Annotated in this window: 50 protein-coding genes (2 of these 50 running past the window's edge); 19 read left to right on the top strand and 31 right to left on the bottom strand. The window is 63.4% G+C overall.

Features of this window, described 5'->3' with window-relative positions; translation table 11 throughout:
- Positions 1-418, bottom strand: the 5' portion of a protein-coding gene (locus MQW23_RS06630; RefSeq protein ID WP_252107073.1) for a mechanosensitive ion channel family protein. It extends 431 nt beyond the left edge of the window; the window shows 418 of its 849 coding nt (coding positions 1-418); it begins with the start codon at positions 416-418; the stop codon falls past the left edge of the window.
- An 8-nt stretch (positions 419-426) separates the two neighbouring features.
- On the bottom strand, positions 427-1,575 hold the full coding sequence (locus MQW23_RS06625; RefSeq protein ID WP_252107071.1) for a hypothetical protein: 1,149 nt from the start codon (positions 1,573-1,575) through the stop codon (positions 427-429).
- Between the two features lie 208 nt (positions 1,576-1,783).
- On the opposite strand from MQW23_RS06625, the gene MQW23_RS06620 reads away from it, so the two are divergent.
- Positions 1,784-2,068, top strand: a complete 285-nt coding sequence (locus MQW23_RS06620; RefSeq protein ID WP_252107070.1) for a hypothetical protein — start codon at positions 1,784-1,786, stop codon at positions 2,066-2,068.
- Positions 2,069-2,155: 87 nt separating this feature from the next.
- Here MQW23_RS06620 and MQW23_RS06615 read toward each other — a convergent pair whose 3' ends face one another.
- The 6 genes from MQW23_RS06615 to ybaK form a co-directional block, all read right to left on the bottom strand.
- Positions 2,156-3,169: a zinc-dependent alcohol dehydrogenase family protein gene (locus MQW23_RS06615; RefSeq protein ID WP_252107069.1), complete on the bottom strand. Its 1,014-nt coding sequence runs from the start codon at positions 3,167-3,169 to the stop codon at positions 2,156-2,158.
- 43 nt (positions 3,170-3,212) lie between these two features.
- On the bottom strand, positions 3,213-5,111 hold the full coding sequence (locus MQW23_RS06610; RefSeq protein ID WP_286086878.1) for an ABC transporter ATP-binding protein: 1,899 nt from the start codon (positions 5,109-5,111) through the stop codon (positions 3,213-3,215).
- A gap of 119 nt (positions 5,112-5,230) precedes the next feature.
- Complete coding sequence (locus MQW23_RS06605; protein WP_252107068.1) at positions 5,231-6,262, bottom strand: AbrB family transcriptional regulator; 1,032 nt, start codon at positions 6,260-6,262, stop codon at positions 5,231-5,233.
- A gap of 85 nt (positions 6,263-6,347) precedes the next feature.
- Positions 6,348-7,217 carry a PA4780 family RIO1-like protein kinase gene (locus MQW23_RS06600; protein WP_252107067.1) on the bottom strand — a complete coding sequence of 290 codons (870 nt, stop codon included), beginning with the start codon at positions 7,215-7,217 and terminating at the stop codon, positions 6,348-6,350.
- A gap of 68 nt (positions 7,218-7,285) precedes the next feature.
- A complete protein-coding gene (gene dbpA, locus MQW23_RS06595; protein WP_252107066.1) occupies positions 7,286-8,677 on the bottom strand; it encodes an ATP-dependent RNA helicase DbpA in 1,392 nt (463 codons plus the stop codon).
- Positions 8,678-8,783: 106 nt separating this feature from the next.
- Positions 8,784-9,251 (bottom strand): Cys-tRNA(Pro) deacylase, encoded by a 468-nt coding sequence (gene ybaK / locus MQW23_RS06590; protein ID WP_252107065.1) that lies wholly within the window; start codon positions 9,249-9,251, stop codon positions 8,784-8,786.
- Positions 9,252-9,368: 117 nt separating this feature from the next.
- On the opposite strand from ybaK, the gene MQW23_RS06585 reads away from it, so the two are divergent.
- Entirely contained in the window at positions 9,369-9,557 is a 189-nt protein-coding gene (locus MQW23_RS06585; protein ID WP_252107064.1) for a DUF3008 family protein, read from the top strand.
- 82 nt (positions 9,558-9,639) lie between these two features.
- On the opposite strand, the gene MQW23_RS06580 is transcribed toward MQW23_RS06585, so the two are convergent.
- Both MQW23_RS06580 and MQW23_RS06575 read right to left on the bottom strand, forming a co-directional pair.
- Positions 9,640-9,909, bottom strand: a complete 270-nt coding sequence (locus MQW23_RS06580; protein WP_252107062.1) for a hypothetical protein — start codon at positions 9,907-9,909, stop codon at positions 9,640-9,642.
- Positions 9,910-9,993: 84 nt separating this feature from the next.
- Entirely contained in the window at positions 9,994-10,857 is an 864-nt protein-coding gene (locus MQW23_RS06575) for a cation diffusion facilitator family transporter (RefSeq protein WP_252107060.1), read from the bottom strand.
- Positions 10,858-10,958: 101 nt separating this feature from the next.
- Between MQW23_RS06575 and MQW23_RS06570 the strand changes: the two genes are divergently transcribed.
- Both MQW23_RS06570 and MQW23_RS06565 read left to right on the top strand, forming a co-directional pair.
- Positions 10,959-11,828, top strand: a complete 870-nt coding sequence (locus MQW23_RS06570) for a LysR family transcriptional regulator (protein ID WP_252107058.1) — start codon at positions 10,959-10,961, stop codon at positions 11,826-11,828.
- 175 nt (positions 11,829-12,003) lie between these two features.
- Entirely contained in the window at positions 12,004-13,413 is a 1,410-nt protein-coding gene (locus tag MQW23_RS06565; RefSeq protein WP_252107057.1) for a PhoH family protein, read from the top strand.
- 58 nt (positions 13,414-13,471) lie between these two features.
- Here the strand turns inward: MQW23_RS06565 and MQW23_RS06560 are convergent, their stop codons facing one another.
- The 7 genes from MQW23_RS06560 to MQW23_RS06530 all read right to left on the bottom strand — a co-directional run bounded on the left by MQW23_RS06560 (position 13,472) and on the right by MQW23_RS06530 (position 22,586).
- The gene (locus MQW23_RS06560) at positions 13,472-14,479 is read right to left on the bottom strand and encodes a YihY/virulence factor BrkB family protein (RefSeq protein WP_252107055.1); all 1,008 of its coding nucleotides are present in this window, start codon (positions 14,477-14,479) and stop codon (positions 13,472-13,474) included.
- Positions 14,476-16,242, bottom strand: a complete 1,767-nt coding sequence (locus tag MQW23_RS06555) for a proton-conducting transporter transmembrane domain-containing protein (protein WP_252107054.1) — start codon at positions 16,240-16,242, stop codon at positions 14,476-14,478. Before MQW23_RS06555 ends, MQW23_RS06560 begins: the two co-directional genes overlap by 4 nt.
- Positions 16,239-17,744 (bottom strand): complex I subunit 5 family protein, encoded by a 1,506-nt coding sequence (locus MQW23_RS06550; protein ID WP_252107053.1) that lies wholly within the window; start codon positions 17,742-17,744, stop codon positions 16,239-16,241. The genes MQW23_RS06555 and MQW23_RS06550 overlap by 4 nt, the downstream gene beginning before the upstream one ends.
- Positions 17,741-19,231 (bottom strand): complex I subunit 5 family protein, encoded by a 1,491-nt coding sequence (locus tag MQW23_RS06545; RefSeq protein WP_252107052.1) that lies wholly within the window; start codon positions 19,229-19,231, stop codon positions 17,741-17,743. Before MQW23_RS06545 ends, MQW23_RS06550 begins: the two co-directional genes overlap by 4 nt.
- Entirely contained in the window at positions 19,228-19,938 is a 711-nt protein-coding gene (locus MQW23_RS06540) for a hypothetical protein (RefSeq protein WP_252107051.1), read from the bottom strand. Before MQW23_RS06540 ends, MQW23_RS06545 begins: the two co-directional genes overlap by 4 nt.
- Positions 19,939-20,089: 151 nt before the next feature.
- Complete coding sequence (locus MQW23_RS06535) at positions 20,090-20,755, bottom strand: alpha/beta hydrolase (protein ID WP_252107049.1); 666 nt, start codon at positions 20,753-20,755, stop codon at positions 20,090-20,092.
- A gap of 61 nt (positions 20,756-20,816) precedes the next feature.
- On the bottom strand, positions 20,817-22,586 hold the full coding sequence (locus MQW23_RS06530) for an SLC13 family permease (RefSeq protein ID WP_252107048.1): 1,770 nt from the start codon (positions 22,584-22,586) through the stop codon (positions 20,817-20,819).
- Positions 22,587-22,912: 326 nt separating this feature from the next.
- Here MQW23_RS06530 and MQW23_RS06525 point away from each other — a divergent pair, with 326 nt between their 5' ends.
- On the top strand, positions 22,913-24,214 hold the full coding sequence (locus tag MQW23_RS06525; RefSeq protein WP_252107047.1) for an ATP-grasp domain-containing protein: 1,302 nt from the start codon (positions 22,913-22,915) through the stop codon (positions 24,212-24,214).
- Positions 24,215-24,248: 34 nt separating this feature from the next.
- Positions 24,249-26,294 (top strand): CocE/NonD family hydrolase, encoded by a 2,046-nt coding sequence (locus MQW23_RS06520; protein ID WP_252107046.1) that lies wholly within the window; start codon positions 24,249-24,251, stop codon positions 26,292-26,294.
- A 92-nt stretch (positions 26,295-26,386) separates the two neighbouring features.
- Here MQW23_RS06520 and MQW23_RS06515 read toward each other — a convergent pair whose 3' ends face one another.
- From MQW23_RS06515 to MQW23_RS06505, 3 genes are all read right to left on the bottom strand, one after another.
- Positions 26,387-26,590: a cold-shock protein gene (locus tag MQW23_RS06515; protein WP_009101184.1), complete on the bottom strand. Its 204-nt coding sequence runs from the start codon at positions 26,588-26,590 to the stop codon at positions 26,387-26,389.
- Positions 26,591-26,781: 191 nt separating this feature from the next.
- Complete coding sequence (locus MQW23_RS06510) at positions 26,782-28,467, bottom strand: GMC family oxidoreductase (RefSeq protein ID WP_252107045.1); 1,686 nt, start codon at positions 28,465-28,467, stop codon at positions 26,782-26,784.
- Positions 28,468-28,479: 12 nt separating this feature from the next.
- A complete protein-coding gene (locus MQW23_RS06505; protein WP_252107044.1) occupies positions 28,480-29,988 on the bottom strand; it encodes a CoA-acylating methylmalonate-semialdehyde dehydrogenase in 1,509 nt (502 codons plus the stop codon).
- Positions 29,989-30,159: 171 nt separating this feature from the next.
- On the opposite strand from MQW23_RS06505, the gene MQW23_RS06500 reads away from it, so the two are divergent.
- Together MQW23_RS06500 and MQW23_RS06495 are read left to right on the top strand one after the other, a co-directional pair.
- Positions 30,160-31,059 carry a LysR family transcriptional regulator gene (locus MQW23_RS06500; RefSeq protein ID WP_252107043.1) on the top strand — a complete coding sequence of 300 codons (900 nt, stop codon included), beginning with the start codon at positions 30,160-30,162 and terminating at the stop codon, positions 31,057-31,059.
- Positions 31,060-31,323: 264 nt separating this feature from the next.
- The gene (locus tag MQW23_RS06495) at positions 31,324-32,706 is read left to right on the top strand and encodes an NAD-dependent succinate-semialdehyde dehydrogenase (protein WP_252107042.1); all 1,383 of its coding nucleotides are present in this window, start codon (positions 31,324-31,326) and stop codon (positions 32,704-32,706) included.
- An 84-nt stretch (positions 32,707-32,790) separates the two neighbouring features.
- On the opposite strand, the gene MQW23_RS06490 is transcribed toward MQW23_RS06495, so the two are convergent.
- The 7 genes from MQW23_RS06490 to MQW23_RS06460 all read right to left on the bottom strand — a co-directional run bounded on the left by MQW23_RS06490 (position 32,791) and on the right by MQW23_RS06460 (position 41,833).
- Positions 32,791-33,273 (bottom strand): phosphatidylglycerophosphatase A family protein, encoded by a 483-nt coding sequence (locus tag MQW23_RS06490; RefSeq protein ID WP_252107041.1) that lies wholly within the window; start codon positions 33,271-33,273, stop codon positions 32,791-32,793.
- Complete coding sequence (locus MQW23_RS06485; protein WP_252107040.1) at positions 33,273-34,013, bottom strand: tellurite resistance TerB family protein; 741 nt, start codon at positions 34,011-34,013, stop codon at positions 33,273-33,275. Before MQW23_RS06485 ends, MQW23_RS06490 begins: the two co-directional genes overlap by 1 nt.
- Before the next feature lie 100 nt (positions 34,014-34,113).
- Complete coding sequence (locus MQW23_RS06480) at positions 34,114-34,836, bottom strand: tellurite resistance TerB family protein (protein ID WP_252107039.1); 723 nt, start codon at positions 34,834-34,836, stop codon at positions 34,114-34,116.
- Between the two features lie 31 nt (positions 34,837-34,867).
- Positions 34,868-37,933, bottom strand: coding sequence for an AAA family ATPase (locus MQW23_RS06475; RefSeq protein WP_252107037.1), 3,066 nt, complete (start codon positions 37,931-37,933; stop codon positions 34,868-34,870).
- Entirely contained in the window at positions 37,930-39,081 is a 1,152-nt protein-coding gene (locus MQW23_RS06470; RefSeq protein WP_252107035.1) for an exonuclease SbcCD subunit D, read from the bottom strand. Before MQW23_RS06470 ends, MQW23_RS06475 begins: the two co-directional genes overlap by 4 nt.
- 80 nt (positions 39,082-39,161) lie before the next feature.
- On the bottom strand, positions 39,162-39,986 hold the full coding sequence (gene nadE, locus MQW23_RS06465; protein ID WP_252107034.1) for an NAD(+) synthase: 825 nt from the start codon (positions 39,984-39,986) through the stop codon (positions 39,162-39,164).
- A gap of 173 nt (positions 39,987-40,159) precedes the next feature.
- Positions 40,160-41,833 (bottom strand): SLC13 family permease, encoded by a 1,674-nt coding sequence (locus MQW23_RS06460; protein WP_252107031.1) that lies wholly within the window; start codon positions 41,831-41,833, stop codon positions 40,160-40,162.
- A gap of 453 nt (positions 41,834-42,286) precedes the next feature.
- Between MQW23_RS06460 and MQW23_RS06455 the strand changes: the two genes are divergently transcribed.
- The 9 genes from MQW23_RS06455 (at position 42,287) to MQW23_RS06415 (ending at position 49,382) form a co-directional block, all read left to right on the top strand.
- Positions 42,287-42,466 (top strand): hypothetical protein, encoded by a 180-nt coding sequence (locus MQW23_RS06455; protein ID WP_252107030.1) that lies wholly within the window; start codon positions 42,287-42,289, stop codon positions 42,464-42,466.
- Positions 42,467-42,647: 181 nt separating this feature from the next.
- Positions 42,648-42,965, top strand: coding sequence for a hypothetical protein (locus tag MQW23_RS06450; protein WP_252107029.1), 318 nt, complete (start codon positions 42,648-42,650; stop codon positions 42,963-42,965).
- Between the two features lie 203 nt (positions 42,966-43,168).
- Positions 43,169-44,389 carry a serine/threonine transporter SstT gene (gene sstT / locus MQW23_RS06445; RefSeq protein ID WP_252107028.1) on the top strand — a complete coding sequence of 407 codons (1,221 nt, stop codon included), beginning with the start codon at positions 43,169-43,171 and terminating at the stop codon, positions 44,387-44,389.
- A 160-nt stretch (positions 44,390-44,549) separates the two neighbouring features.
- Positions 44,550-45,062, top strand: coding sequence for a helix-turn-helix domain-containing protein (locus MQW23_RS06440; protein ID WP_252107027.1), 513 nt, complete (start codon positions 44,550-44,552; stop codon positions 45,060-45,062).
- Positions 45,063-45,196: 134 nt separating this feature from the next.
- Positions 45,197-45,931 carry an AzlC family ABC transporter permease gene (locus MQW23_RS06435; protein WP_252107026.1) on the top strand — a complete coding sequence of 245 codons (735 nt, stop codon included), beginning with the start codon at positions 45,197-45,199 and terminating at the stop codon, positions 45,929-45,931.
- Entirely contained in the window at positions 45,928-46,266 is a 339-nt protein-coding gene (locus MQW23_RS06430) for an AzlD domain-containing protein (RefSeq protein ID WP_252107025.1), read from the top strand. Before MQW23_RS06435 ends, MQW23_RS06430 begins: the two co-directional genes overlap by 4 nt.
- A 19-nt stretch (positions 46,267-46,285) precedes the next feature.
- Positions 46,286-47,368, top strand: a complete 1,083-nt coding sequence (locus MQW23_RS06425) for an ABC transporter substrate-binding protein (protein ID WP_252107024.1) — start codon at positions 46,286-46,288, stop codon at positions 47,366-47,368.
- Complete coding sequence (locus tag MQW23_RS06420) at positions 47,362-48,366, top strand: FecCD family ABC transporter permease (RefSeq protein ID WP_252107023.1); 1,005 nt, start codon at positions 47,362-47,364, stop codon at positions 48,364-48,366. Before MQW23_RS06425 ends, MQW23_RS06420 begins: the two co-directional genes overlap by 7 nt.
- A 2-nt stretch (positions 48,367-48,368) precedes the next feature.
- Positions 48,369-49,382 (top strand): FecCD family ABC transporter permease, encoded by a 1,014-nt coding sequence (locus MQW23_RS06415; protein WP_442908592.1) that lies wholly within the window; start codon positions 48,369-48,371, stop codon positions 49,380-49,382.
- A gap of 35 nt (positions 49,383-49,417) precedes the next feature.
- Here the strand turns inward: MQW23_RS06415 and MQW23_RS06410 are convergent, their stop codons facing one another.
- Positions 49,418-51,556, bottom strand: coding sequence for a TonB-dependent receptor (locus MQW23_RS06410; protein WP_252107020.1), 2,139 nt, complete (start codon positions 51,554-51,556; stop codon positions 49,418-49,420).
- 293 nt (positions 51,557-51,849) lie between these two features.
- Here MQW23_RS06410 and MQW23_RS06405 point away from each other — a divergent pair, with 293 nt between their 5' ends.
- On the top strand, positions 51,850-52,695 hold the full coding sequence (locus tag MQW23_RS06405; protein ID WP_252107019.1) for an ABC transporter ATP-binding protein: 846 nt from the start codon (positions 51,850-51,852) through the stop codon (positions 52,693-52,695).
- Positions 52,692-53,600: a ferredoxin family protein gene (locus MQW23_RS06400; RefSeq protein ID WP_252107018.1), complete on the top strand. Its 909-nt coding sequence runs from the start codon at positions 52,692-52,694 to the stop codon at positions 53,598-53,600. Before MQW23_RS06405 ends, MQW23_RS06400 begins: the two co-directional genes overlap by 4 nt.
- A 79-nt stretch (positions 53,601-53,679) precedes the next feature.
- On the opposite strand, the gene MQW23_RS06395 is transcribed toward MQW23_RS06400, so the two are convergent.
- The 3 genes from MQW23_RS06395 to MQW23_RS06385 form a co-directional block, all read right to left on the bottom strand.
- Positions 53,680-54,360: a GntR family transcriptional regulator gene (locus MQW23_RS06395; protein WP_252107017.1), complete on the bottom strand. Its 681-nt coding sequence runs from the start codon at positions 54,358-54,360 to the stop codon at positions 53,680-53,682.
- 86 nt (positions 54,361-54,446) lie between these two features.
- A complete protein-coding gene (locus MQW23_RS06390) occupies positions 54,447-55,763 on the bottom strand; it encodes a short-chain fatty acid transporter (protein ID WP_252107015.1) in 1,317 nt (438 codons plus the stop codon).
- A gap of 108 nt (positions 55,764-55,871) precedes the next feature.
- A protein-coding gene (locus MQW23_RS06385) for a CocE/NonD family hydrolase (protein ID WP_252107013.1) crosses the window boundary here: on the bottom strand, positions 55,872-56,969 show its 3' portion. The gene runs 726 nt beyond the window's last position; 1,098 of the gene's 1,824 nt are visible here — the last part of the coding sequence; its start codon lies beyond the right edge, outside the window — the gene reads right to left on this strand; the stop codon is at positions 55,872-55,874.

Below are 56,969 nucleotides of genomic sequence, written 5' to 3'. Positions count from 1 at the left end.
TGCCCACGTGCTTCACCTCGCCGTAGGCATCCTCGATCTGCACCCAGTCCCCCGGCCGGTACGGAAGCTCCACCGCCGACACCACCCCGGCGATCAGGCTGCTGACGTAGTCCTTTAGCGCGAAGCCGATCGCCAGCCCCAGCGCGCCGAACAGCGTCACCATGTTGCGAAGCGACGGATCGATGATCATGGGCACGATCAGCACGATCGCTGCGATCAGAATCAACAGCCGGGTCAGCGGCACCAGCGCGAACACGCGAAAGCGAAGCTGGCCGTGAAGCCGGTTGGCCAGCCAGTTCAGCCCGCGCTGGCTTAAAACGATCAGTAAAACTGTCGCCAACAGAATCAGACCGACGGTAATAACCGTACCGCTGTCGATGTCGTTAAAAAGCTCGGCGTATTTTTTTCGCTCTTCCATGAAGCGTCCTAAAGCGGGTCCACGAGATAGTTACGCGAGGTCAGAAGCTCGCGAACGCTGGCATAGCTCAAGGGCGCGACCTGCCACCGCCCTTCGTACTCAGAAAGAATCTCCATTCGGGTCAGTGCCATGCGGGCGTTGAGCGCCTCGTGCCGAGTGAACGGCACAACCTCGGCGAGCGCCTCGTCACAAAGCCCGCTATGAATGAGCAGCGCGTGCAGCACGAGCGTGGCGACATCGCCGGTTTCATTGGTCAGCTCCGCCTCGTCGAGTGCGTCGAGCAGCCAAAGCTCTTCGTCACCTTCGCTTTGCTGTACCGGTTCACGCAGCTGCTCGCGCCAGTAGCTGCGCGCGATACCGAGCTGACCCCGGCAGTGCGCAGCCAGGTACTGAAAATCGCTCTCCCGTTTACGCTGCTTTTGGCTCTCGGTGGAAAGCGGCTCGCCGGTGCGCGCGCTGTAAACCGTAAGCGCCGAGTGCCCACGCCCGGCACCGATGAAGTACTCGGCGAGCTGCTCGCCCTCCACGCCCTGAAGCGTCAGGGTCGGTACGCTCTCAAGCCCAATGATGTGCTTGAGAAAGGCGTAGCTCCAGCTATCGCAGCCGATGACACCTTGGCCCAAATGCCCGCCGAGCGCGCGTTCCAAAAACACGCGCACGCCCTGGATGCCGGCATGGTTGCGCAGAAAGCAGCGCTCCAATGCCGGTAGCGCCCAGCGCGCTTGCTCGTTGAGCTGCATGACCCAGTCCGCCTCTCCCGCCAGCAGCTCCTCGACGGCAGGCGCCTCGATGAGCCCTACCCTGTGCGCTTTTGCCCAGCGAGAGACGATATCAGGGTGCCCACCGTAGGGCGGCGTAACAAAAAACACGACCGGTTGCTCGTGAAAAGCCCGGTCCAAAGTGTCGCCAAGAGCGGCGGCAGGTCGCGACCAGTCAATGGGCGGCGCCAAGTGGGCCAGACGCACTTCGGGAAGCTTACGTAGCTTATTCTCTTCGATTGCGTGTCGCTGGGCGTCGCGTTTCCCGGTAAGCCAGGTCCTGAGCGCCCTGATATAGTGCTGACGACGAGACCGCTGAGTCTTCTCAGGAGTAGAAAACGCCTCGATTTCAACGACCTCCCAGAGCGAGGAAGAAGCATTTTCCAAACGCTTTGCCATGGCGCATCTCATTGGTTGCTAAAGACGTTTAGCTTAGCACGCCGAGTTAAACCCGTGGCTTACGAACTTAACGCGGGCAAAAAGGTCAATAATAAGTAGTCGCCGTCGTCAAGAGTCCATTCAAGGGCCCTTTAAGGTGGTGCCAAGCGAACACTCAAGCATGTAGACTCCGGTGTCATCATCGGGTGTTGCCCAACGGGAGGTCGCAATGAGCGTTGTTCCGGTTAATGAGAGTGAGCTTCACGATAAGCTGACCAAGTGCATGGCAGGCGAGCGGGTGCTGATCGATCACGACGGCAACCGCTTCAGCGCGCGCATCCAGCAGGCCGATACGAAAGGCGTCAGGGTCATCCCCGAAGCGCTAATCAAAAGCGCTCAAGGCGCTTCTGACGAAATCGAGGGCTTGACGCTCCCCTACCAGGACGTGTGGGAGCTGGAGGTCAAGGGCGTGGTCTATAGTCGTATCGACGAGCCCGTCGAGAGCAGCGCCTAACGCCGTTTTAATGCGCCTTGTATAAAACGACTGCACGCCCTTGGGCGTGCAGTCGTCGTTTTAAGCATCGAAAATCGAGGAAGTCGCTTAGAAGCTCAGGCAGATCTTGCCGAAGTGCTTGCCGGACTCCTGATGGCGAAAGGCATCGCCGATCTCTTCCAGGCCAAATTCACGATCGATGATCGGATGCATGTCGGCGGCCTCGATGGCACGAATCATCTCGAGCTGATCCCGGCGGCTGCCCACGATCAGGCCCTTGAGGGTTGCCTGCTTGGCCATCAGCTTGGCGGTGGGAATGTCGCCTTCTCGCCCGGTCAGAATGCCGATCAGCGCCATGTGGCCGCCGATTTTCACCGCATCGATCGATTGCGGCAGCGTTTTCGGCCCGCCCACCTCGACGATGTGATCGACGCCTTCACCGCCGGTGAGCTCCTTGACCTTCTTGCCCCACTCCGGCGTGGTTTGATAGTTGATCGCGTGCTCGGCGCCGAGCGTCTTGAGCTTTTCGAGCTTCTCGTCGGACGACGACGTGGCGATGACCCGCGCGCCCATCATTTTGGCGAACTGCAGCGCGAAGATGGACACCCCGCCGGTGCCCAGCACCAGCACGGTGTCGCCGGCCTTGAGGCCGCCATCGACCACCAGCGCCCGCCAGGCGGTGAGCCCTGCGGTGGTTAGCGTGGCCGCCTCTGCGTGGCTATAGCCCTTCGGCTGATGGGTGAACCAGGTAGCCGGGCGTGTGATCTGCTCGCGGGCGTAGCCGTCCACGCCGTCGCCGGGCGTGGTGCGAAAATCGCCCACCCGCGCCGGGCCTTCTAGCCAGCTCGGGAAAAACGTCGAAACGACAGGGTCGCCGACCGCGAACTCGGTTACGCCCTCGCCCACCGCCTCGACGACGCCGGCGCCGTCGGACATCGGGATACGCCCGTCCTCGGTCGGGATCATGCCCGCGACCACCGCGTAGTCGTGAAAATTGAGCGAACTTGCGTGAACGCGCACCCGGATCTCACCGGCGCCGGGGGCACTTGGGGCCTCACGCTCAGAAACGCCGAGCTGGTCGAGCCCGCCGGGCGCTTTCAAGGTAACGGTACGATTGGACATGCACTCCTCCTGATTCATCCATTAATCAACTGGTCTACTGCGCTTACGTCACGTTAGCAGACGAATCCGCATCCGACACGTCCAGCCCCAAAAAGCCGCCGGACTGGCGTTGCCAAAGACTCGCGTAGATACCGCCTTTCGCCAACAGCTCCTGATGGGTGCCACTTTCGACCATTTCGCCGCCGTCGACCACGATCAAGCGGTCGAGCATGGCGATCGTCGACAGCCGGTGGGCGATGGCGATTACCGTTTTGCCCTCCATCAGCGCGTCGAGCTGCTCCTGAATCGCCGCCTCCACTTCGGAATCGAGCGCCGAGGTCGCCTCGTCCAGCACCAGAATCGGCGCGTTTTTCAACAGCACCCGGGCGATGGCGATGCGCTGGCGCTGCCCGCCAGAGAGCTTGACCCCGCGCTCGCCGACGTGGGCATCCAGCCCGCGCCGGCCGTGGGGGTCGACAAGGTCCTGCAAAAAGCCGTCGGCGTGCGCCCGGCACACCGCTTGCCATACGTCTTCGTCGCTGGCATCAGGGCTTCCGTAGCGGATGTTATCGCGAAGCGAGCGGTGCAGAAGCGACGTGTCCTGAGTCACCATGCCGATCTGGTGGCGAAGCGAGGTTTGGGTGACCTCATTAATGTTCTGGCCATCGATCAGGATGCGCCCGCCCTGCAGGTCGTAAAAGCGCAGCAGCAGGTTGGCAAGCGTGGACTTGCCCGCCCCGGAGCGGCCGATCAGGCCGATTTTTTCACCGGGCTTGATCGTCAGGTCGAAGCCGTCGAACACAGTGCGGTGCTCGCCTTTCGCTTGGGTGTAGTGGAAACTGAGTGCGTCGAATTTGATCTCGCCCCGGGGCACGGTAAGCGCTGGCGCGTTGGGTACATCCGTGATGCTCGGCGGCTGGGCAATGGTGTTCATGCCGTCCTGCACGGTGCCGATGTTCTCGAAAAGCCCGGCCACCTCCCACAAAATCCAGTCGGACATGAAGCGAATGCGCATCACCAGCGCAATGGCGATCGCCAGCACGCCCAGTGAAATCGCCTCGAAATACCAGGCGCTGATCGCCATGCCGGCGATCCCCACCAGCAGCAGCGTATTGAGCAGCGTCAAACAGACGCTCATCACCGTGACCAGGCGCATCTGACGATGCACCGTGGTCAGAAACCCTTCCATGGCGTCTTTCGCGTAGCGCTGCTCGCGCAGGGTGTCGGCAAAGAGCTTGATGGTTTGAATGTTGCTGTAGCTATCCACCACGCGCCCGGTCATCTCGGCGCGGGCGTCCGCCTGCGCCATGGAGACGTCGCGAAGCCGGGGCACGAAGTAGCGCATGATGCCCAGATACCCGACGAGCCACAGCCCCAACGGCAGTAAAAGCCAAGGGTCGGCGCGGCCGAGCAGAAACGCCGCGCCGGTAAAATAGACCAGCGCGTAGACCATCAGGTCCATCACCTTGGTGACCGTTTCGCGGATGGCCAGCGCCGTTTGCATCACCTTTTGCGACACGCGCCCGGCGAACTCGTCCTGATAGAACGCCAGGCTTTGGCTCAACATGTGTCGATGCGACAGCCAGCGCCCAATCATCGGGTAATTGCCGAAAATACTCTGATGGGTGATCAGCGACTGCAGCAGCACCAAAAGCGGCAGCCCGACGATGACCAGAAGCCCAACGCCGATCAGCCAGCCGCCGTTTTGCTGCCAGAAGCCGTCGCGCTCGACCTGCCCCAGCCAATCGACCAGCTCGCCCATGTAGCTAAAAAAGAACACCTCCGCCGCCGACACCGCGCCGGTGACCAGCGACATGGCGAGCAACAGCGGCCAGATCGGCCGGGAGAAGTGCCAGATGAACGGCAAAAGCCCCCTGGGCGGTGTCGTCATCTGCTCTTCCGGGTAAGGGTTTACGCGGTTCTCAAAAAACTGAAACAGCGATTTCATAGTGCGAGCGAGCATGGAAGGTCCTTGAAACCGGAAGTTGAGAGGATGAAAGAGCGTTCAGGAGGTTAACGAAAGGCGCCGCCAGCGCATGATTAAAAGCGCGGCTTGAACCTGTTTCCAAGCGATCGCAAACGCTACCGGTGCCGGGTGAGGTAGCGCGCCCAGAACGGCGCCACGATCATCAGGGTGATCATACGCAGCAGATGGTGAAAAGCGACGAACACCGGGTCGATGTCGAGGGCCACGGCAAGAATGGCGATTTCGCCGATACCGCCCGGCGCCAGCGCCAAAATCGCCACGTCGCGCTCGACGCCCAGCAGTTGGTGAATCGCCTCGGCAAAAAGTGCCAGCACCGAAAGCGCCAACAGCGTGGCAACGCCGGATTGCCACAGGTAGCGGGCGAGCTGGCGCCCGGTCATGCCCTTGAAGCGCGAGCCGATGGCGCTGCCCAGCACCCAAAGCATCAAGTTCATGCCCCAGTCCGGAAGCGCAAGGCTTGCGATATCGAATCCCGAGAGCAGCGCGGCCACCAGAAGCGGCGCCAGCAGCGCAGCGCTTGGCAGGCGCAGCCAGCGCCCCAGAGGTAGCACGAGCGGAATCAGCAGCAGCATCCAGCCGCTTTCCAGCGCGGTGCCTGGCGGCGCGGGGCTTGCGCCATCGCCGCTGGCGATCCAGAAAAACGCCGGCAGAAAAAGAATCACCAGCACCACGCGAAGCGACTGGGCGACGGCGATGCGCTGCGGGTCGCCGCCGCAGCGATCGCCCAGCAGAATCATCGCCGTCATCGCCCCGGGAGCGGCGCTGAACCAGGCGCTGGTCGCATCGAACCCGCAGCGCCGGTACCAGGCGGCCGCGGCGGCGGTGGAGGCCGCCACGCCCGCCAGCAAAAGCGCCGCCGAGACCGGCCAGTCGCCTACGCGGTGAGCAAGCTGCGGGGTGACCTGGCTTCCGAGCACCAGCCCCATCACCGCCAGAAACACGCTGCGCAGGCGCTCGGGCACCGCCACGTGAACGCCGTTACAGGAAAGCAGCAGGTTCGCCACCAGCGGCCCGAGCATCCAGGCAAGCGGCAGACCGATCAGATCAAACGCCGCCCCGCCGATTGCGCCAGCGCCAAGCGAGGTAAAAAGCCCCTTGGCCGTGCGGTTGGTTGCGATTGCCTTCAAACGAATACCCCGGGCGCTTCGCGCCGTTTCTTAACCTGCTAATGAGCTATGCCGCTTAGCATAGCATCCGAGCGATTAAGCGAGGTTAGTACGGGTAGCCGTCATCATCATCGTCGTCTTTGAGCCGCGCCTGGCGCTCGGCTTCCTCTTCCTTGGCGTCGTCGATCACGTCCAGCAGCTCGTCGACGTTGGCGCTTCGGGTGTCGAACTCGAAGTGGCCGGTGAGCTTGCTCTCCGGGGTGAGCTTGCCAGCCTCGAAAAGTGCCCACATCTCCTTGCCGTAGTGGGTGGCCAGAAGCGACGGCGCGTAGCGGCCGAAGTAGGCGCGCATGTTGTTTACGTCGCGCTCGAGCATGGCGGCGGCGCTGTTGTTGCCCGCGGCGTCCACCGCCTGGGGCAAGTCGATGATCACCGGGCCGCTGGCGTCGACCAGCACGTTGAACTCGGATAAATCGCCGTGAACGAGGCCGGCGCAGAGCATGCGCACCACGTCACCGATCACCTTGTCGTGGTAGGCGAGCGCCTGGGCCTCGGTGAGCGTGACGTCGCCAAGCCGAGGGGCCACGTCGCCTTCGGCGTCCGTGATCATCTCCATCAACAGCACGCCGTCGACAAAGCCGTAGGGCGTGGGCACGCGCACGCCGGCGCTTGCCAGCCGGTAGAGCGCGTCGACCTCGGCGGTGAGCCAGGCCTGCTCCTGCTCTTTTTGGCCGTAGCGGGTCTTTTTCGCCATGGCCCGCGCCCGGCGGCTGTTGCGCTCCTTGCGGCCCTCCTGATACTGGACGGCCTGCTTGAAACTTCGCTGGCTCGCCTCCTTGAACACCTTGGCGCAGCGCTTTTCACCGCTGGATCGGACGACGTACACCTGCGCTTCCTTGCCGCTCATCAGCTGCATCAGTACTTCGTCGACGAGGCCGTCGTCGACCAGTGGCTGTAATCGTTTGGGTATCTTCATGGCCTCTGACGGTCACTCCTGATGGCGAATGCGTGAAGCGGTGAATGCAAGTGAAAACGGTACACGGTTCAGATTCGGCGCACGCGAAACGCGCGGCCCTTGAGCTTGTCGCGCGAAAGCTTACCCAGCGCCTGGTCGACCACGCCGCGCTCGACGGCGACGAACGCGCTTCTCGCCTGCACCTTGATGCTGCCGACCTGGTCGCCGCGAATGCCGCCCTCGCCGGTCAACGCGCCGAGAATGTCGCCGGGGCGCAGCTTGTCCTTTTTACCGCCGCCCAGCTGCAGCGTGGCCATCGCCGCGGTAAACGGGGTGCGGCGGGCGGGCCTGGGCAGCGGCTCGATGTCGAGCGGCTCGCCGAGATAGTCGCTCAAACGCTCCAGCCGGTAGCGCTCTTCCGGGGCGATGAGCGTGGCCGCGACGCCGCTTTCACCGGCGCGGCCGGTACGCCCGACGCGGTGCACGTGGGCGCCCTGCTCGCGGGCAAGCTGGTAGTTGAACACGGCGTCGAGTTTGGCGATATCGAGCCCGCGCGCCGCCACGTCGGTGGCCACCAGAATGGAGACGCTCTGGTTGGCGAAGGTCACCAGCAGCCGGTCTCGATCCTTCTGCTCCAGATCGCCGTGCAGCGCCACGGCGCTGAAACCAAGCTCCAACAGCGCCTCGGCGACCTCGTCGGTTTCGCGCTTGGTGTTGCAAAACACCACGCTGGAGGTCGGCCGGTAGTGCAGCAGCAGATCCTCGAGCCCGGCCAGGCGCGCCTGCTCGCTTTGCACGGCGAAAAAGTGCTGCTCGATGGTGGCGGCGTCGTGGCCCTCTTCGATGGAGACGCTGACATGGTCCGTCAGCACCCCGCGGGTCATCTCGAAAAGCTCGCCGCCTTCGTTATCGTCCGGGAAGGTGGCGCTAAAGAGCAGCGTCTGGCGCGCTTTAGGAGTCTGTCGAATGATCGCGTTGATCGCCGGGCGAAAGCCCATGTCGAGCATGCGATCGGCTTCATCGAGCACCAGGGTGTTGAGGGCATCGAGGTTGAGCGTAGCCTTTCGCAGGTGCTCGTCGATACGCCCGGGCGTGCCCACCACGATATGCGCGCCGTGTTCGAGCGAGCCGATTTGCGGGCCTAAAGGGGCGCCACCGCAAAGCGTAAGCACCTTGACGTTGGGCAGCGCCCGGGCGAGCTTTCTAATCGACTCGGCGACCTGGTCGGCAAGCTCCCGGGTCGGGCAGAGTACCAGCGCCTGCACGCGCGAGCGCTCGACTTCGAGCTTGGCCAAAAGCGCCAGCCCGAACGCTGCGGTCTTGCCCGAGCCAGTCTTCGCCTGGCCAAGCACGTCGCGGCCTTCGAGCATGGGCGGAAGGCTTTGGGCCTGAATCGGCGTCATCTCGTGATAGCCAAGCGAGGCCAGGTTGTCGGTGAGCGCAGAAGGCAGCGCCAGAGAGGCGAAAGAGGTATCGGCCACGAATATTTCCTGAAAAGAAGAGGCGACGGTGCCGGTCACTGCCAGGTGCCGTCGCTGGTGCGCATAACGCGCACGATACCAGAAAGCGGCCCGCTTTGCGCCGACCTCACACCGCAAGCGGCGCAAAGCGCGCCTGCCCCAGCGCCACCAGCGCCTGGGGCGCCAGCTCGATTTCGAGCCCCCGCCGCCCGGCGCTGACGAAAATGGTCTCAAGGGCGCTGGCGCTTTCATCGACGTACAGCGCCAAACGCTTTTTCTGCCCCAGCGGGCTCACGCCACCCAGTACGTAGCCGGTGGCGCGCTCGACGGCGTCGACCTTCGCCATGGCCGCTTTCTTCGCCCCCGCCGCGCGGGCGATCTGCTTAAGTCCCAGCTGGTGGGTGACCGGCACCACGCCCACCGCCAGCGTCTTGCCGTCGAGCTCGACCACCAGCGTTTTGAATACGCGCGACGGGTCGACATCGAGCTTTTCGGCAGCCTCCAACCCGTAGGAAGGGGCGCCACTTTCGTGGGTGTATTCGTGAACGGTAAAGTCGATACCCGCTTGTTTGGCGGTATTGATAGCTGGCGTCATGGCGCTTTCCTTGCGTGGTTTCGGCAGGCGTTCGAGAAGTGGCTAAACTTTAGCAAAGCATCATGGAAAAGATAAACGCACCCCCATCATCAGGAAAAAAAGCGTCAGGAGAAAAAGATGCCGGCAAAATCGAAGGCTCAGCAAAAGGCCGCAGGGGCCGCCTTGGCCGCCAAGCGCGGCGAGACCAACGTGAGTGAACTGGTAGGCTCGTCAAAGGAGATGTACGACTCGATGAGCGAAAAAGAGCTCGAGGAGTTCGCCAGCACCAAGCGCAAGGGCAAGCCGGAGAAGAAAGGCGACGACTAAGCAGTCGTCGAGACTAGCAAGCTGATTTCCCCCAAACACAACGCCCGGCATCAATGCCGGGCGTTTTTTACAAGGGCTCGCCTTACTGGCAGGGCACGACCTTGCGCAGCGTGTCCTTGGCCCACAGGTTCTGGCCATCCGGAGTGCGGCCCTGCTCGTTCCAGCGCTCGGTGGTTTCCAGGCAGTACGAGCCCATGTCCTCGGTGCGCGGGTCGGCGCTCGAGGGGCGCTCGCCGCCAACGCGCATGACGTCGGTATTGGTCGAGGTATAGCGGGGGGCAACGGTGGTGCTGGCACAGCCCGCGACCAGCGTAGTGGCGACCAGCAAAGCGATGAAGCGGCCGAGTAGCATGTTTCAAACCCTCAAAATCCGGCCCGATTGCCGGTAGCGCTAGATACCACCCGTTCACGACGGCGTCAACGCTTTTCGCCAGGCTTAGGTCACCAGCGTAATGCTGGTTACCGGGCGCAGCTGGCGATGGTGGCAGTGGCGCGCCACGCTCTCGACGATGGCTTCGGCGTCGTCGATCTGCCCCTTTTCTAGCTGAATGTCGACCATCAAAAAGTTGCCCACCCGCGCCAGGCGCACGTCGCTCTCCTCGACCGCGAAATCCGCCACGCCCACGGCCAGCTCCTCGCGCATGCCGCCGCCGGGCTCGCCGAACATCAGCTCTTTCAGCGCCCCCCGGATCATCCGCACTGGCATGGGCAAGAAATAGGCGACGATCAGAAGCACCATGGCCGGGTCGGCGAAACGCGCCCAGGCGGCAAGCGGCGATAGCGTCAGCAGGTAGGTAGCAAAGAAGCCGATCAGCACCGCCGCCGAAAGCCAGGTATCCATCGCCCACTGTTTGAGCTCGGCGGCCATGAGCGAGGAGTGGCGCCCGCGGGCGTAGCGCGCCAGCCGCCACCAGGTGAACAGACACCCGATAACGTTGAAGGCGCCGAACCCCAGCGCCAAATCGAGCGTCACGAGCCGCCCGCCCTGATAAAGACTCCAAAGCGCCGACACCAGCGAAAATAGACACACCAGCGCGATCACCACGCCCTTGAGCAGCACTGCCAGCGGCTCGACGGTCAGCCGGCCGAAGGGGTAGCGCTCATCGGCGGGCTTTTGCGCGTGGCTGAGCGCGACCAGCGATAGCGTCGCCAGCACCAGGCTCAGTAGCGAGTAGCCGCTGTCGAACAGGATAGTGATGGAGCCGGAGGCGAGACCGATGACGAGCCCGGCGAGGGCGAAAACCGAGGCACAGAGCGCCGAAAACCTGAGCGCGCGGCGCTCGACCGTTGACGAAGACACGCAGAAAACATCCCGAAAGAGGTGAAAGGTGCGCCATAATAGGCGCCCACCCCGCTTTCCACCAATCGCTCACCGCCAACTTTCTTGGCGCTGGAGGCCTTGTGCGTATCGAACAGGTTCAGGCGTTCATCGAGGTCGCCGAGCAGCGCTCCTTCGCCGGCGCCGCTCGCCATACCGGCGCCAAACGCAGCACCTTGAGCGCCATGGTAAGCGCGCTGGAAGATCACCTGGGCGTGGCGCTTTTTGAGCGTTCCGGCAACAGCCTTACGCTTTCGCCGATGGGCGAGAGCATTCTGCCGGACTGCTACCGACTGTTGACCAGCGCCGCGCGCATCGACAACTACTGCCAACAGCACAACCTGGGCGTGGAGAGCCAGCTCTGCATCGCCCGCGACGACGCCCTGCCCGAGGCGTTTTGGCAGGGCGTGATGCACGACATCAAAACGCGCTTTCCGCTCACGGCGATTTCGGTCTATCTCGCCCCGCCGCAGACCCATCAAACGCTGATCGCGCGCCAAACGGTGGACATCGCCTTCGGCCTTTACACGACCCAAGCGCTGCCCCACTACGCCAAGCGCTTGGCGCCGGTCGACATGCGTCTGGTGGCCGCGCCGCACCACCCCTTGAGCCGGCTGCCCGGCGTGCACCGCGACGATCTTGCCCAGTATACCCAGATTTGCTTGAGCCACTTGCAGGACGACCGACTGGTGAGCGAGGCGCTGTTCTCAGCCAACTACCTAAGCGTGACGATGTTCGAGCTAATGCGCGACGCCGTGATCCAGGGCACCGGCTGGGCGCTTCTGCCCGCCCCGCTCATCCGCCAGGCGCTGAAGGCCGGCACGCTCAGCCGCCTGCCCCACGAGCTGACGCTCGAAAGCTACCACTACCGCTCGCTAGTCAGCGGCCCCCAGGGACCGGTGGCGAGCGCGCTGCTTGGCCGGCTCACCCGGTTTTTGGCCGACGAGGAGTGAACGCGGTTTCGTTGAAACGCGTGATTGGCGAAAAGCGGCGTTGCCCGCCACGCTATAAAAAAACCACAGAGGAGAACGACGACACCCGAGAGCGTAGAACACGGGCAGTGTCATGCGTGCGTCAAAAAGCCCTGCCAGTGTCGATGTTGCCGTCCACTTAGGAGCGACTTCCACGATGGTCAAACTCGATAAGAAAGCCAAACGGCTTTATGTGCTCGATACCAACGTTCTGATTCACGACCCCGCGGCTCTGTACCATTTTGATGAGCACGATGTGGTCATCCCCATGACCGTCCTCGAGGAGCTGGACAAGCATAAAAACGGCATTCGCGAAATCGCCCGCACGGCGCGCCAAATCAGCCGCACGCTGTCGGATCTCACCAGTCAGGTCACCTTCAAGGAAGTTCAGTACGGCGTTCCCATACCCCGGCTTTCCGGCGAAAGCGGCCGGCTCCATTTTCTCTGCTACAGCGATCTTAAGCTTCTCAACGAAGTCAGCGACACCCCGGATAACCGCATTCTGGCCGAAACCTGCCGGCTGCGCGACGAACACCCGGACGCCTCGGTCATCCTGATCACCAAGGACATCAACCTTCGCATCAAGGCCGCCGCGCTCAAGGTGCCGGTGGAGGATTACCACAACGATCGCGCCTTCTCCGACAGCGACGCCATGATCGAAGGCGCCAGCGTCTACCAGCACGCGGCAAGCGAAGGCGCCACGCTTTGGGAAACGTTGAACGTCGAGGTCGACGTCGAGCGCACCGGCCATCACACCTTCTACCACCTCAAGGGCGAGATGCCCGTGGAGTGGCACACCGGCATGCTGGTCAGCGATAGCGAAAACGGCGCCGAGTTCGAGGCTATCGTGCGCGAGCTGAGTTCTGAGCGCGCCACGCTCCAGCTTCTGACCAATTACCGCCACCACTCGGGCGTCTGGGGCGTGCACGCCCACGACAGCCGCCAGAACTTTACCCTCAACCTGCTGATGGACCCGGAGATCGACCTGGTCACCATCGCCGGCAACGCCGGCACCGGCAAGACCTACATGACGCTCGCGGCGGCGTTTCAACAAACGCTGGACGCCAAGCAGTTCGAGCGCATCGTGTTCACCCGCGCGCCGATCCCCATGGGCGAGGACATCGGCTTTCTACCGGGCACCGAGGAGGAGAAAATGTCGCCCTGGATGGGGGCGTTTCACGACAACATGGACAACCTGTTGCGTAACGACGACGGCGAATCGAGCTGGGACAACGGCGCCACTCGCCAGCTGATCGGCTCGCGGGTGCAGATCCGCTCGCCGAGCTTCATGCGCGGGCGCACCCTGAACGACACCTTTTTGATCATCGACGAGGCGCAAAACTTCACCCCCAAACAGCTCAAGTCGCTGGTGACCCGCGCCGGGCGCAACACCAAGATCGTCTGTTTGGGTAACGTCGGTCAGATCGACACGCCGTACCTCACCGCCAACACCTGCGGCATGGCCGCGGTGGTCGAGCGTTTTAGAGACTGGCCCCACGCCGGGCACATTACGCTAAAAAGCGTCGAGCGCTCGCGTTTGGCGCTGGCCGCCGAAGAGCTGTTGTAAGCCCTTCCATCAATTCCCCTTCCGACACCTTCGACTCGCGCCGCCGCCGGCGGCGCGACTAGCGGATATCCGGCGCGCTCTCATCCTCGTCTTCGTCACCCATCGGGTTGGGCACGCCCACAGTGTCCGCAGCAAAGGCCTCTCGCTCACCCAAGGGGCGCGAACGCCCGACGGTGGTATCCTTGACGGTCTGGCGCTCCAGCTCGCAGTTGAGCTCGGCGCCGAACAGCACTAAAAATGCCGAGATCCAGAACCACATCATCATGGCGACCACCGCCCCCAGCGATCCGTAGACTTCGCTAAAGGTGGTGAAGGTACGCACGTAGAGCGACAGCGCCGCCGACCCCAGAAGCCAGGCGAGCGTGGCGAACAGCGTGCCGTAGTTGAGCCACTCCCAGCGCGGCTTTCGCCGGTAGGGCGCGAAGCGATACAGCAGCGTGACCAGAAAACTGGTGATGATCAAAAGCGCCGGCCAGCGCAGCCAGTTGATGATGTTGTTCAGCGGCGCCTCGATCGCCAGCGACTCCACCGCCATCGGGATCAGCGCGATGAAGCCAAGTGAAATCAGCGTCATCGCGATCAGCCCGAAGGTGAGCAGGGTCAACAGCACCGTGCGGCGCACAAAGGGGCGCTTCTCGCTTTCGCCGTAAACGACGTTGAGCCCCACCACCAGCACCGCCACCCCCTTGGAGGCGATGAACATGGCGATACCGAGCCCGATCATCGCGGCCATGAAGTTGCCCGCCTCGGTATTTTCGATCACCTGCTCGGCCTGCTGGTCGATCAAATTCGCTGCGTCCGGCGGCATGAAGCGGCTAATTTCGTAAAGCTGCTGAGCCGCCTCCTGCGGGTCAAACAGCAGCCCCCAAAGCGAGATGACCGCCGCGATGGTCGGAAACAGCGCCAGCAGCGCGTAGAAGGCGGTGCCCGCGGCCAGCATGGTCAAGCGGTTACGCCGCGCCGCGCGTACCACGCGCCAGCACACGTCCAGAAGCCCGGGCGTGGGAATCTCTTCCGGCGTTTGCGCGCGGCGCCCGCGCAAGCTCGTTTGTGGTGTCTCGCTCATTGGCTCCCCTCCCAAATCAGTAATAGCGCCAGCACCACCGCCAGCGCCATCATCAGCCCGCTGCCGTGGCGGCGCAGCCATCGCTCCCCTTCAAGCGCCTGGTTCAAGCGCGCCATAGCGCGGCGCTCGAGCACCAGCGCCCGGGCAACGCTTGAGCGCTTCACGCGTTTTGATCGCTGCGCCACGCCTTTACAAAGCGCGACCAGCCACCCCGCCCCCTTTTGATACGGCCACCACAAATCCCCTGCCGGCAGCGTCGGCGCGCTCAGCGCCCGGGCAAGTACCACGCCGATGACCACCAACGCCACGCCGGCGGGCAGCGGCCATACCAGGGATTTAAGCGACTTCAGCGCCGGCACGTGCACGCTCTCCTGCGGCAGCGGCAGCCACCAGGGCACGGTCAGGGCGGCCAGAATCGCCAGCGCCCAGCCGGCGAGCTGCCAGGCGTCGCTATCGCCGGTATCGCGGTCCTGCCACTGGCGCCACAGGCAAACGCTGACCAGCGCCGTGGTGCCCACCGCCGCCCACGTCAGCAGCAATACGATGTGGTGATGCGCGCCTTCTTCCAGAACGTGCTTGACGCTGTACTTACTGATCACCCCCGCGCCGAAGGCGCCGGTCAGCGACAGCGCCGGCAGCGCCAGCACAATCCACAACAGCGCGGTGGGCAGGCGCGGCATGTGCTCGCTCACGCTGGTGCCCAAAAACAGCGCGCCCTTCGCCAGCGCGTGGTGGCCGGCAAACAGCGCAATGCCCGGCAGCAGCGCCGGCCAAAGCGTTGCGTCGAGCAGCCCCACCGCCACCAGCGCGGTCATCATGCCCATTTGGCTGATGCTCGAGTAGGCGAGCACCGCCTTAGGGTGGCGCTGGCCCACTCCGTAAAACGCCGCGCCAAAGGCGGCGGCGAACCCGGCCACCAGCATCACCTCGCCAAGCGTCGAAAACGCCGGCGCCAAACCCTCCACACCCAGCGGCAGTAGCGCGAGCCACCCCAAAAGCCCCGCCTTGATCATCGCCCCGCTAAGCACCGCGCTTGCCGGCGCCGGCGCCACCGGGTGGGCGAGCGGCAGCCAGACATGAAGCCCGATCACCCCGGCCTTGACGCCAAAGCCTAGCCATAGAAGAAGCGCCATCCACACGCCTTGGGGAGCGGCGGCGATCGCCTCGCGCACGCCTTCGAGCGTCGTCATCTCGCCGCTGCCCGCTGCCCACAAAAGCCCGCCGAGGATCAGGGCTTCACCGATGACCGCAAGCACGATATAGGCGTGTGCGCCGCGCTTGGCCGCACCGCTTTGCTCGTGCAGCACCAGCGCGTAGGCGGCGAAGGTCATCAGCGCAAAGCCGAGATAGAAGCTCGCAACGTCCCTGGAGAGAATCAAAAACGCGTTGCCCAGAAACGTCAGCGGCCAGAACAGCGTGAAGCGCAAAAGCTTACCGCTTTCGCCGTCATCGCCCAGGCGTGCGCGCGCCGCCTCGCGCTTGAAGTAGCCCCGCGCGTGGAGCGCCGCCAGGCTCCACAAGAGTGCGGTGAAGCCAAGCCAGGCTCTTGCGAGCGTGTCGAGCGCCCACTGCCCGCCGAGCAGCCAGGCCTGCCACTCCCACGCTCCTTCGCCAATGAACGCCAGCAACAGCGCCGGCCAGGCGGCGCTGAGCCACCCGAGCGAAAAAAAGCGCCTCGCCTCGGGCGGGCGAAACATCTGGCGCACCACGTAAAGCGCCACGCAAAGCGGCCATAAAAGTGCGGCCAACAGCAGCGCGGTCATGGCAGGTACTCCCCGACCGCAACGCGGGTCGCCCAGTCCAGCGGGCTAAAGGGCAGCCCCGCTAACAGCCCGGCCAGAAGGCCCACCGTTGTGGTAAAAACCGCCGGCCACAAAAGCCAGCCGTGAGTCTCGAAGCGCCCCAGGCGCTGCTCGCTCGGCCACTCGCCCACCCCGTGGGCCGGCCCCTGGCAAAACCAGAGCCGGTAAATGATCGGTAGAAAGTAGAGCGCGTTGAGCACGCTGCTGAGTACTAGCACCGCCACGACCCAGAGCATCCGGGCCTCGATGGCGCCGATGCCCAAATACCACTTGGTGATGAAGCCGGCGGTCGGCGGCAAACCCACCATACCGAGTGCGCTCAGGGTAAATGCGATACTGGTCAGCGGCATGCGCCGCCCGGCGCCGTTCATCTCGTCGATGCGGTGAATGCCGAGCTCCTCGGCGTAGCTGCCGGCGCAGAAAAAGAGCGTCACCTTCATCAAGCCCTGGTGCAGCAGGTGCGCCAGTGCCCCAATGGTGCCGAAAGGCCCCACCACGCACGCCCCCAGCACGATGTAGGAAACCTGGCTGATGGTCGAAAAGGCAAGCCGTGGTTTCAGCTCGGCCTGGGCCATCGCCCGCAGCGAGCCGTACAGGATGGTGAAGGCCGCCATCGCCGCAAGCCAAGTGGTTACGCCAAGCTCCACGCTGAGCTCGATGCCGTACAAATCATAGATGATGCGCAGAATGCCGAAGGCGCCGGCCTTGACCACGGCAACGGCGTGCAACAGCGCGCTAACCGGCGCCGGCGCGACCATCGCCCGCGGCAGCCAGCCGTGCAGCGGCACGATCGCCGCCTTGACCGCCAAACCGCCCACCAGCAGCGCGAAAATGAACGTCAACAGCCCACGGTGATCGCTCAGATAGCGATCCAGCCCCTGTTCCGAGGCAAACGACTGATCGCCGGTCAGGCTGTAGAGCAGCACCACGCCGAGCAACAGCACCACGCCGGCGCTGAGCGTATAACGAAGATAGACCCGCCCCGCCGCCAGCGCCTTGGGCGTACCGGCGTGGGCAACCAGCGGGTAGGTCGAGAGCGTGAGCATTTCGTAGAAGATTAGGAAGGTGAACAGATTGCCTGCCAGCGCAATCCCCAGCGTACTGGTCACACAGAGGCTAAAGAAGCCGAAAAAGCGCTTGCGGTTCGCCGCACCTTCCAGATACCCGATGGCGTAGACGGTGGTGCAGAGCCACAGTATTGATGAGAGCCCGGCGAACATGACGCCGAGCGCGTCGGCGCGCAGCACGAAGTCGATGCCGCCGATGATCTGAAAGCTAAAGGTGTCCTCGAACCCCTGGGAGACCCGCCAGACCATCAGCACCACCAGTGCCACCTTGCACGCCGCCGCGGCGAGGTTGATCACGGTGCGCGCCGGCCGCGCGGTTTCCGGCAGTGAAAAGATCGCGATCGCGGCGAAAAGCGATACCGACAGCGCGGCGAGCGGCAGCCAGGCCATGTTCATGCGCCCCCTCCGTGCAGAAGCGAAAGCGGAAAGTGCGCCAACAGCCCGAGTGCCAACGCCGCCAGCGCAAGCGTCAGTGCGACGGCGTCCATGCCCCGCGCCAGCGGCTGGTAGCGGTGGTGCGGGGCGCGCTCGTCAAAGGAGTAGCGAAACATGCGAAAGATATACGCCGCGGTCAACAGCGTGCCGACGAGCAGCGACGCCACCCCTACCCACTGATTCGAGAGCACCATGGCGTGTAACAGCAGCCACTTGGCGGTGAACCCGGCGCTTGGCGGCAGGCCCATCAGCGTGATCGAGGCGAGGCCGAAGATCAAAAGCGACAGCGGCAAATGCCGGCTGGTACCGGCCAGGCCCTTCAGCGAGCTTTCGCCGGTGGCGAGCATTAGATTGCCCGCGGCGAGGAACATCGCCGCCTTGGCCAGTCCATGGCCGATCAGCTGCAGCCAGAACCCCTGCCAGGCAAGGGCTTTGGGAATCGGAGCGATGTCAGGGCCCAACAGCAGCGGAAAGGCGACCATCAGATAGCCCAGCTGCGCCACCGTGGAGGAGGCCACCAGGGACTTGAGCGTTTGCGCCCGCCAAGCGGTCAGCCCGCCCCAAACGATCGCCAGCCCGCCAAGCCAGGCGATCAGGCGCGGCGCCCAAAGTGTCTGGGGCAGCAGAAGGCTCCAGAGCAGGATCAGCATATATAGCGACGCCTTGAGCACCAGCGCCGCGTGCAGGGCGCTCACCGGCGTCCAGGCGTTTTCGTGTACCGGCCCAAGCCAGGCGTGCAGCGGAAAAAGGGCGGCCTTGAGCGCAAGCCCCGCGCCCAGCAGCGCCGCCGCCACATAGGCCACCGTTCCGGGCTCGACCGCAACGGCCAGCCGCGATAGCTCGAGCTCGCCCCACTCGCCGACGATCAGCGCCACGCCCATCAGATAAGCCAGCGAGCCGACCAGCGTGAGCAGCAGATAGCGCATGCCCGCCTCGAGCGCCTCGCTCTTTTGCGACAGCAGCAACATCCCCACCGCCGAAAGCCCGAGCGCTTCCAGCGCAAAGTAGAGCGTGAGCAGATCCGCGGCGAGCCACAAAAGCGACAGCGCGCTGACGGTCACCCCCATCAGCGGCCAGAGCCAGCGCCCCGCCGGCCCCGCCTCGATCAAGCGCAGATAGCCCGGCGCGTAGAGCGCCGCCGCCGCCGAGACGCCTTGCGTGACCAGAAGTAAAAGCGCCCCCAGCCCGTTCAAGCGCAGCGATAGCGTCACCCCAAGAATCTCGGCCTGCCAGCGTAAAAGCCCGGTCTGGTAGGCATCGAGGGTGAGCGCGGCCCCGGCGGCCAATAACAAGGCGGCCACGACCAGCACCGGCGCGCCCCGCCTGGGCGGCAAGAAAGCGGCGAGCAGCCCCGCCAGTAGCGGCAGCAAAAGTGCACACAAAAGCGCCCAGTGGGTGAGCGCCAGCGGCGCGAAAGTGCTTTCAAACAGGCCAAATCGCCAGATCATCCCGGCCTCCCTGGGGCGCCGGCCTGCTCCTGGCTCGCCTCGTCTTCGTGGGCGTTGAGCTCGCGAATGAGCACCGCCCCCAGCAGCGAGCCAAGTGACGCGACCAAAAGCCCGACGCCCACCAGCGCCTGGGAACCTTCGGCGGTGCCGGCAAGCCCGACCACCAACAGAAACACGCCGCTACCCAGCACGTTGAAAGCGAGCAGCCGGCGCAGGCGATGCCGGTGCAGGGCGAACGCGCCCATCGCCAGCCCCACCAGCAGTACCGCCACGAGCATCAGCGGATGCTCGGAAGGGTTATAGGCCATCTCCGGCATGACCAGCCGAATGACCGCGCCGACCATGCCGCACCAGGCGACCGTCAGCAGGGTCCGCGCCAGTCGGTGGCTGACCGGGCCGCGAAAGGTATCGATATGAGGGCCGTGGCGGCGAAGCGAGGTGACATGAAAGCGCAGCCCGCGACGGCGGGCGTCCAGCGCGCCGAGGGCGTAAAAGAGACTCGCCCCGGTGACAAGCCCGCCGAGCACGAGCTCGATCAGCGCTAAAAGCGGCGCGCCCAGCCACAGCCAAGCGAGCACCAGTGATAGCGCAAAGGCAACGTAGGCGTTGGTTGCGCGGCCCACGTGGCGGTCGAACAGGCACACGAGCGCCGCTGCGCCGAGGCAGAGCGAAAGCCCTATTTCCAAAAGGTCGATGGACGCTAGCATAGGCCTTCGCTGATTCCCTGCTCGGCTATAAGAGGCTACGGTAGAAAGTCGTTGTTCAACGCCACGGTTAGAAACTGACGTTAAAAGCCCTGGTTAACATCTACTGTAAACAGCCACTGTGCCTGCGTTTTAGGCGCTTGTCGATGTCGCCTCAGCCAAGGCGCGCCTGCAGCCATTTACCGATATCGTTGACCTGCTGCGGGCAGAGCGCGTGGGCCATGGGGTACTGGCGGTAGTTGACGCTATAGCCCTTCTCCTTGAGCCGCTCGGCGCCGGCGCGCCCCAGAGTTTCCGGCACTACCGGGTCGAAATTGCCGTGGTGCACTTCGACGGGAATGGCGGCGTTGGCCTCGGCAAAGGCGATGCTCTCGCCGGTGGCAAGGTAAGTCGACATCGCCAGCAGCCCGCCAAGCGGGGCATCAAAAGTGAGCGCGGCCTGGTAGGCGACCGCGCCGCCCTGGGAGAAGCCCGCGACGATGATACGCCGGCTATCCATGCCCTGGTCGAGCTGCTCCTGAATCACCGCCTGAATGCGCTCGGCGGAGCGTTTGAGCTGCGCCTCGTCCACCCGGCGGCCAAGGTCCATTGCCAGAATGTCGTACCAGGCGGGCATCACCATGCCGCCGTTGACGGTCACCGGCAGACGCGGCGCGTGGGGCATGATGAAGCGCACGTTCAGCTTCGAAGACAGCCCCATTGCCGGAATCAGCGGCTCGAAGTCGTGACCGTCCGCGCCGAGGCCGTGGATGATGAACACGCAGGCATCCGCCGGCTGGCCATTTTTGGGCTCGATGATCAGTTCACCCGGCTCTGACATAACGCGATCTCCTCGTAAACAAAAGCGACACCCTAGCGCAAAGTGGCCGCAACGGCGAGCGTTAGAACGGCCATACCAGCGGGATCAACGCCACGGCGATCGCCCCGGTCAGCACGTTGAGCCCGCCACCGACCTTGAGAAAATCGCTGATGCGATAGCCGCCGGGGCCATAGACCATCAGGTTGGTCTGATAGCCGATCGGGGTCAAAAAGCTGGCCGAGGCGGCGAACATGATGGTCACCACGTAAGGCATGACGCTCACGCCCATGCTCTCGGCGGCGGCGGTCACCACCGGAAAGATGATCACCGCCGCGGCGTTGTTGGTCACAAGCTCGGTCAAAAGCGCCACCACGCAGTAGGTGCCCAGAAGCAGAAGCCAAGGGCTGCCCGCCACCATCGAGAGCACGCCGCCAGCGAGCACGTTCGCCGCGCCAGAGGCCTGAAGCGCCGCGCCCACCCCAAACGAGGCGGCAATGGTCAACAATACTTGAGTGTCGAGGCCGCGCTTGGCCCCAGCCACCGAGCAGCAGCCGGTCAACAGCGCCAGCGCCGCCCCCAGCATCGCCGCGTTGAGCATGCTCATCACGCCAAGTGCGGCTAACAGTACCGCGCCGATCAGAATGCCCCAGGCCAGCGGCGCCTTCTCGTGCACCGGGCGGGCGGCGCCGTTGAGCTCGCTGATCAAAAGAAAATCGCGGGATTCGCGGTGGCGTTCGATGAACGGCGGGCGCGCCTCCAAAAGCAGCACGTCAGACGACTGCAGCCGTACCTGGCCCAGGTTGCCGGTAACCCGCTCACCGCCGCGGCAGATCGCTAGCACCGCCGCGCCGTAGAGCGTGCGAAAGCGCCCGTCGCGGATGCGCTGGCCGATGAACTGACACTGGTGTGACACTACCGCCTCGACCAGCCGGCGCTCCTTGAACTCCTTCTCCAGGTTCGAGCCCCGTTCGCTCGACGGCACCAGCCCGCGAATCTGCTGTAATTCGACGGCGGCGTCGCTGGTGCCGGTGAACACCAGCCGGTCGCCGCCCTTGAGCCGCTCGCCGGGGCCAACCACGCTGACCACGTTACCGGCGCGCTCGATCTCGACCAAAAACAGCTCCTGCAGATGCCTAAGCCCCGCCTCTTCCACGGTGCGATCGACCAGTACGCCGCCGGGTTCGACCTCCATCTCGATGGTGAACTCCCGCGGGTTGGCGAACGCCCGCCCCATGCCCTCACGATTGGGCAACAGTCTGGGCGCGACGAAAATCAGGTAGATAAGCCCCGCCAGCGCCACGGGCAGGCCCACCCAGGCAAGGTCGAAAAGGCCCATCGAAAGCTCGGGGTAGCGCTCGGTCAAAAGCCCGTAGACCACCAGATTCGTGCTGGTGCCGAAAAGCGTGACGGTACCGCCCAAAATCGAGGCGAAGCTTAGCGGCATCAACAGCCGCTGCGGCGAGCGGCGAATGCGCCGACTCCAGCTCATGACCGCAGGAATGTAGGTCGCCATGACGGGGGTGTTGTTCAGAAAAGCGCTCAAGGAGGCTACCGGCAGCACCAGCCGCGAAAGCGCTCGCCGCTCGGTGGCGGGCGTGCCAAGTACGTGGCGAATGATCAGATCGATGCCGCCGGTTTCACGAATGCCCGCCACCAGCACGTACATAAAGGCCACGGTAAAGAGCCCTGAATTGGAGAATCCTCCGAGCGCCTGGCCTGGGTCGATCACGCCCAGGGTGAGCAGCACTACCACCGCGCCCATCAGGATAATATCCGGCCCCAGCCGGGAGAGCGCCATCAACGGAAATACCGTTAGTACGACCCCGATCGCAATCCAAGCATCCAGTGACATGACGCGCGCCTTGAAAAAAGAAACGCGCTCATTGTGACGCCTGCCAGATATTCCAAAAAGCTATTTTTAGGAACACATTTATTCGATAAAAACATATGCGAGATTAGCCGTGCCGCTCCGTTTGAAGCGTGTCTCTAAAAGAGCGATGGCATTAGCACAAAATCGGCGAAAAGCGCCGAGCGCCTTCGAGTAAAGCCCGCTAAGCTCGTTAAAGCGGCCGTTACCAAAAATATAAAAGGCTAACTCTTCTTTACACACTGGATAGGCGGTACCTGATCGTACGTGGTGGTCGGCCGGACTGTTTCGTCATTACAGGAGAAGACCGCATGCAAACGCAGCATATCTTCGTCGTCGGGCTCAACGACTTCAACCGCGAGCGCTTGAATCGCCTGCGAGGCGCCGAGCACTTCGAGTTTCACGGCGTCATCGAGCCCGCCGAGGTGTACGACACCGAGGTGTTCCCGATCGAGTCCATGGTCGAGCGTGCAGGCGAGACGCTCTCGAACTTCGATCACGATATCGACGCCATCGTCGGCTACATGGATTTTCCCGTCTCGACCATGCTGCCGCTTTTGTGCGACCGCTTTAACACCCGCACCACGAGCCTGGAAAGCCTGTTGAAGTGCGAGCACAAGTATTGGAGCCGGCGCTGCCAGCGCGAGGTGATCGGCAACTTCATTCCTCGTTTTACCGCCTTTGACCCCTTCGATGACCAAGCGCTGTCGGAAATCGGCCGCGCCGGGCTCTACTTTCCGTTTTTCATCAAGCCGATCAAGTCCTCGGGGTCGCGCCTTGGCTTTCGCATCGATAGTCCCGAGGATTTCGAATCCGCGATCAAGGAACTTAGACGCGATATCGGGCTGATCTCCGAGCCGTTCAACTTCATTCTCGACCAGGCCGAGATTCCCGAGGAAGTGCGCCGGGTCGATGGCGGCTTCTGCATGGCCGAGGAGATCATCGGCGGCTGGCAATGCACCGTGGAAGGCTACGTGTTCGAAGGCAAGGTGGTGCCCTATGGCATCGTTGACTCGCTTCGCTACCCGCGAGTGCTGAGCTTTCTGTACTACCACTACCCCTCCACCCTGCCGGAGAAGATTCAGGACAAGATGCGCGAGCTGACCACGATGCTGCTGTCGCATATCGGCTACGACAACGCCGCCTTCAACGTGGAGTTTTTCTGGGACGAAGTGCAAAACCGCATCTGGCTTTTGGAGGTCAACACGCGCATTTCGCAGTCCCACTGCGACCTTTTCGAAAAAGTTGACGGCGTCAGCCACCAGCAGGTCACCATCGACCTGGCGCTGGGCCAAACGCCCAACATGCCTCATCGCGAAGGCGCTTATCCGGTAGCCGGCAAGTTCTTCTACCGTGTCTTTTTCGATGATGCCACCGTCGCCCGCGTGCCCTCCAAAGAGGAGATCAAGGCGCTGGAAGAGGCCTACCCGGGCACGTTGATCGACCTTCAGGTGACACCTGGCCAGCGGCTCTCGACGCTTCCCGAGCAGGACGCCTACAGCTACGCGCTCGCCTATATCTGGATGGGGGCACCCACCAGCGAGGCGCTAGAGAAAAACTACCGCAACCTCGCCGTACGGCTTCACTTCGAGTTCAGCGACGTGATCGGCTAAGCGACGAGTTCGCTTTTAAGGAAGGAGAGTGCTTATGCAGATCGTGGATGACTTGCCCCGCCGCGTGTTCGAAGAAGAGACCTGGATCGAGATGAGCGACGGCACGCGCCTGGCCGTGCGCATCTGGCGGCCCTTCGATTCCGACACTGACCCGGTGCCCGCCATCGTCGAATACCTGCCCTATCGAAAGCGCGATTTGACCGCCCAGCGCGACGCCGGTATGCACCGCTATTGGGCCGGCCACGGCTACGCCGGCGTGCGGGTGGACATTCGCGGCACCGGCGAGTCCGACGGCGTGCTTTATGACGAGTACCTGCCCCAGGAGCTCGACGACGGCGTCGAGATTCTCGCCTGGCTCGGCCGCCAGGCCTGGTGTACCGGAAGCGCCGGCATGGTGGGGATCTCCTGGGGCGGCTTCAACGGGCTGCAGATTGCCGCGCGCCAGCCGCCGGAGCTGAAAGCGATCATTACCATCTGCTCCACCGACGACCGCTACGCCGACGACGTGCACCATATGGGCGGCTGCATGCTGGTGGATAACCTCTCCTGGGCCTCGACCATGTTCGACGGCAACGCCTGCCCGCCGGACCCGGCGCTGGTCGGCGAGCGCTGGCGCGAGATGTGGCTAGAGCGCCTTGCCGGAAGCGGGCTGTGGCTCAAGCAGTGGCTCGAGCACCAGCGCCGCGACGACTACTGGAAGCACGGCTCGGTGTGCGAGGATTTCAGCGCGATCAAATGCCCGGTCTACGCCATCAGCGGCTGGGCGGACGGCTACTGCAACGCGGTGTTCCGGCTCATGGCCGGGCTCGACGTGCCGCGCAAGGGACTCATCGGCCCCTGGTCACACAAGTACCCGCACTTGGGCGTGCCCGGTCCCGCTATCGGCTTTTTGCAGGACGCGCTGCGCTGGTGGGACTACTGGCTCAAGGGCATCGACAACACCATCATGGACGAACCCATGCTGCGGGTCTGGATGCAGGAGTCGGCGCCGCCCTCTACCCGCTATGATCATCGCCCGGGGCGCTGGGTCGCAGAGCCGGGCTGGCCCTCGCTCAATATCGTACCCCAGCACTTTAGGCTCACCGCCGGCCACGACCTGTTGGCCAACGACGACGCCTCGAGCGGCAGCGCAAGTGGCGCAAGCGAGACGCCGATGACGCTGCGCTCGTCGTTGTCGGTGGGCCTTCACGCCGGCAAGTGGTGCTCCTACAACGCCCCGCCGGACCTGCCCCACGACCAGCGCGACGAAGACGGCGGCTCGCTGATTTTTCAGACCGCGCGGCTTGAAGCACCGCTCGAGATCTGCGGCCAGCCGGTGCTGGAGCTCGAACTCGCATCGAGCGAGCCGGTGGCGATGGTCGCGGTGCGCTTAAGCGACATTCACCCGGACGACAAGGCCACCCGCGTCTCTTATGGGCTTTTGAACCTGACCCACCGCGACAGCGACGAGTTTCCCGAGCCACTTGAGCCCGGCAGGCGCTACCGCGTGCGGGTCGCGCTCAAGCACATCGCCCAGCAGTTCATGGCCGGCCACGCCGTTCGCGTGTCGATCTCGACGAGCTACTGGCCGATCGCCTGGCCGGCGCCGGAGCCGGTGCGCCTGACCTTCCACCCCGAGGCGTGTCGGCTGGTGTTGCCCACCCGCGAGCCGCGACCCCAGGAGGAAGCGGCGCTGCCCGCGTTCGAGCCGCCGGTATCGGCGCCGGGCCTTGCCACCACGGTCCTCGAGACCGGCGGCGAGGTGTGGCGGGTGATTCGCGATTTGGCCACCGACGTCAACGAGGTGCTGGTGGTCAACGACGAGGGCGCCTACCGCTTCGACGACATCGACCTGGAGATCGCCGGCAAGGTGACCGAGCGCTACCGCTATGCCTACGGCGACTACCGCAGCATCGAAGGCATCACCGACTGGGAGCGCACCTTCCGCCGCGGCGACTGGATGGTGCGCACGCTGACCCACACGCGGCTCACGGCAAGTAGCGATGCCTTTCGCATCCAGGCAACGCTCGATGCCTGGGAAGGCGATACGCGGGTCTACTCGCAAAGCTGGGACGAGTCGATCCCCCGCGACCTGGTCTAGGTGCCCAAACGACAGGCATTAAAAAACCCCGCCATGAGCGGGGTTTTTCTTGCCCGATGCGTTAGCAAGCGGGATACATCAGGGGTTCGAAATTACAGAACCTTGATGTTGGAAGCCTGAAGGCCTTTTTTACCCTGGGTGACGTCGAAGGAAACCTTCTGGCCGTCTTGCAGAGTTTTGAAGCCGTCAGCCTGAATTTCGGAGAAGTGAGCGAACAGATCGTCGCCGTTGTCGTCCGGAGAGATGAAGCCGAAACCTTTAGTGTCGTTGAACCACTTAACGGTACCAGTTGCCATGATCGAAATCCTCGATGTAGCTTAATGAAAAGCCGGGTAATACCCGAGTTACAGTGGGTAGAACAAGAAACTTTCACCAGACTCAACGCTTAAGCGTTTCGATACTGCTGACAACGTTCGACTTGCTAACCTACTGTTTTGAAGCATGCACCTTTGCAGCACATGCGTCAACACCATGTCATAAAAAAATGTCAATGCGATGACGCTTCATCCAAAATCCACTTAGCGGCTTTTTCGGCGATCATTAGGGTGGGTGAATTGGTGTTTCCGCTGGTGATGGTGGGCATGATACCGGCGTCCGCCACCCGTAGCCCGGCCACTCCCAGCACCTTCAATCGAGCATCCACCACCGCCATCGGATCCTCCGCTTTTCCCATCCGCGTGGTGCCCACCGGGTGAAATATCGTGGTGCCGATATCGCCGGCCAGCCGCCAAAGCTCCTCGTCGCTTTGGTACTGCGCGCCGGGTTTGACCTCTTCGGGTTCGTACTTTGCAAATGCAGGCTGAGCGGCGATGCGCCGGGTCACGCGAAGCGAGTCCGCGGCGACCCGTCGGTCCTCCTCGGTGCTCAGGTAGTTCGGGCGAATCGAAGGCGGATCGATCGGGTCGCGGCTTTTAATGCGCACCGTGCCGCGACTGGTCGGGTTCAGATTACATACGCTTGCGGTGATCGCCGGGTAAGGATGAAGCGGCTGGCCGAAGGCCTCGAGACTCAGCGGCTGCACGTGGTACTGAATGTTGGGGTGGGCGTAGTCGCTGGAGCTTCGCGTAAACGCGCCCAGCTGCGAGGGCGCCATGCTCATCGGCCCGGTGCGCCTGGTCACATACTCCCAGCCGATGCCCGCCTTGCCCAACAGCGTCGAAGCGATGGCATTGAGCGTTTTGGCGTTGCTGACACGATACACCGAGCGGATCTGGAGGTGATCCTGCAGATTCTCGCCTACCCCGGGCAGCTCTTTCACCACCTGAATACCGAGCTTTTCCAGATGCTCGCGCGCACCGATACCGGAGCGCTGCAGCAGTGCCGGCGAGCCGACGGCGCCGGCGCAGAGCACCACTTCTTTTGACGCACTCACCCGCTCGAGGTGTCCGCGGCGCTCGAGCTCGACGCCAGTACAGCGCGGCTCGCCCTCTCCTTGCTCGAAGCAGAGCCCGTTGACCTGGCTTGTGTGCCAGAGCGTAAGGTTCGACCGCTTGAGCGCCGGGCGCAGAAACGCCTTGGACGTGTTCCAGCGCCAGCCCGCGCGCTGGTTGACGTCGAAGTAGGCCACGCCTTCGTTATCGCCGCGATTGAAGTCGTCGGTGCGCGGGATGCCCGCCTCGACGGCGGCGCGGGCGAAGTCGTCGAGCACCGGCCACTTGAGCCGCTGCTTCTCCACCCGCCACTCGCCCCCTTGACCGTGAAAGCGCCGGTGCGTCTCGTCGGCGTCGCCGCCGTCGTCCATCCGGTAGTGGCTTTCATGACGCATGAAGTCCGTAAGGCAGCTTTGCCAGTTCCAAGCCGGGTCGTCGACCACTTCCGCCCAATGGTCATAGTCGCGGGCCTGGCCGCGCATGTAGATCATGCCGTTGATGCTCGAACAGCCGCCCAGCGTCTTGCCGCGCGGGTAGATCAGCGAGCGGCCGTTCAAGCCCTGGTCTGGCTCGGTCTTGTAGAGCCAGTCGGTGCGCGGGTTGTTGATACAGTAAAGATACCCCACCGGCACGTGAATCCAGTGGTAGTTGTCGCGCCCACCCGCCTCGATGAGCAGCACCCGGTTGCCCGGGTCGGCGCTCAGGCGGTTGGCCATCAAACAGCCCGCGGTGCCGGCACCGATCACGATATAATCGAAGGTGTCGCCGGCGCCTTGATTGGCGTTGTTATTGCGCGCTGCCATAAAACCTCCTGACTATTTAGCCGTGGGCATCATGAAGTCGGCGCCGTCGTCGATGGAGTCGGACCAGCGCTGCATGATCGATTTCTGTTTGGTGTAAAAGCGCACGCCCTCTTCGCCGTAGGCGTGGGTGTCGCCGAACAGCGAGCGCTTCCAGCCGCCGAAGCCGTGCCAGGCCATGGGTACCGGAATCGGCACGTTGATGCCCACCATGCCGACCTGAATGCGCCGGCCAAACTCCCGCGCCGCACTGCCGCTCTCGGTGAAAAGGCTCACGCCGTTGCCAAACTCGTGGGCGTTGATCAAGTCGATCGCGCTTTTGATATCCGGCACGCGTACGCAGGCGAGCACCGGGCCGAAGATCTCCTCTTTATAGATGGTCATCTCTGGCGTGACGTGGTCAAAGAGCGTGCCGCCCATCCAGAAGCCTTCGCCGTTGCCTTCGCCTGCCTGGCTCGAATCGAATTCGCGCCCGTCGACCACCAGCGTCGCGCCTTCTGCCGCACCCTTCTCGATATAGCCGGTGATGCGCGCGTGGGCGTCTCTGGTGACGATCGGCCCCATTTCGGCGTCCTCTTGCATCCCGTCCTTGACCTTGAGCGTGCGGGCGCGCGCGGCAAGTTTTGCTACTACCTCATCGGCAATGTCATCGACCAGCACCGCCACGCTGATCGCCATGCAGCGCTCGCCGGCGGAGCCAAACGCCGCGCCGACCAGCGCGTCCACCGCCTTGTCCAGGTGCGCGTCGGGCATCACCACCATGTGGTTCTTCGCCCCGCCCAGCGCCTGCACCCGCTTGCCGTGGCCGGCGGCGCGCTGATAGATCGCGTTAGCGATCGGGGTGGAACCCACGAACGACAGCGCCTGAACGTCCGGGTGGTCGATCAGCGCCTCGACCGCCTCCTTGCCGCCCTGCACCACGTTGAACACGCCGTCGGGCAGGCCCGCCTGTTTTAGAAGGTCGGCGATCAGAAGCGAGGCGCTCGGGTCCAGCGGGCTCGGCTTCAGGATGAAGGTGTTGCCGGTGGCCAGCGCCACCGGAAACATCCACATGGGCACCATGGCGGGAAAGTTGAACGGTGTGATGCCCGCCACCACGCCAAGCGGCTGGCGCAGCGTCCAGTTGTCGATACCGGTGCTCACCTGATCGGTGTAATCGCCCTTGAGTAGCTGCGGCACGCCGCAGGCAAACTCGACGATATCGATGCCGCGGGCCACCTCGCCCTGGGCGTCAGTTAAGACCTTGCCGTGTTCTTTAGTAATCGCCTCGGCGAGCTCGTCCTTGTGTGCATTCAAAAGCGCCAGGAACTTGAACAGCACCCGGGCGCGGCGAATCGGCGGCGTATCCGCCCAAGAGGGAAACGCCTGGCTCGCGGCCTCGACGGCGCGGTTCACGTCAGTCTGGTTTGCCAGCGCCACCTGGCCGGTGGTTTGGCCGGTGGCCGGGTTGGTGACGCCCTGATGCTCGGCGGCGTCGCCGTCAACGCGCTGGCCGTTGATGTAGTGCTGAATCGCGGTGGACATAAGCTGCCTTTTGTTCGGTGATCGCTGAAACGGTTTGCCGTGCGCTAAATTAGCGATACGGCCTAAACCCCTGGTTCATTCGAGCTTACCGCGCGCCGGGCCAGGATCAATTGAGTAATTCTTAAGCGCGATATAAGCTTTTCTGATAACAAAACGGGCCGAGGAGCTTTCATGCAGGAGTACGCCGCCCTGCGGGCGTTCGTAGCAGTGGCGCAAAGCGGCAGCGTCTCGAAAGCCGCCGCCCAGTTGCACCTGACTCAGCCCGCCGTCAGCCTAAAGTTGAAGCAGCTTCAGGCGCACTTGGGCCTAACCCTCTTTATCCGCCGCCCACAAGGCCTGACGCTGACCCACGATGGCTTTGCACTGTTGCCCGCCGCGCGTCAGGCGCTGGCCAGCGCTCAGGCCTTCGAGCAGAGCGCCAGCGCCCTGCAACAAACCCTGCGCGGCAAACTGCGGGTCGGCACCATCGTCGACCCGGAGTTCATCCGCCTGGGCCACTTTTTGAGCCGGCTGATGGCCCGCGCCCCGCAGCTTGAAACCGAGCTCGCCCACGGCATGAGCGGCAGTGTCATCACCCAAATCGAGCGGGGCGAACTCGACGTCGGCTTCATCCTCGCCCCGCCCGGTGAGGGTCCCGGCGTCGATACACTCGGATTTCGCGAGCTGACCCACTTTCACTACCACGTGGTGGCCCCGCCGGGCTGGGAGAATCGGCTTTTGGATACCCGCTGGGAAGCGCTGGCGCGGCTACCCTGGATCGTCACGCCCACCGACTCCGCCCACCACCGTCTTTTGAGCCACGCCCTGGCCGAGTGCGGCGCCACGCCCAATCGTGTGGCCCAGGTCGACCAGGAGGCGTGCATGCTGGATCTGGTGCGTGCCGGCGTGGGCTTGAGCCTGGCCCGCGACGCCCAGGCCATGGCCGAGCGCCAGCAAAACGGCCTCGCGGTGGTTGACGATGTGCGCCTACCCTGCGCGCTTAGCCTGGTCTGGCGACAGGACCGCGAAGCCGAGCCGCCGATTCGCGCGGCGCTCGACACTTTGGATAGCGTTTGGCTCCACCGAATTTGAGCCGGCATTGCCGCTGGCAACCCGGCGTGAATCCTTCGGAACCATCCTTGCAGTCGAGTGATCAAAACGAGCTACGCTGAATAGGCCGAGCCTTTGGTCAGGCCTAATCAAGGCCTTTAGACATTCATGTTTGGCTAGCGCGGCGTTTGTCTACTAGGGTTAAGAGCGAACCAAATAGACCAGTCGGCTAATGGGTGATTCACCCAAGGACTGGACGCGGGCTTTGCCCGCACTCAAAGCGTTGATTAAAAGACAGGAGGTCTTATGAGCAACAGCATCACGACGGTCAATCCGGCCACCGGCAAAAACCTCGAAAGCTACACGCTGATGGACGAGAGCCAGGCGCTCAAGGTCGTCGAGCAGACCCACGAGGCTTTTCTACAGTGGCGGCTCAAGTCACTGGACGAGCGGGCAAAGGTCATCAAGGCGATCGGCAAGGCGCTTGCCGATAACAAGGAAGCTTTCGCCACGCTCATGGTCGATGAAATGGGCAAGCCGCCGGAAGAGGCGCGCCAGGAGATCGACCTGTGCGTCGGCATCTGCGACTACACCGCCGAGCACGGCCCGGACAAGCTCGCCGACGAGCAGCGCAAGCCCGGCAACGGCGAGCGCGGCATCGTGACCTACTCGCCGATGGGCGTGATCTACGGCATCCAGCCCTGGAACTTCCCCGCCTACCAAGCGGTGCGCTACTCGATCGCCAACCTGATGGCGGGTAACGGGGTGCTGTTGAAGCACGCCGAAAACGTCACCGGCAGCGGCCTGTTCCTCGAGAAGCTCTACCGTGATGCGGGCCTGCCGGAAAACGTCTTCCGCACGCTGGTCATCTCCCACGACGTATCGGACAAGATCATCGAGCACAAGCACGTGCGCGGTGTGACCCTGACCGGCAGCGACACCGCCGGGCGCAAGGTGGCTGCCAAGGCCGCCGAGAACCTGAAAAAGACCGTGCTGGAGCTCGGCTCCAACGACGCCTACCTGGTGCTCGACGACGCCGACCTGGATCTGGCGGTGGATACTTGCGTCACCGGGCGCGTGTTCAACGGCGGCCAGACCTGCGTGGCGGCAAAGCGCTTCGTGGTGACCGAGAAGAACTATGAAGCCTTCAAGGAGCGTTTCGTCGAGAAGATGAAGGCGCTCAAGGTCGGCGACCCGAAAGAGAGCGGCACCGACGTTGGCCCGATGGCTCGCGTAGATCTGCGCGATGGCCTGCACGACCAGGTCGAGAAAAGCGTGCAAAACGGCGCCAAAATCCTCTGCGGAGGCGAGAAGCCGTCTGGTCCCGGCGCGTTCTACCCGGTCACGGTGCTGGATAACGTCACCCCAGGCCAGCCAGCTTACGATGACGAGCTGTTCGGCCCGGTCGCCGCGCTGATTCGCGCAAAAGACGACGAAGACGCCATGCGCATCGCCAACGACAGCCGCTACGGCTTGGGCGGCGGCATCATCTCGAAGGACGTGAAGCGCGCCACCGAGCTTGCAAGCAAATACTTCGATACCGGCATGGTGTTCATCAACGGCTTCGGTGTGGCAACCCCGGAAATGCCCTTTGGCGGCGTGAAGGACTCCGGCTACGGCCGCGAACACGGCGGCTTCGGCATGCACGAGTTCGTCAATGCCAAGGCGGTCATCATCGTTCAGGAGTAAGGGGACGGTGTCGGCCTGAAAGGCCTTTACTAGCGTTACTGATTGACGCCGCAAGCGCTGCTTGCGGCGTTTTTTATGCGCGCGTCAAATAGCGCGCGGGGCGTAGGTCCGGCGGTAAACCAACAGTAGCGCGGCCAACAAAAGCCACGTCAAAAGTGCGGCGATGACGTCGTCCAGCACTACGCCGAGCCCGCCGGGTGCGAACTCGGCCAGATGGATGGGCGGCGGCTTGATCGCATCGAGTAGCCGGTACACGATGAACGCGGCGGCCATTACCCAGAGCGTTCGCGCCGCCTTGAGACCAATCACCGCCAGCGGAAAGGCGACGATTTCGTCGAACACGATACTGCCGTAGTCGAGCCCGCCGTAGTAGCCGGAGGCGAAGTGGCAAACGAGTACGCCCAAGCCCAGCAGCAGCGCGTTAATCGCCATCTGATGGCTAATGCGAAAGCCCAGCAGCCACCAAGCCAGCGCCACGCCCCAAAGCGTGCCCACGGTGCCCGGGGCGAGCGGCGCAAATCCCACCCCCAGCCCCGTGGCCAGCGCAATGTTGAGCGCTTCGAGCATCAGCTCGCCTGGGCGGCTTTACGCTTGAGCCGGATCAGCGTTTCGCGATCGAGCCCCAAGGCATCGGCGAGCTGATCGATCCAGGCGTTTTCCATCTCGTGGCGCTCGCCAGCCACCGCCAAGCTGACCAGCATGATTTCCCGGGCCGCCTCGGGGGAATCCGCCTGCTCGGCAAGCGCGCTGGCATCCAGCGGCGCGCTTAGCTGCTTTTCTACCCAGGTGTAGAGCTCGTCGTCGGCGCCCAGATCACTCATTTTTTGGGTGACCCGGGTGCGCGTCTGCTCATCGCTTTGGCCGGTGGCGCGCGCGGTCAGGATCATCGCCTGCAGCAGTGTGCGGCTGCGCTGCTCCTGGTGCTCGCCGCTGAGCGAATCGATGTGCTCGCCGCCGGCGGTGCGGGCCTGGTCACGGTCCCATTCATCATCGGCACCGGTGCTCGGTCCGTTACGTAATTCCGAGCTTTGCCACGCGTTCCAGGCATACATACCGATACTTGCCACGATTCCATACTTGAGCGCCTTGCCGGTCAGCTTGCGGCCAGGCCTTGAGCCCATCAGCAGCGCCATGGCGCCGCCGCCCAGCGCGCTTCGGGTATCGAAGCCTGCGCGCGGCCGGGGCGACTGAGTGCGGTTTGGGCGCGGGCCGCGCGGACCCGGCGTCGGCTCGTCCAGCACGCCCTTGAGGCCCAGCTCGCCGCTGCCTTGCTCCATCAACTGCTTGAAAATACTGCTTGCGTTCATCCGTGGACTCCTTGATTCAGTGGAGTGGCAACCCGCCACCCTACCAGCAGGTTAGACGTTTTCGCTCCCTTTCACCTCTACCCAACGCCGTCGACGACCATTATCCGGCCTGAGCCGCCTGGCGCTCGAGCTCGGCGACCATCTGCTGATCCAGGTTGAGTTCCAGCGCAAGCTGGTCGAGCCAGGCTTTTTCCATCGGGTTCTGCTCGTCACTCACCGCCAGGCTGATCAGGTACATCTCCCGCGCCGCCTGGGGCGAATCCGCCTGGGAGGCGAGCGCTTTGGCGTCGAGCGGGGCGTTGAGCTGCTGCTCGACCCAGGCGTGCAGCTCGTCGTCGGCGCCGAGGCTATCGATCTGCTCGCCAATCAGGGCGCGCTCGTCGGCGTCGATATGGCCATCGGCACGGGCAGCCATGATCATCGCCTGCAAAAGCTCGAGGCTGCGCCGCTCCTGAACTTCACCTTCGAGCACGTCGACCCGCTCGCCCTCCTCGCGACCGGCTGCGTCGCCGTGGCTGCCCTTGGCCTGGTGGCTTTGCCACGCCTTCCAGGCGAGCATGCCGACGCCGGCGATCGCGCCGTACTTGAGCGCCTTGCCGCCAAGCTTGCGCCCGCGCTTGGAGCCCACCAGCATGCCCATGGCGCCGCCGCCGAGCAGGCTTTTGACATCCAGCCCGCTACCGCTGCCGCTGCTTTTGGCGCCTTCGCCGCCGCCGAACTGGCGCGAGAGGCCGTCGAGTACGCCCTTGACGTCTACCCCGCCGCTTTGGCTCTTGCCGCCCGCCTGTTTCATCAGCTGCTGTAAAATGCTGCTCGCGTTCATTGATTGCTCCTTGTCGTCGAGACGTCAACGTTCAATGGACCGCGCCCTTGATCGAGGTCGTACTGCCCAGGCGGTGCGCGGCTACTTCGATACGAACCGGCATCTGCTCCTTGAGTTCACTGACGTGAGAAATAATGCCGATCATGCGCCCGCTGGACTGCAGCTCGCAGAGCACCTCGATCGCCTGATCCAGCGCGTCCTGATCGAGGCTGCCAAACCCCTCGTCGATGAACAGCGTATCGAGCTTGATGCCGCCGGCGTAGGCCTGGACCACGTCCGATAGCCCCAGCGCCAGCGCCAGTGCCGCCATGAAGGACTCGCCGCCAGACAGGGTCGCCACCGGGCGCTGCTTGCCGGTGTAGGTGTCCGCCACGTCGAGCTCGAGCCCTGAGGCGCTGTTGCCTTTCGAGGGGTCTTCCCGGCGCACGAGCTGATAGCGCCCGCGGCTCATACGGGTGAGCCGCTCGGAGGCCTGAATAAGTACGTCGTCGAGCAGCACGCCGAGCACGAAGCGCTGCAAACTGATGCGATGACCGGTGCGCCCGTTGGCCACGTCGCTAAGCGTGCCCCAAAGCCAGTACTCCGCCTCGAGCGCCTGCTGGGCCTCATGGGCAACCTTGAGCTTCTCACGCACGCCGTTCAAGGCGTTCTGGCGCTCGCTCAGCCCGCGCCACGCCTCGAAAACCGCCTGCTCGCGGGCCAAGCTCGCCTCGACCTCTGACTCGAGTGCGGCCATATCCGGCTCGGGCTGATCCTTGAGCCTGGCGTCGGCGCTGGCGATGGCTCCAATGAGCTCGTCCAGGCGCCGCTGGTAGGCCTCGACGCGCTGGGCCGCCGCCTGGCGCTCAGGCTCTTCGAGCCGGGCGGCATCGAACGCGCAAGTGTCCTCGAAGGCGCTCGCCGCCAGCGCCTTTTGCCACTCGGCGCGGGCGCTTTCCAGCGCCTGCTCGGCCTGTTTGAGGCGCGTTTCGGCGCCGCTTGCGCGCTCCTCGGCGCGGGCCTGCAGGGCCACGTTTTCGTCGTGGGCCTTTCGGGCGCCGGCGTGGGCCGTTTCGATCTCGCTGATTTCATCGGCAAGCGCCTGGATGCCGGCTCGAAGCGCCTGCGGGTCGCGGGCATCCGCGGGCAGCGCCTCGCTGAGCTGGTCGCGCTGGCTCACAAGGCGCAGCACCTGCTCTTTCGCCACGTCCCGCTCATTGTGAGACGCTTTCAACTTTTGATCCTGGGCGCTCCAGTCGCGGCGCAGCGTCTCGCGCTGAGTCGACAGCGCGTCGATCTCGCGCTCGACGCTTTCGCGCCGCGTCGCGCTGGCCTCAAGCGTCGAGACAGCGCGCTCGAGCTCCAATAGCGGCGCACCGGCCCACTCGCCAAGCGCCTGGCTCAGGCGGCTTCGCTGCTCGGCGTGTTGGCGGGCATCGAAGCGCGCCGTCTCCAGCGCGCGCTCGGCGTCCTGCTGCGCCTGGCGGGCGCTGGCCGTCTGGGCTCTGGCCTGCTCTACCTGCTCTTTAGTGACGATATCACCGGAAGGCGTCGCGGGCGCCGGGTGATCAACGCTTCCGCACACCGGGCAAGGGGCATCCGCCTGGAGCGTTTGCGCCAAAAGCGCCGCCTGGCCCTGGTGCCAGCGCATCTCGCACTCGGTGGCGGCGCGCTCGGCGCCGCGGGTCTGCGCCTGGCATTGCTCGAGGGTTTGCGCCGCGCGCTGCTCGCCGGTTTGGGTCTGGCGCTCCCTGTCGGCCAGCGCCTCGAGCTCGCGGCGCGCCTTGAGAAGCTCCCGATGGCGATTGAGCTCCGCCGGCGCCCCGGCCAGGCACTGGTACTCCGCCTGAAGCGCCTCGAGACGCTGGCTGGCCGCCTCGCCCTGGCAGCGAATCTCCTCCAGACGCTGCGTCTGCTGCTGGAAGATGGACTCCGCCTGCTGGTGCGCCTGGTCCGCCTGGCGGGCCCGCGCGGCGAGCTCCTCCAGCGCCTGGCCCTTTTCGAGGTACTCGCCGAGCGCCCGGCGGCGCTCGGTGCGCTCACTAAGCTGCTCTAAACGCGTTGCCGCCTCGGCCAGCGCCGCTTGCGCTTTCGCCGTGCGCCCACGCTGATCATCGAGCCCCACTTGGGCCTGGCGCTGCTCCTCGCGCGCCGCTTCCAGCGCTTTTTGCGCCTGGGCCTCGGCCTCGAACGGTGCGCGAAGCGCTTGGGCGCGCTCGTTTTGCGCCAGGCGCTGGCGCTCGCCTTCGATGGCATCACTGCTTTCCAGATGCGCACTCTTTTCACGCATCAGCGCATCCCGCGCCTGGCGCTGGCGCTCGATCTCTTTACCTGCGTCGCGGCGCTGCTCCGCCTGGCGGCGCTCGCGCTTGGCGGCCTCAAACCCGGCGGTGGCCTCCTCGACCCGGGGCGAAAGCGCGGTAAGCTCCTCATCGAGGGCGGCCTCGCTTTCGAGCTCGCCGCCGGCCAGCAGGCCGCTAATGTGCTCGCGGTGGCTTTTGACCCGAGCGACGATCCCCTTCGCGCGCTCCAGCAGCTCGTCCTCGATACGCTTGAAGATCTGCGTTTGAAACAGCCGGGCGAAGATCTTTTCGCGCTCGCTGGACGGCGCGACCAGCAGCTCACGGAACTTGCCTTGGGGCAGCACCATCACTTGGCGAAACTGTTTGACGTCCAAACCCAGCAGCGTTTGGACCTGGGCGTTAGCCTCCCCCACGTTTTTGGCCACCAGGCACGTCTGCTCCTCGAGCGCCTCGTTGAGCTGCCAGAGCTGGGCTTCGGCGTTTTGCGTGGTGGTGCCTTCGCCGCGCGCCTTGGGGCGCTCCTGCTGGGGCACGCGGCGCAGGCGGTAAATGCGCTCCTGCAGGCGAAAATCCAGCGTCACCTCGGTGAGAAGGGTTGGGATTGCGCTGTCGCAGCGCATCTCCGTGCCGGTGCGCTCCTCGCCGGTGGTCTGGCCGTAAAGCGCAAAGCAGATGGCGTCGAGAATCGAGCTCTTGCCGGCGCCGGTGGGGCCGTTGATCAGAAAGAGCGGGTGGCGGCCCAGGGCGGTGAAGTCGAGGCGCTCGACCCCGGCAAAGGGGCCGAAGGCCTGCATGGTGAGAACGAGTGGGGTCACGGGCCGCCCTCCGCCTTGTTGAGCTCTGAAATCAGCGCTCGCACGACCGTTTTCTGGTCGTCGTCGAGCGCTTCGCCGCTGGTCTGCTCGAAGAAGTCGCTGAACATGTCCAGCGCGCTGAAGTGGAGCTTTTCGCGGTCGAGCTGCTGGGCGCCACGCGCCTCGAGCATGCCCGGCTTCTCCAGATGGAGCACATTCGGGTAGAGCGCCCGCAGCTTACTCATCGGGTCGAGAATGGCGTGGCGGTCTGTCAGGCGCACCAGCAGGTAGTCCTCGCGGCGCTCGACAGCCTCGTTTTGTGCTTGGGCCAGCAGGTGTTCAAGCTCGCCTTCGAGCACGCGCACCTCGCGCCTGGGGGTGAGCGTGCGCCACTCGAAAGAAAGCTTGCCGTCGGCGTCGATATCTACCAGCATCACGCCCTTTCGCTGGCGCGCCTCTGAAAAGCTGTATTTCAGTAGCGAGCCGCTGTAGCGGATGTGCTCGCTGCCGCGGTACTGCGGGCCGTGCAGGTGGCCAAGGGCCACATAGTTAAAGCCCTGCATCGGCTCCCAGGCCACGCTTTCCGCCCCGCCGAGATTGAGCGGGCGCTCGGAGTCCGAGGCCGCGGCGCCGTCGACGAAGCAGTGGCTCATCAGAAACGTCGGGCGGCTCTTTTGGCGGGCGGCCTCGATACGCTCGAGTAAAAAGCGGTGGGCACTGTCGAAGTCGCGCGCCTCGCACTTGAAGACGCTACGCACGTGCTCCGGGTCGGCGTAGGGAATGCCGAAGACATCGACCGTCACGCCGCTTGCCTCGAGAGTGACCGGCGTGTCGATTCGGTCGAGCTCTGAGAGGATATAAAGCCCGGCCTTTTTGAGGTGGCGGGCGCCGAAGCGCAGCCGCTCGGCGCTGTCGTGGTTGCCGGAGATCATCACTACCGGCAAGCCCCGCCGGTCGCAAAGCTCATAAAGTACGTCGTCGAGCAGCGTCACGGCACCGGCGGGGGGAATGGCGCGATCGAAGATGTCGCCAGCGACCAGCACCGCATCGACGCCGTCACGATCGACGATCTCGATGAGCTGGTCGAGTACGAAGCGCTGGTCATCGAGCAGCGATACGTTGTGGAAAAGCCGCCCCAAGTGCCAGTCCGCGGTGTGCAGTAGTCGCATGGCATCGCCCTAATGAAAGTGCCCGCATCTTATCATCGACCTCCACGCCTGGGCACTTGCTCGACGGCGGTAGTGAACGCCTAGGGCGCGATGGGCAGGTCGCGCTTGTGCTGGGTGCGCTCGAACGTCTGCACGATGGTCTTGCGCGCTGCGCCGTCGATCTGCTCGCCAGTCAAAAAGGCGTCGATCTCGGCGTAGGTCACGCCCAGGGCGTCTTCGTCGGCGAGCTGCGGCTCCAGGGTTTCGAGATCCGCAGTGGGCGGCTTTTTCACCAGCGCTTCTGGTGCGCCAAGCTCGGCGCCGAGGCGGCGCACCTGGTCCTTGGTAAGCCCGGCCAGGGGCACCACGTCGCAGGCGCCGTCGCCGAATTTAGTGAAAAAGCCCATCAGCGCCTCGGCGGCGTGGTCGGTGCCGACCACCAGCCCCGCGTGGGCGCCGGCCACCGCGTACTGCGCCACCATGCGCTGGCGCGCCTTGATATTGCCCAGCACGAAATCGCGCTGGTGCTCGTCGCGAAACACGAGACCGCCCTCCTCGAGCGCTTGGAGCGCGGCGTCGCTGGCGGGCTTGACGTTCACCGTGAGCAGATGATCGGCGCGAATGAAGTCGAGCGCCTGCTGGGCGTCGTTTTCATCGGCCTGCACGGCGTAGGGCAGGCGCATGGCGTAGAACTCGGCCTCGAGGCCCTCGGCGCGGGCTCTCTCTACCGCGAGCTGGCAAAGCCGCCCGGTCACGGTGGAATCGACGCCGCCGCTGATGCCGAGCACCAGCGTGCGCAGGCCAGCCTCCTTGAGGCGCTGGTAAAGAAACGCCACGCGCCGCTCGATCTCCTCGTTCACATCGATCGACGCCTTGACGCCGAGGGCCTGGCGGATACGGGTCTGCTGATCGCTTTGCGAGTCCATGCGGTTCTCCTTTTCAAGATTTAAAGCTCACTGCCTTGAGCGTTTCATCCAGCGTAGCGAGGCGGCGCTCATCTGCCAACGGGCCCGGCGCCTTTCGCCACGTTTTGGTCCGCCCAACGAAAAGCCCCCGCATCGGGCGGGGGCATGGGGCTTGAGTGCTAAACGCTTGCGACTTAGTTGCGAAACGCGTCCGGATACACCGTCAGATCCACGCTCCAAAGTGCCGGGAGCAGGAAGTAGGTCGCGGCCACGATCAAAATCAGCGCGATGATGTTGAGCCAGAAGCCGTTGCGCACCATTTCGGCGATGGTGATCTTGCCGGTGGCGAAGATGATCGCGTTGGGCGGCGTGCCGACCGGCAGCATGAAGGCGCAGTTGGCCGCCATGGCCGCCGGCACCATCAGCACGAACGGATGCACGTTCAGCGCCAGCGCCAAGGAGGCCAGTACCGGCAGAATCATGGTCGCGGTCGCGGTGTTGGAGGTGATCTCGGTAAGGTAAAGCACCATGGCGGCGGAGAGCAGAATCACCATCAGGAAGTTGACGCCTTCCAGCACGCTCATCTGATCGCCCATCCAGGCAGCCAAACCCGACGAGTTGAAGCCGGCGGCGATCGCCAGGCCGCCACCGAAGAGCAGCAAAATGCCCCAGGGCACGTCACGGGCGATCTCCCAATCCAGCAGGCAGCCGCCCTTGGTGCGCGAGGGAATCAAGAAAAGCGCCACCGCCGCGGTGATCGCGATCATGGTGTCGTTGATACCGGGGATATTGATGATCTGGCCCTGCCACAAAAACGAGCGGGTGATCCAGAAAAACGCCGCCAGCAAGAACACGGCCAGCACCGCTTTCTCCTCGAAGCTGGTGCGCCCGAGCGCCTTCATCTCCTTATTGATCAGCTCCTTGCCGCCGGGCAGATGGCCCAGGTTCATCGGGTAGATAAAGCGCGTGAGCATGATCCAGCCGATGAACAGCAGCACGACCACGACCGGGAAAGCGAACATCAGCCAGCTGGCAAACGAGATTTCATAGCCGAACAGCTCGCTGACCACGGCGGCCAGAATGATGTTGGGGGGCGTGCCGATCAGCGTGCCCAGTCCGCCGATGGTACCGCCGTAGCCGACGCCGAAAATCAGCGCTTTGCTGAATTTGTCGATCTCACCGCTGTGATCGCCGTCGCTCTTGGCAAGCTCTTGGGTGACCTGATAGACGATCGCGGTGGCGATCGGCAGCATCATCATCACCGAGGCGGTGTTGGACACCCACATCGAAAGAAAGCCCGTGGCGGCCATGAAGCCGAAAACGATGCTGTTGATGCTGGTGCCGAGTATGGAAATGATGGTCAGCGCGATACGCTTGTGCAGATCCCACTTCTCCATCGCCAGCGCGATCAAAAAGCCGCCCAAAAACAGAAAGACGATGGGATTACCGTAGGCGGCGGTGACCGCGCTGCCCTCGAGCGCCCCGGTAATGGGCAGCAGTATGATCGGTAAAAGCGAGGTCGCCGGAATCGGAATGGCCTCGGTGATCCACCAGATGGCAACCCACAGCGTAGTCGCCAGTACCATGCGGCCTTCGAAGCTCAAGTCCGCCGGCTCAAAAAACAGCACCGTCAGCGCGAACATCAAAGGCCCTAGCACGAGTCCAATGGACTGCGCACGGTTGTAGGCCGGCGGGCGCGGCGAGGGATTGGGGTTTTCATCGGGGGGTGTCGGCGTGCCTGAACTGCCCTGCGCCCCGGACGCGCCGGGGGCACCGGAGGTCGGCAGCGCGCAGAGAAGAAGGTTTTTGGCCTGATAATGATAGTGCCAAAGCTGGTCCCAGACCGATAGGGTGGCCGTTTTGAACATGAGGCAGTACCGCTTGGTATTGAGTGAGCAGTAAAGACGCTTCGCGACAGCGCCTTGAGATGGCTAAAACAGCGTCGCCGATTTTAGAGCGCCCTTTATTCCCTGCAAGCGGCAATTAGTCCAGCGAATTAGCCTCGATTAATACCAAAGTCTAACAACTTTAGTTGAATACACTGCCTGCTCCTTTTATATGCGTGACTGCTTAACAAAAATCGACGCGCGGGCTGGCTCAGGACCATCGCCTTTGATATTAGCCGGTTAGCGAGCGAACGTTTCTCACATGCCGTTTTGATGACCTTCAGGTTAACTTTTTGTACAACTTTCATGAACGCTGGACCCGGTGCATGGTCTATACTTTCGCCAAGACCCAGAGAATGTCTGTACAAGCATCGGGCTGGTCGTAAAACACGTACGAGGGGATTTACTCAAATAGTTTACGCTCAAGGAGTTAAGATGATACGCCAACATCTTTTCAATGGGGCTCAGCCAGGAAGCCCAGAGCATCTGGAAAAATATCTAAGCGAACAGAAACTTAGGAGAGAAAAAGAGAGCAACACGGAGTTTTTATGGCTGACCGCCGCCTCTTTTCTCGCCGGAAGCCTGGCAACGCTTGCCTTCGTAGTACCGCTTTAAGACCCCATTTGTACAGCGAAAACCCCGCCACCGTGAGCGGGGTTTTTTATACGCGCGGATTTTTTCGACAGGGCCACAATTGGTGATTGCTTCTGCTGGTGAGGTGTATTACTGTGAGTTGGTACAAGACGCGTATAAATAAATACTTTACCAAGTATCAGCATTCACAAGGAGTGGTGGCATGCACAGATTACAACTGGAAAACATTTCGGAAGCCGGCCTGCAAATGGCGATCAAGGAAATCCGCAGCGAAATGTTTGATACCCCGCATACGGACTTTACCATTGCCAAAATGTTGAGCCATTGCGGTCATTTCTCTTCCGCAGAACTTTATCTAGACGAGATGCTGATGAAGTGGGGCTCGTCTCCTGACGTGGTCGAGCTTATCAACAAGGGTTACTCCATGGTCGATGCCATGAGCGCGACCGCCAAGGCCCAAATTGCTAGCCCGGTAGCTGCCCACCAAACCAGCGTTGAGACTGAAGCCGCCGTGGCATAACATTGTAACGGCCGAGCACTGATAAAAACGGCTTGCTTTCCGGATGAAAGCAAGCCGTTTTTTTGTGTTCGCTCTTTAAAGACGCCTGCGTCGTTTTTTTCTCGTAATGCCCCTGCCCTGCCCCTTCGCTGCTAGAATGCCCGCCTTTCGCGAGCGTCGCGCAGCGCGTCGGCGCCTTGTCCTGACTGACCAAGAGCTTTGCAATGATTGCGACTGCCCAAGCGGCGCTTCGGCCTTTATTACGGCTGGGCCTGATTTCTCAAATTCTCATCGGTATCGCCGCCGGCGTTGCGCTGGCGCTACTTTCGCCGGCGGTGGCGACCCGCGTGGCACTACTTGGCCAGCTATTCATCAGCGCGCTGCAGGCGGTCGCGCCGATTCTGGTGTTCGTGCTCGTGATGGCGGCAATCGCGGCTCACCAAAAGGGCCGACCCACCCAGATACGCTCGGTGCTGGCGCTTTACGTCATCGGCACGCTGATCGCGGCATTGATTGCGGTGAGCGCGAGCTTTTTGATGCCCACCGAGCTTGCGCTCGATGCGCCTCGTGCCGATGGCAACCCGCCGGGCGACATCATCGGCGTGCTGCGCGACCTGCTGCTCAACGCGATCGCCAATCCGGTCAGCGCGCTGATGGAGGCCAACTTCGTGGCCATTCTGGTGTGGGCGGTGGGCCTGGGGCTTGCACTGCGTCAGGCAAGCGACACTACGCGCCGGGCGCTTTCGGATCTCTCCGGGGCGGTCACCCAGCTCGTTACGCTGGTGATTCGTCTGGCGCCGCTGGGCATCTTCGGCCTGGTGGCGGGAACGCTCGCGGAGTCCGGCGTCTCGGCGCTGCTCAAGTACGCCCAGCTCTTGGGAATCATCGTGGGCTGCATGGGTGTGGTCGCGCTCATCACCAATCCGCTGCTGGTCTACATTGTGACCCGGCGAAACCCCTACCCGCTGGTGTTGACCTGCCTGCGAGAAAGCGCCATCACCGCCTTTTTCACCCGAAGCTCCGCGGCCAATATTCCGGTGAACCTGGAACTTTGCCGCCGGCTGGATCTCGACGCCGACACCTACTCGATCTCGATACCGCTGGGCGCGACCATCAACATGTGCGGTGCGGCGATCACCATTACCGTGATCACGCTGGCCATGACCCATACCCTTGGCATCGGCGTCGACTTTCCGACCGCGCTGCTGCTGTGCGTGGTCTCGGCGCTGGCCGCCTGTGGGGTTTCCGGCGTGGCCGGCGGCTCGCTGATGCTGATTCCCATGGCGGCGAGTCTTTTCGGCATCTCGACGGAAGTGGCAATGCAGGCCGTGGCGATCGGTTTCGTGATCAGCGTGGTACAGGACGCCACCGAGACCGCGCTGAACTCCTCGACCGACGTGCTCTTTACCGCCGCTGCCTGCCGCGCGAAAAAACCAGCCGCCTGATTTATCACTCCGCGCCTGCCATTTATCTCCTCTCTTCGTTTTATTAGCCACGCCGGGTTGACGACCCGGCGTTCTTTTTATAAAACGTTTCTTATATAAAGCGTTCTCTAAAAAGAACACTGCAAAAATAGCACGACGCTAAATTCGCGAACGGTTCACCATGAAAGAAGAGACGCTACGCACGCTGGGCGCGCACCTTCAGCGTTTGCGCTTGGCGCGCGGGCTGTCGCTGAGCCAGCTGGCAAGCGCGGCGGGTATGGCCAAGTCCAACCTGAGCCGGCTCGAGCAAGGCAACGGCAACCCGACGCTGGACACGATCTGGCGCCTGGCGGTGCAGCTCGGAGTGCCCTTCGGCGCCCTAATTGCGCCGGTCGACGAGGTGCTGGGCGACGACGACGTACAGCTCACGCTGATCGAGCAGGGTCAGGGCACGCCCCAGGTCGATGCTTATTGGATGGGGTTCGCACCCCATACCGAGCGCCAGGCCGAAGGGCACACCCCAAACACCGTCGAGACGCTGTTCGTCATTAGCGGGCATATCGAGGCGGGTGAACACGGCGCACTGCGCACGCTGGCCCCCGGTGACAGCGCTCGATTCAACGCCGACCGACCGCATTTTTATCGCACCCAACACGAGCGCGCCACGCTGCTCGTCACCATTACTTACCACTAACCATTCGCGTCAATCGCTACCACGTACCACTCGCTACCACGTACCACTCGCTACCACGTACCAATCACTATCACGCACCACCCGCTACCGCTTATTACGCACCACTAATAACAGCTCAAAGGCATCGAGGTCCCATGCGCGCGTCCACCGAATCCAGTGCCCGCCCCCACGCCATTTGGCACGCCACCCTTCAGGGCGCGCGCGAGGGCATTCCGCTGCTGGGCGGCTACATACCGGTATCGCTGTCGTTCGGGCTGGTGGCGACCCAGGCGGGCTTTACGACGTTCGAAGCGGCAGCGATTTCGCTTCTGATTTACGCCGGCGCCTCGCAGTTTCTGTTTGTGGGCATGATCGCCACCGGCGCGCCGCTTTGGCTGGTCGTGGCGTTGACGCTGCTGATCAACGCGCGCCACCTGGTGTATGGCCCGAACCTGGCCGCGCTGCTGCCCCGAAGCCGCCACTGGCTCTGGCTGATGCACGGGCTGACCGATCAGGTCTTCGCCTTGGCGCTGACGAGACTCCCGGCGCTCGACCCCGCGCGGCGGTTCGGCTGGTTTTTAGGCTGCGCGCTGATGGCCTGGGCGGTTTGGGTGGTAGGCACCGTGGTGGGCGCGGTGGCCGGCGAGGCGGTGACCGCGTACTGGCCGCTGCTGGGCGAAATCATGCCCTTCGCCCTGCCGGCGCTGTTTCTTGCCATGACCGCGCCGCGTTTTGTCGACCTGCGCTGGTCGCTGGCGCTGCTCGCCACGATTATCGCGTCGCTTGCGCTGACGCTGATCGGCGCCAGCAACGTCGCGATTCCGCTGGGGGCGGCGTGCGGGGCGCTGTGCTTTTACGCGGTGCGGTTTTCCGCCAGGAGGCGCGCATGAGTATCGAGCTCTGGATCGCCGTGGCGCTGTCGGCACTCGGCACGCTGTTGATTCGCGTGGCGCCGTTTCTCTGGATGCAGCGCCGGCTCGATCAAAGCGATGGCCCCACGCCGCTGCCGGAGTGGCTGGCCATTCTCGGCCCCCTGATGATCGCCGCCGTGCTGGGCGTGTCGATCGTGCCAGTCAACCCCAACGCCACGTCCTGGCTTGCCACCGCGCTGGGGCTTTTCGCTACGGTGCTGGTTTGGCGGCGCACCCGCTCGCTTGGCTGGCCGGTGGCGGCGGGGGTCGCGGTGTTTGGCATTACGGTGTTGAGCGCTTCGCTCATCGCTTAGCATAACGCCTGATAACGCTTTGCATTCTCCTCTAGCGCGTGACAACATCGCCTCTTTTGATTGGGTACCCTTCGTGGCGATCACACCGCGCCTTCGCGACGACGGCCTTACACGCCGTCGGCTTCTCACCGTTTGCACGGGGCTTGGCGCCCTGCTGGCAGCCCCGGGCGTTATGGCGCTTTCGGCCGACACCTTGGCACACGATGCGTCAGTGCGCGATACATTGGTGCGCGACGCCTCCTCACGCGAGACCCCGCGCATCGTCACGCTTTTTCAGGGGGCGACGGACAACGCCGTGGCGCTGGGACTCACGCCCATCGGCGTGGTGGATTCATGGCTCGAGCGGCCGATGTATCGCTACCTGCGAGACGATCTGGCCGGGGTGGAGCACGTGGGCCTCGAAACCCAGCCCAATCTCGAGAAGATCGCCTGGCTTTCCCCCGAGCTGATCGTTGCCAGCGACTTTCGCCACGCCCGGGTCGCCCCGCTTCTGCGCGCCATCGCGCCGACGCTTTCCATGCCCACGGTGTTCGATTTCAAGATCACGCTGAGCCAAATGGCCGAGGCCACCGGGCGCGAGGCGCGCGCCGAGGCGCTGCTTGCGCGCTGGGGTGCGCGAGTCGCCGACTTTCGCCGCCAGATCATGGAGCACTTCGGCAGCGAGTGGCCGCAAAAGGTGGCGGTGGTGCGCTTCAAGAGCGATCACCTGCGTATCTACACCAGCGGCTTCGCCGGCTCGATTCTTAGTGAGCTGGGCTTTGCACAGCCCAAGACGCTGACCGCCCAAAGCTGGGGGATGAAGCTGACAAGCCCGGAGAACATTCCGGTGCTGGACGCCGACGTGATGTTCGTGCTGCTCGAGCCGGATGACCCGGCCATCGCCGACAACTACCGCCGCTGGTCGGCGCATCCGCTTTGGCAGCGGCTGACGGCGGTCGAGCGCGACCGGGTATTCGAGGTCGAGCCGGTCAGCTGGATGATGGGCGGCGGCATTCTGGCCGCCAACGCCATGCTCGACGACCTTTACCGCCATTACCAGCTTCGCCCTGCCGCGTTTGGCGAAAGCGCCTGCGCGGCCGGTAGGGAGAACGCCCCATGCTGAGCCATACATCGAGCCGGGCGCTCGGGCTGCTTGTAGGCGCGCTTGCGCTGCTGGCGGCGTTTCTGGCAAGCGTGATGCTGGGCACCACGCCAATCGCCTTGAGCGCCCTGCCCCAGGCACTTTTCCACTACGACCCGGGCCGGGTAGATCAGATCATCCTGCTCACCGAGCGCATCCCGCGAGCCTGCGTGGCCGCGCTGGTCGGCGCGAGCCTTGCCGTAGCGGGGGCTTTGATGCAGACCGTGACCCGCAACCCGCTCGCCTCTCCCGGGATTCTGGGCATCAACGCCGGCGCCATGTTCTTCGTGGTGGTGGCGGTGTCGCTTGCGCCGCTGAGCACGCCGGGGCAGATCGTCTGGGCGGCGCTTTTAGGCGCCCTGTTAGCGGCCGGCCTGGTGGTGGCGCTGGCCCGCGGCCGCCAGGGGGAGTTCTCCCCGCTTCGCGTGGTGCTGGCCGGCGTCGCGGTCACGGCGCTGTTCGTGTCGTTCAGCCAGGGGCTTCTGGTGATCGATCAGCAGAGTTTCGAGAGCGTGCTTTACTGGCTGGCGGGCTCGGTGTCCGGGCGCGATCTACACCTGGTGGCGCCGCTGCTACCGCTGTTTCTGGGCGGCCTCATACTCAGCGCGCTGCTCGCCGGGCGCGCCAACGCACTGCTGCTGGGCGACGACCTGGTCACAGGCCTTGGCATGTCGGCGACGACCACCAAGCTGCTGCTGGGCGCGGCGGTCATCGTGCTGGCGGGAAGCTCCGTGGCGCTGGCGGGGATGATCGGTTTCGTGGGCTTGATCGTGCCGCACATGGCGCGCGGGCTCTTCGGAGTCGACCACCGCTGGCTGCTACCCGCCTGCGCGCTGCTTGGTGGGGCGCTGCTGCTGCTGGCGGACGTCGCCGCGCGCTTCGTGATGCCGCCCCAGGAAGTACCCGTGGGCGTGATGACCGCGCTGCTCGGCACCCCCTTCTTCATTTACCTGGCAAGGCGCAGGCTGGCCGCCCAATGAACATGAACGCTTCTTCGCGCACAGCGCCCGCCGCGCTCGCCTCCTTTCGCGCCACGCTGCTAGCGCTTTTTCTACTATTGATCGCCAGTGCGACGCTGTCGCTGTGTCTGGGCAGTTTTCCGACCTCGCCGGCCCGAGTGGCCGAGGCGTTAATCGCGCCGTCAAAAAGTGACATCGCCTTCATCGTCTGGGAGCTTCGTCTGCCGCGCATCGCGCTGGCGGTGCTGGTTGGCGCAGCGCTGGCCGTGGCCGGGGCGCTGTTGCAGGCGATCGTGCGCAACCCGTTGGCCTCGCCGGACGTGATCGGCATCACCAGCGGCGCCGCCTTCGCCGCGGTGGCGTTTCTGGCGCTGCTGGGGTCGACCCTGAGCATCCACTGGCTGCCCGTGGCGGCAATGCTCGGCGCGCTGGCTGCGGCCTTTGCAGTGACCGGGCTGAGCTGGCAACGGGGCATTCGCCCGACGCGCATGGTGCTGGTGGGGATTGGTCTGGTAGCGGCGCTGGGCGCGGGGACGACGATGATGATCGTGATCGGCGACGACGCGGCGGCCATGGCGGCCTACGTCTGGCTCACCGGCAGCCTTTACGGCGCGCAGTGGTACGATGTGCGGGGGCTACTGCCTTGGCTTTTGGTGACGCTGCCGGTTTGCTTGATGCTTGCCCGTCACGCCGATGCCATGGTGCTGGGCGACGACGTGGCGCTGGGGCTCGGGGTGGCCATCACGCGCAGCCGGCTGGCGCTTTTAGCCTGCAGCGTGGTGCTGGCCGGCGCGGCGGTGGCCTTTGCCGGGGGCTTGAGCTTCGTTGGGCTGATGGCGCCGCATCTCGCGGCAAGGCTAACCGGTCGTCATCTGGCAAGGCTTGTGCCCGCCGCTGCGCTGGTCGGCGCGCTCATCGTGCTCTGCGCCGACCTGCTGGGGCGGGTCGCCTTTCTGCCCAAGGACCTGCCGGCGGGAATCTTCGTGGCCGGCATCGGCGCGCCCTTTTTCGTCTACCTGCTTTATAGAACGCGATAGACGGAACGCGCCAAGCCTTCGCGATCATCCTGACGCTAGAACTCCAGACGATAGCCCAGCGTTAACGTGCGCCCGCGACCGGCGAAGTAGCGCTCGTCGTTGACCAGCGCGCTCTGCGAGTAGTAGGTCACGTACTGCTCGTCGAGCAGGTTGGACACCCCGACGTTCATCTGGCCGACTGGCAGTTGATAGCCGATTGCCGCGTCCATCAGCAGGTAGCCGTCGAACTCGCGGTTCGCCTCATCGAAGGTTTCATCGAAGGCGTAGTTGGCCTGCACGAAGGTGGAGAGGTCATCGGTCCAGTTCGCTGACCAGCTGGCGGTCAGGCGATCCGGCGAGACATCGAGCCCCGAGAGCTTGGCATCCAGGTTTCCGTCCTCGTTGCTGTCATAGCGCCCGTCCATGCGCGAGTAGGCCACCCGGCCGGAGTGGCGGTCGGTGAACTGGTAGTCCAGCGCGGCCTCGACGCCCTTGATCTCGGTCTCCTGGCGCTGCATGTAGAAGACGTCGTCGATCTCGGTCAGGCGGCTGCCGAAATCCGACGAGGATTCGTAGTAGCTGAGCTCCGCCGCCAGGCGGCCGTTCTCGAAGCGTACCCCGGTCTCGATGTTGTCGGTGACGATCGGTGCGAGGTTATCGATGCTGCCAACGGACTGATTCGGCGTGCTGATGCCGCGAAGCGCGCGCCCCACGTCCGGAATCGAGAAGCCTTCGGAGTAGTTGGCGAACAGGCTCCAGTGCTCGACCGGGCTCCAGACCGCGCCCAGGTTATAGAGCGTTTCGTTGAAGCTCGGGTCACCGCCTTCCACCGCCACGCCGTTGTTGGCCGCCACGGTGCGGTAGCTATCGATGTCGAGCTTGGCGTACTCGTAGCGCGCACCGGCGGAGAGCAGAAGCGAGTCGACCGGGCGCAGGTCGGCCTGCACGAACGGCGAGAGATCGGTGTAGTCGGTGGGCGGCACGTAGGTGCGATCGCTGGTGTACAGGTACTGCTCGGTTTCATCGAACAGCGTATCGAAGCCCAGGGTTACCTTCAGGCGTTCGTCCCACAGGTCGTCACGGGTCAGCGAGACCTTGGTGCCGAACTTGGTGGTCGCCGCTAGGGTCTGGTCGAAGTAGGTGCCCACCGGCGCCAGCGCCGGGTCCTGGAAGGTCGCCGAGTCGGTTGCGCCGAACAGCGCCTCGTAGTCCTGGTAGAACGCTTGGGCGCTGAGCTGCATGCCGGCCAGATCGAAATGGTCGTAGCCAAGCCCGGTCGTCCACACCCGGTTGTAGGGCGCATCGCCTTCGGGGGTGCCGCGCCGCGAGGTCGTGACCACGCCGTTCGCGCGGTCGCCGGTGACGCTTACGTAGTCGTTGTGGCCTTCGATATCATAGTGGTTGAGCGTGAACTGCAGGCGCTGGTCGTCGTCGATCCAGTAGGCGAGCTTGCCCAGCAGATCATACGAGCGCGAATCCATGAGATCGCCCTGGGTGTTGTCCACCCCGACCGCGTCGCCGTTGCCGTCCAGAAACAGCCCCTGGTCTTCAACGCTTGCCGAAAACAAATAATCCACGTCGCCGCTGTTGCCGCTCACGCCGTAGCCCGCCTTGTAGCTCAGCGTCTCGCCGTCGAGCTCGCTAGTGGGCGTGGTGACTTGGCCCTCCACGTACTGGTTGAAGGAGCCGGGTTCCGGGCGCTTGGTGATCAGGTTGATCACCCCGCCCGCCGCGCCCACGCCGTTGGTGGCGTTGGCGCCCTGGATCACCTCGATCTGCTCGACCATCGAGAAATCGATGGCGTGCGCTTCGCGCCCGGTCGGGCGCAGCGGGTTGGACTGGGGAATACCGTCGATCAGGATCAGCGGCGTGCGGCCTCTCAGCGTCTCGCCGCTGCCGCTCATCTTCTGGCGGCTGGGTGAGTAGGACGGCAGCAGGTTGCTGAGGATCTGAGACGAGTCGCTGGTCATCTGGCGCTGCTGGGTGATCTCCTCCTCGCTAATGATGCGCACCGTCTGCGGCGAGTCCTCCACGGTTGCATTGGTGCGCGAGGCAGTGACCACCATGGTCGGCTCAGCGCTGCTGCGGCTAACCGGTTCACCCGATTCGGTTTGTTGAGCAAAGCCCTGCGTCGCCGCCACCAGCCCGGCGAGGGTGACCGTTGGCCAGATGGCCATGCGTTTATCGATATTCACCTTGTCCTACCCCTTTTTTTAACAGCTTTTTTAACCGCTTTTCGATGTGCCTTGTGTTGGCGCGCGCAAATACCCGCATTAAACGAGCATCTAAATGATAATGATTGTATTGCGCATATTAGACCCTTATTTTCTATAAAATGGAACACCGCGTTCGACTCATTCGTGCGCTAATGCCCTTTAATGTGTAGCGATATGTCGTACCAGAAGAAGGCGCAAAGACGGGAAAATATTGAAAATGGGAATTTTTTATCCTAGGGTTTGCTCCGTTCGCTGACTGCACGAGCCCGCCCATGACGCTCTCTTCGCCCCCACTTTCTCGCCTGACCGGCGCTGGCCTTCGCGCCGGCTACGATGTCGAGCCCGTGCTGAAAGGGGTGGATATCGCCATCGAGGAAAGCCGTCTTACCGTGCTTTTGGGCCCCAACGGCTGCGGCAAGTCGACACTGCTCAAGACCCTGGCGCGTACGCTCGCCCCCAGCGCCGGGCAGGTCTATCTGGACGGCAAGGACATTCACCAGCGCCCTACCCGCGAGGTGGCCAAGCGCCTGGGAATTCTGCCTCAGGGCCCGGTGGCACCAGAAGGCTTGAGCGTTCGCCAACTGGTCGGCATGGGTCGCTTTCCTCACCAGGGGTTATGGCAGAAAAACAGCCGCCAGGATGAGGAGGCCGTGCGCGAGGCGATGGCCTACACCGACGTTGGCGCCTTTGCCGAGCGCGGTGTCGATGCGCTCTCCGGCGGCCAGCGCCAGCGCTGCTGGATTGCCATGGTGCTGGCCCAGCAAACCGACCTGATCCTGCTCGACGAGCCCACCACCTTTTTGGATTTGAAGGTACAGGTGGATCTTCTGGAGCTTTTGTCGCGGCTCGCCCACGAGAAGAGCCGCACGCTGCTGCTGGTACTGCACGACCTGAACCTGGCCGCCGCCTACGCCGACTGCCTGGTGCTAATGCGCGACGGGCACATCGTGACTCAGGGCGCGCCTGGCGAAGTCTTCACCGCCGAGAACCTCAAGCGCGTGTTCGAACTCGACGCCCAGGTTCTCAATGATCCGGAAAGCGGCCGCCCGATCTGCGTACCGCGAAAGCGCGCGCCTGAGCGCCCGCCCTACAGCCTTTCACCCCGAAAAGCCTCATGACCCACACCTTTTGCGCCGAGCTGAGCCAGCAGCAGCACGACCCGCTGGCGGGCAGCGCCGCCCACGCCGAGCAGAACCTGCTGATCAGCTGGCCCCGCGCCAAGTGGCAGCGCAACCTGCGCCACGCAAGCGACATGGCGGATTCGCTGAAAACGCAGTTGGACGAGATCGCCGCCGCTGGCCGGCGGGTCAACCTGATTCACCGCCGGGCACAGGACGCCACCTGCCATCAGATATTTCTGATGCCGGAACGCCGCCGCTTCAACGTGGCGCGCGATGAGCTGCCCCGCTTTCTCGACCGGTGGCGCGAGGGCCATTCGCTTGCCAAGTGGGAGCAGGCGCCGCCGGAAGCCGACCTGATTCTGTGCTGCACTCACGGCAAGAAGGACAAGTGCTGCGCGAAATACGGCTACCGCACCTACAAGGCGCTGGCCGCCGCCGTTTTGGAGCACGCCCTGCCTTTCGATGTATGGGAAAGCAGCCACCTGGGCGGGTGCCGTTTGGCCGCCAGCCTCATCGTGCTGCCCCATGTGCGCAAGTACGGGCGCCTTCGCCCCGAGCAGGTGCTGCCCTTTCTGCGCACTGAGGCCAGCGGGCGGCGGTTTCTGCCCGGCTACCGGGGCGATTCGCGGCTTACCCCGGCCCAGCAGTGCGCCGAGGTGGCGCTGCTTGAACGCCTTGAGTTTGAGGCGCCCTTTTCCCAACTGACGCTGACCGACGATCAGGGCGACGAACAGCAGCGCACGCTTCGCTGGCAGTGCCAGCAGGCCGAACATACCACCACGTTCGAGGTGCAGTGCCAGAGCGTCGCGCTTTTACGCGTCGACACCTGCGCCGATCTCGACCAGGGGCCCACGGAAAGCTTCGTGTGGCAGGCTACCCGCATTGAGGCCATTAACGGTTGATGGATATCCACATCTAAACCCACAAAAAAACGCGACGAGTAAACATCGCGATGTAGCGATTGCAGCGTGATAAGCCTCATTAGCCGATGGCGGTTTCCAGCAAATCGGGCAATTCCAGTACGGCCTGCATAATCGCTTGTTCGCCGCGCTTCAAATGCTCATCCATCAGCCGGGCGGCGATATCGCCTTGGCCTTTTTTGAGTGCGCTGACAAGCTCGGCGTGCTCTTCGCTCCAATAGCCATCGCTTTGCCCATACACCATGCTAACGTAGGCAATGCGCATATGATCTTCCGATAGCTCCTCAATGAGCCGCGCTAGGCGCTGATTGCCAGCGGCGCGCGCGATCAGGCTGTGAAACCGATGGTTAGCATAGGAGTAGTCGATCATTTCGGCAGTGCTGTGGCGGTCATAGGTCGCTTGGCTGCACTCCTGAAGAGCGCTGAGCGTTTCCTTATCCAGTCTGCCCGCCGCTAACCGGCATAGTTCAGGCTCGAGCAGGCGCCTGGCCTGATAGCTTTCGCGAATGCCCTTAAGGGTGATCGGGGCAACGGTATAGCCAAGACGGCCGTGATTGACGGCTAACCCTTGCTGGGCCAGTCGCGTCAAAGCATGGCGAATCGCCGCCTTTCCAAACGCGTAGTGCTCGGTCAACCACACCTCGGTGATGGTCGTCCCCGGCCTCAAACGGCAGGCAATGATATCGCGCTTGATAATATCGAAGGCTTGAGCATTCAGGCTGACTTTCTTCTTGGGAGCCATGAAACGTTCCATGTTAAAAGCAAGGCGGTGTCCGGAAACCCGAGACACCACCTTAGTTTATCATCTAGCCTGGTTTTCGAAACGATTCAAAGCAGCGACAGCACCACGAAGACGGACATAATGGTGGCACCGCATATCAAGGTCCACATAACGCAGTAACCCATGATGTCGCGAGCGGAAAGCCCGGCCACGCCCAAAAGCGGCAGCGCCCAGAAAGGCTGCATCTGGTTGGTCCAGGCATCGCCCCAAGTGAATGCCATAATTGTTTGCGGGATATCGGCGCCCAAGCGCTGCGCAGCTTCAAGCATAATGGGACCCTGGATCGCCCACTGGCCGCCGCCGGAAGGAATGAAGATATTTACAATACCCGCGGAGATGAAGGTCACGACCGGGAAGGTGTGAACATTGGCGATTTCGACAAACCAGCCAGCCATGCTGTCCGCCAGCCCCGACACCTGCACCATGCCGGCAATACCAGCATAGAGCGGGAACTGGATAATGATACCGCGGCAGGCAAGAATGCCCTCCTTGACCGCCGCGCCCAGACTTGCCGGACTCGGCTGCAAGATGAGCCCCACGGCCAAGAAAATTAAAATCACCAGATTCAGACTTAGGGTGAATCCTAATTCCTGGAAGTTGATGATCAGGTAGCCGATGGGTAGCAGCGCCATCACCAGGTTGGGCAAGCGGTAATGCTCGAGTTTTTCGGCCCAAGGCATTTGACTGGTATCGACCTGCTCAACCGTATTGTCCAGCGGTTCGCCTTGGTACTGCACGATTTCATCGGCTTCGGGTTTAATGCGCGAAAACACGAAATACAGCAGGAATAGAAGGATCACCGAAAGCCCTACGTTCCACCAAGCGTAGAGCGTTTCGGTGATCGGAATTACGCCCACTACGTCCTGCATGAAGTTGCCTTCCGAGGCCATCAGCAGCGGAATGGAGGCGGTGGTGCCACGGATAATTTCACCGGAATAGGCGGCAGCCACGGCTAGGGGGAAATGAAGCCCGGGCACGCGCCGAGCCATTTCACGCGCCAAAAATGCGCCCACGATCATCCCGAAACCCCAGTTGACGTAGAACGTGACCATGGAAACTACGGCCACGACCCCGGCGGCTTGGCCTGGCGACGTCGGCATGGAGGCGAGACGGTCGATCATTCTGGCGACGATTGGCGTCTTGGCGATGACGAAACCGGTCAGCAGAATCAGCGACATTTGCATCGCGAATCGATAAAGGTTGGAGAAGCCGTCGCCCCATCCATTGAGCATGGTGGTAGCGCTTTGGCCTTCTAGCAAAACGCCCATCATGAACACGACCACACTAAGCGCCATGGCCAGCAGTAGCGCATTGGGTAGGCAGGTCTGCACGAATCTCAGACAGTATCGCGTTAATGTTTGCATCGTTGAGTACCCTGTTGGTTTGTTTTAGAGCTTTTTGCAGTTGGGCGTTTTTTGCAGCCGTCGATTAGCGTGCCCAGTCAAAGCGCGGCACTTTGTTATGAGCGAGTATCACTCGCGTGGCATGAGCGGAAGCTCGATAGCCGAGGCGCGATGCTGACTGCGGCCGACGTGGATCGTGGGTACCACGCCATCGGGAATGCGCGAAAAGTGATCGCTATCGGCCAAGGAAATGGCGACGCGCAGGCGGTGGCCCGCCTTGAAAAGCCAGGAAGTGGGCAGCAGATCAAAAGCCACTTCGCTGTACTCCCCTGGGATGAGATAGCGTGCATCCCGCTCGTTGAAGCTGTGTTCTGGCCCTAGCGGAGGCAAGTTAGGATGCGCCGGGGCAACGCGGCGGTGAAGTGCCCGAAACACGCCTTCGGTCACGTATCTTGCCTTGCCCTTATCATCGATATCTTCGATATACACGAACAGCGCGCAGTCTTGGGTATCGCTTTCAATGTGCAGCCGCACGACGGGGTGGCCGGTCAACTCCATGTCGGCGTCCAGTACGCTGGTGGTGTAGCTCAGCATGGTCTGATCGCGCCCGTCCCAGTCGGCGTAATACCCCTCCACGTTCTGCGCGTACAAGCGGTTGTAGCGTGACTGATTGCCTGTTCCGCAGCGATAGTCGCCGGTGTAGTGGTCCGCAACATCCAGCGCCTGCGGTTTTTCGGCCGCCAGACCGCTATTCGGCTGGAAATAGAGCGTGTGCCACCGGATGTCACAGGGCGGCCACTCCGAAGCGGCTTTCCAGCGCTCCTCGCCAACCGTGTAGTAGTGAACCGGAAGCTCGTCTTTGAGGCCGGTCGCGATCCCCATCAGGTGCTCGTCGAAGAAGCGCAGCGTCTCGGCCAAAGGTTTTGCTTGAGGCTGCGGGTCATGGCGATAGGGGCTTGCGCCGGTGCGTGCTCCGTGATCCCAAGCGCCCAGAAGCAGACGTTTGTTCGGATTTTGCTGCCACTGGTAGCGCAGAGCCGCCCCCTTGGCGTAGTGGCCATCCATCCAGCCCGAAATTGTGTAAACCGCAGTTTGGCTATCTGCATCACGATTGGCGTAGTAGTAAGGGCTAATGATCGCCGAGCTGAAATCCGGGTCGGTATGCAGCGCTCGGTCGCGAAAGGTCAGTTGGTGGACGAAGTCGGCCATATCGAAATTGGCTTTGTG

The sequence above is a fragment of the Halomonas sp. S3-1-1 genome (assembly GCF_023757625.1).
Taxonomy (GTDB): Bacteria; Pseudomonadota; Gammaproteobacteria; order Pseudomonadales; family Halomonadaceae; genus Vreelandella.
Note: the sequence above shows the minus strand (reverse complement) of the source record. Positions and strands in the feature narration are given on the sequence as shown.

Bases quoted from the DNA above. Each gene is read 5' to 3' on its own strand.
- MQW23_RS06625 (WP_252107071.1), bottom strand. From the start codon at position 1,575: ATGGCAAAGCGTTTGGAAAATGCTTCTTCCTCGCTCTGGGAGGTCGTT.
- MQW23_RS06620 (WP_252107070.1), top strand. From the start codon at position 1,784: ATGAGCGTTGTTCCGGTTAATGAGAGTGAGCTTCACGATAAGCTGACC.
- MQW23_RS06615 (WP_252107069.1), bottom strand. From the start codon at position 3,169: ATGTCCAATCGTACCGTTACCTTGAAAGCGCCCGGCGGGCTCGACCAG.
- MQW23_RS06610 (WP_286086878.1), bottom strand. From the start codon at position 5,111: ATGCTCGCTCGCACTATGAAATCGCTGTTTCAGTTTTTTGAGAACCGC.
- MQW23_RS06600 (WP_252107067.1), bottom strand. From the start codon at position 7,217: ATGAAGATACCCAAACGATTACAGCCACTGGTCGACGACGGCCTCGTC.
- ybaK (WP_252107065.1), bottom strand. From the start codon at position 9,251: ATGACGCCAGCTATCAATACCGCCAAACAAGCGGGTATCGACTTTACC.
- MQW23_RS06585 (WP_252107064.1), top strand. From the start codon at position 9,369: ATGCCGGCAAAATCGAAGGCTCAGCAAAAGGCCGCAGGGGCCGCCTTG.
- MQW23_RS06580 (WP_252107062.1), bottom strand. From the start codon at position 9,909: ATGCTACTCGGCCGCTTCATCGCTTTGCTGGTCGCCACTACGCTGGTC.
- MQW23_RS06565 (WP_252107057.1), top strand. From the start codon at position 12,004: ATGGTCAAACTCGATAAGAAAGCCAAACGGCTTTATGTGCTCGATACC.
- MQW23_RS06560 (WP_252107055.1), bottom strand. From the start codon at position 14,479: ATGAGCGAGACACCACAAACGAGCTTGCGCGGGCGCCGCGCGCAAACG.
- MQW23_RS06555 (WP_252107054.1), bottom strand. From the start codon at position 16,242: ATGACCGCGCTGCTGTTGGCCGCACTTTTATGGCCGCTTTGCGTGGCG.
- MQW23_RS06550 (WP_252107053.1), bottom strand. From the start codon at position 17,744: ATGAACATGGCCTGGCTGCCGCTCGCCGCGCTGTCGGTATCGCTTTTC.
- MQW23_RS06545 (WP_252107052.1), bottom strand. From the start codon at position 19,231: ATGATCTGGCGATTTGGCCTGTTTGAAAGCACTTTCGCGCCGCTGGCG.
- MQW23_RS06540 (WP_252107051.1), bottom strand. From the start codon at position 19,938: ATGCTAGCGTCCATCGACCTTTTGGAAATAGGGCTTTCGCTCTGCCTC.
- MQW23_RS06535 (WP_252107049.1), bottom strand. From the start codon at position 20,755: ATGTCAGAGCCGGGTGAACTGATCATCGAGCCCAAAAATGGCCAGCCG.
- MQW23_RS06530 (WP_252107048.1), bottom strand. From the start codon at position 22,586: ATGTCACTGGATGCTTGGATTGCGATCGGGGTCGTACTAACGGTATTT.
- MQW23_RS06525 (WP_252107047.1), top strand. From the start codon at position 22,913: ATGCAAACGCAGCATATCTTCGTCGTCGGGCTCAACGACTTCAACCGC.
- MQW23_RS06520 (WP_252107046.1), top strand. From the start codon at position 24,249: ATGCAGATCGTGGATGACTTGCCCCGCCGCGTGTTCGAAGAAGAGACC.
- MQW23_RS06515 (WP_009101184.1), bottom strand. From the start codon at position 26,590: ATGGCAACTGGTACCGTTAAGTGGTTCAACGACACTAAAGGTTTCGGC.
- MQW23_RS06510 (WP_252107045.1), bottom strand. From the start codon at position 28,467: ATGGCAGCGCGCAATAACAACGCCAATCAAGGCGCCGGCGACACCTTC.
- MQW23_RS06505 (WP_252107044.1), bottom strand. From the start codon at position 29,988: ATGTCCACCGCGATTCAGCACTACATCAACGGCCAGCGCGTTGACGGC.
- MQW23_RS06500 (WP_252107043.1), top strand. From the start codon at position 30,160: ATGCAGGAGTACGCCGCCCTGCGGGCGTTCGTAGCAGTGGCGCAAAGC.
- MQW23_RS06495 (WP_252107042.1), top strand. From the start codon at position 31,324: ATGAGCAACAGCATCACGACGGTCAATCCGGCCACCGGCAAAAACCTC.
- MQW23_RS06490 (WP_252107041.1), bottom strand. From the start codon at position 33,273: ATGCTCGAAGCGCTCAACATTGCGCTGGCCACGGGGCTGGGGGTGGGA.
- MQW23_RS06485 (WP_252107040.1), bottom strand. From the start codon at position 34,013: ATGAACGCAAGCAGTATTTTCAAGCAGTTGATGGAGCAAGGCAGCGGC.
- MQW23_RS06480 (WP_252107039.1), bottom strand. From the start codon at position 34,836: ATGAACGCGAGCAGCATTTTACAGCAGCTGATGAAACAGGCGGGCGGC.
- MQW23_RS06470 (WP_252107035.1), bottom strand. From the start codon at position 39,081: ATGCGACTACTGCACACCGCGGACTGGCACTTGGGGCGGCTTTTCCAC.
- nadE (WP_252107034.1), bottom strand. From the start codon at position 39,986: ATGGACTCGCAAAGCGATCAGCAGACCCGTATCCGCCAGGCCCTCGGC.
- MQW23_RS06460 (WP_252107031.1), bottom strand. From the start codon at position 41,833: ATGTTCAAAACGGCCACCCTATCGGTCTGGGACCAGCTTTGGCACTAT.
- MQW23_RS06455 (WP_252107030.1), top strand. From the start codon at position 42,287: ATGATACGCCAACATCTTTTCAATGGGGCTCAGCCAGGAAGCCCAGAG.
- MQW23_RS06450 (WP_252107029.1), top strand. From the start codon at position 42,648: ATGCACAGATTACAACTGGAAAACATTTCGGAAGCCGGCCTGCAAATG.
- sstT (WP_252107028.1), top strand. From the start codon at position 43,169: ATGATTGCGACTGCCCAAGCGGCGCTTCGGCCTTTATTACGGCTGGGC.
- MQW23_RS06440 (WP_252107027.1), top strand. From the start codon at position 44,550: ATGAAAGAAGAGACGCTACGCACGCTGGGCGCGCACCTTCAGCGTTTG.
- MQW23_RS06435 (WP_252107026.1), top strand. From the start codon at position 45,197: ATGCGCGCGTCCACCGAATCCAGTGCCCGCCCCCACGCCATTTGGCAC.
- MQW23_RS06430 (WP_252107025.1), top strand. From the start codon at position 45,928: ATGAGTATCGAGCTCTGGATCGCCGTGGCGCTGTCGGCACTCGGCACG.
- MQW23_RS06420 (WP_252107023.1), top strand. From the start codon at position 47,362: ATGCTGAGCCATACATCGAGCCGGGCGCTCGGGCTGCTTGTAGGCGCG.
- MQW23_RS06415 (WP_442908592.1), top strand. From the start codon at position 48,369: ATGAACGCTTCTTCGCGCACAGCGCCCGCCGCGCTCGCCTCCTTTCGC.
- MQW23_RS06405 (WP_252107019.1), top strand. From the start codon at position 51,850: ATGACGCTCTCTTCGCCCCCACTTTCTCGCCTGACCGGCGCTGGCCTT.
- MQW23_RS06400 (WP_252107018.1), top strand. From the start codon at position 52,692: ATGACCCACACCTTTTGCGCCGAGCTGAGCCAGCAGCAGCACGACCCG.
- MQW23_RS06395 (WP_252107017.1), bottom strand. From the start codon at position 54,360: ATGGCTCCCAAGAAGAAAGTCAGCCTGAATGCTCAAGCCTTCGATATT.
- MQW23_RS06390 (WP_252107015.1), bottom strand. From the start codon at position 55,763: ATGCAAACATTAACGCGATACTGTCTGAGATTCGTGCAGACCTGCCTA.